We start from the raw sequence: 57,671 nt of genomic DNA on the forward strand, positions 1-57,671 counted from the left end.
GCGAGGCCGAGCGCCTGGCCTTCTGGGCCGGCCGCAAGGCGGCCTTCCCGGCGGTCGGCCGCATCGCGCCCGACTACTACTGCATGGACGGCACCATCCCGCGCCGCGAGCTGCCGCGCGTGCTGTCGGCCATGTACGAGATGTCCAGGGCCTACGGCCTGGGTGTCGCCAACGTCTTCCATGCCGGCGACGGCAACCTGCACCCGCTGATCCTCTATGACGCCGACAAGCCCGGCGAGCTGGAGCGCGCCGAAGAGTTCGGGGCCGAGATCCTCAAGCTCTGCGTGGCGGTGGGCGGCGTCCTCACCGGCGAGCATGGCGTCGGCGTCGAGAAGCGCGACCTGATGGGCACGATGTTCAGCGACACCGACCTCGCCTGCCAGCAGCGGCTGAAGTGCGCCTTCGACCCCGAGCTGCTGCTGAACCCGGGCAAGGTCTTCCCGACCCTGCACCGCTGCGCCGAGCTCGGCCGGATGCACGTCCACCGCGGCCAGCTCGCCTTCCCGGAGCTTCCCAGGTTCTGATGGTCGAGGTGCTGCACAGGATCGAGACGCCGGCCTCCGCCGACGAGGTTCAGGCGCTCATCGCCGCCGCCGGCGCGGCCGGCCGCACGCTCGAGGTCGTCGGCGCCGGCACGAAGCGCGCCGTCCAGCCCGTGCGCGCCGACGCCCTGCTGTCCCTGGCCCGGATGGACCGGGTGGTGGACTACGCGCCGGAGGAGCTGGTGCTGACCGTGGAGCCCGGCGCCCGGCTCGCCGACCTCGAGGCCCTGGTCGCCGCGGAGGGCCAGATGCTGCCCTTCGAGCCGCCACACCTCACGACCCTGCTGGGGACGGCCGGCCAGCCGACCGTCGGCGGGGCCGTGGCCGCGAACCTCTCCGGCCCCCGCCGCATCCGCGCCGGCGCCGCCCGCGACCACGTCCTCGGCTTCGCCGGCGTCACCGGCCGCAGCGAGGTGTTCAAGGCCGGCGGCAAGGTGGTGAAGAACGTCACCGGCTACGACCTGTCGAAGCTCATGGCCGGCTCCTGGGGCACGCTGGCGGTGATGACCGAGATCACGCTCAAGGTGCTCCCCGCCGGCCGCACCGAGGCGACCCTGCTGGTCTTCGGACTCGACGAGCGCCGGGCGGGCGAGCTGATGACCGTAGCCATGGGGACCTCGGCCGAAGTCTCCGGCGCGGCCCACCTGCCGGCCTTCGCCGCCGGCCGCCCGCCGCTCGCGGCCGAGATGCCGGTGACCGCGCTTCGCCTGGAGGGCTTCCCGGCCTCGGTCCAGGCCCGCGCCGAGAGCCTGATGGCCGAACTCCGCCGCTTCGGCCGGATCGAGGCGCTCGACGCCGGCCACAGCCGCGGGTTCTGGGCGCAGGTCCGCGAGGTGGAGGCCTTCGCCGCCGATCCGCGCCCGCTCTGGCGCGTCTCCGTCCCGCCTGCCGCCGGCTGGCGCGTGGGCGACGCGCGCCTGGGCGATCCGCTCTACGACTGGGCGGGCGGCCTGGTCTGGCTGCTGAGCGAGCAGCCGGCCGAGCGGGTCCGCGACGCCGCCCGTGCGCTCGGCGGCCATGCCGCCCTCTGGCGCGGCGAAGGCCCGGCGTTCGAGCCCCTGTCCGGCGCGCTCGCCGCGCTGTCGGCGCGGGTCAAGGCCGCCTTCGACCCGCTCGGCGTGCTCAACCCCGGAAGGATCGCCTGATGCGCGTCGACTTCCCCGCCGAACGCCTGGCCGAGCCGGAGTTCGCCCGCTCGCACCGCGCGATCCGCAAGTGCGTCCACTGCGGCTTCTGCACCGCCACCTGCCCGACCTACGTTCTGCTGGGCGACGAGCGCGACAGCCCCCGCGGCCGCATCGAGCTGATCCGCGCCATGCTGGAGAAGCCGGACGAGCGGCCCTCGGCGGCGACCGTCACCCACATCGACCGCTGCCTCTCCTGCCTGTCGTGCAAGACGACCTGCCCCTCGGGCGTCGACTACGCCGACCTGATCGACCACGCCCGGCGCCACATCGAGGACCACTACCGCCGCCCCTGGCCCGAACGCCTGCTGCGCGCCCTGATCCCGGCGGTGCTGACCCGGCCCAAGCGGCTGAAGGCGGCGCTGGCGCTGGGCCGCGTCGCCCGGCCGCTGGCGCCCACCCTGGAGCGGTTGCGCCTCGCCCCGCTCGCGGCCCTGCTTCGGCTCGTGCCGGAGCCCGCCGGGCCTGCGCCGGCCGGGCCCGTCGCCGCCGGGAGCCGCGGCCGCGTCGCCCTGCTGCAGGGCTGCGTCGAGCCGGCCATGGCCCCGCAGATCCGCGCCGCGGCCGCCCGCCTGCTGGCCCGGGCCGGCTTCGAGGTGGTGGAGGCGCCGGGCGAGGGCTGCTGCGGCGCGCTCTCCGAGCACCTGGGTCGCGCCAACGAGGCCGCCGCCATGGCCCGCCGGAATGTTCGCGCCTGGCAGGCCGCCGGCCCGCTGGACGCCATCGTCACCACCGCGGCCGGCTGCGGCACGACGCTGAAGGCCTACGGCAAGCAGGCCGGGCCCGACGGCGCTGAGGTGGGCGCGAAGGCGCGCGACATCCTGGAGTTCATCGCCGAGGTCGGTCTGCCGCCGGTGACCCGGCCGGGCGGGATGGCGGTGGCCTACCACGCGCCCTGCTCGCTGCAGCACGGGCAGGGGATCAAGGCGGCGCCCGCCGCCCTGCTGGCCCAGGCGGGCTACGAGGTGCGCGAGCCGTTCGAGCCGCACCTCTGCTGCGGCTCGGCCGGCGTCTACAACATCCTGCAGCCCGAGCTCGCCGGTCGGCTGCGCGACCGCAAGGCGGAGAACCTCCGGCGCACCGGCGCGGCGGTGGTAGCGGCGGGCAACATCGGCTGCATCGCCCAGATCGCGCCGGCCGTGGACGCGCCGGTCATCCACCCGGTCGAACTCCTCGACTGGGCGACCGGCGGGCCGCAGCCCGCGGGGCTGCGCGGCCGTGGCTGACAGCTCAGACGGTGGCGTAGAGGTCCGCGATCGGGCGCTCCACCGGCACGGGAGCTTCGGCGCCCCCGCAGCCCTTGGGCGGCCGCCGCGAGGTCACGAAGGCTTCCCAGTCCGGCGGGTTGCGGCCCGAGCGGAACGGCGTGCGGATGTTGAAGGACCGGAGGCGGTCGAGCAGATGCTCGAGGCTCTCGTCCGATCCCACCAAGTCGGGTTTGAAGTGTCGATCGGCCATGGCGCGGCTTATACGCCGTCCTGCGTCAGAACGCCACATCGAATAGTAACGTTTTCCGAACGTGTTCTCTGATTCGTGAAGGACCGCCCCATGGCCGAAATCCGCACCCTGAAGATCGGCTTCGAAGGGGCGCTGCAGCCCGGACCCAAGCCCTGGATGTGGGCGACCGTCGAGGTCGCGCTGGAGGACGAGACCCGCAACCATCGCACGGTGAGCGCCTCGGTGCCGGTGCCCTTCGAGGGGCAGGACGTCTTCGAGATGCGCGAGGTCGCCTGGGCCGCCTTCCGCGAGGCGCTGGAGCAGGCGCTGGCCTCCGGGGCCGGCAAAACCGCCCAGCAGCTCTCCTTCACCGGCCCGGACGCGGGTTGAGCCGGGACCCAACGCCGGCGCCGTGAGTTCCAGCCTCGGGATGCCGCCGTCAGCCGATACCGCCACCGACGCCAGGCCCGTCCTGCACGAGGACGGCCTGCCGACGCCGCGCCGCTACTGGGCGATCCTGACGGTGTGGTTGGCCATGGCCATGTCGGTGCTCGACGGCGCCATCGCCAACGTCGCCCTGCCCACCATCGCCCGCGAGCTGCAGGCGACCGAGGCGGCGTCCATCTGGATCGTGAACGCCTATCAGCTCGCGATCACCGTGGCCCTGCTGCCGCTGGCGTCGCTGGGCGACAAGATCGGCTACCGGCGGGTCTATGTGGCGGGCCTGGCGGTCTTCACCCTGGGCTCCCTCGGCTGCGCGCTGTCGGGCAGCCTCAACGAGCTCGCCGCCGCGCGCGTCGTTCAAGGGCTCGGCGCGGCCGGCATCATGAGCATCAACAGCGCGCTCGTCCGCCTGGCCTACCCGCGCCACCTGCTGGGCCGCGGCATCGGCCTGAACGCGGTGGTGATCTCGGTGTCCGCCGCGGTGGGGCCGACCGTCGCCTCCGCCATCCTTGGCGTCGCCTCCTGGGAGTGGCTGTTCGCGATCAACGTGCCTATCGGCGTGCTGGCGGTGGCGATCGCGCTCCGCGCCCTGCCGCGGACGGAGGGCTCACGCCGGCCGCTGGATTTCGCAGCCGCCGGGCTGAACGCGCTCGCCTTCGGCGGCCTGATCCTCGGGGCCGAGACCCTGGTCCGCGAAGGCCCGGCGCAGGGCCTGCCGATCCTCGCGGTCGGCGTGGTGGCCGGCGTGGTGCTGGCCCGCCGCGAACTCGGCCGCCCGGCGCCGATGATCCCGTTCGACCTGCTGCGGATCCCCATCTTCGGCCTGTCGATCGCCACCTCGATCGTCTCGTTCGCCGCCCAGATGCTCGCCTACGTGGCGCTGCCCTTCTACTTCCAGGGCCCGCTGGGGCGCTCGGCCGTGGAGACCGGGCTGCTGATGACGCCCTGGCCGCTGGCCGTCGGCGTCGCCGCGCCGATCGCGGGACGCCTCGCCGACCGCTATCCGGCCGGCGCGCTGGGCGGGATCGGCCTTGCCGTCTTCGCCAGCGGCCTCGGCCTGCTGGCGCTGATGCCGCACGACGCGTCGAGCCTCGACATCGCCTGGCGGATGGCGGTGTGCGGCCTCGGCTTCGGCTTCTTCCAGGCGCCCAATAACCGGGCCATGGTCTCCTCGGCGCCCCTGCAGCGCAGCGGCGCGGCGGGCGGCATGCTGGCCACCGCCCGCCTGCTCGGCCAGACGACGGGCGCGGTCGCCATGGCCGCCTTCTTCCACATCGCCGGCGCGCGGGCGACGGTGACCGCGCTGGCCGTCGCCGCCGGCGTGGCGGCGCTCGCGGGCCTCGTCAGCCTGCTGCGCCTCCGCATCCCGGAGGCCAAGGCGCCCGGGGAGCCCGTGGCGGAGGCGGCGGTCGGACCGACCTAGCCGACCTTGCGGTCGCGGCCTTCCCAGTAGGGCTTGCGCAGCTCGCGCCGCAGCACCTTGCCGGACGGGTTGCGGGGCAGCGCCTCGATGAAGTCGATGGACTTGGGCGCCTTGAACCCGGCGATCCGCTGGCGCGCCCAGGCGATGATCGCTTCGGGGTCCGGCGCCTCGCCGGGGGCAGGCACCACCACGGCCTTCACGGCTTCGCCCCAGCGCTCGTCGGGCACGCCGATCACGGCCGCGTCGGCGACCCCGGGGCAGCCCAGGATCGCGTTCTCCACCTCGGCCGGATAGACGTTCTCGCCGCCCGACACGATCATGTCCTTCACCCGGTCGTGGACGAAGAAGAAGCCGTCCTCGTTCATGTAGCCGGCGTCGCCGGTGCGCAGCCAGCCGTCCGGCCGGATGGTCTCGGCGGTGGCCTCCGGCCGGTTCCAGTAGCCGGCCATGACGATCGGCCCGCGGATCTCGATCTCGCCGATCCGGCCGGCCGGCAGGGTCTGGCCGTTCTCGTCGGCGATCCGCGTCTCCAGGGTCTCCCACGGACGGCCGCAGGAGCGCAGCAGCTCGCCCGTGTGCGCCGTGGGGGACAGGGTGGTGCCCGCGCCCGTGGTCTCGGTCATGCCGTAGAACTGGATGAACCCGCACCCGAAGCGCTCGGTGGCGGCCTTCAGCACGGCTTCCGAGATCGGCGAGGCGCCGTAGGAGACCGTCTTCAGGCTGGAGAAATCGGTGGTCTTCGCCTGGGGCGCCTGCAGCAGCACGTTGATCATCACAGGCGCCAGGAAGACGTGCGCCACCTTCTCCTGCTCGATCAGCCGCAGGACCTCCGCCGGGTTGAAGTCGGCCACGACGATCAGCCGACCGCCGGCCGCCAGGCCCGAGAAGCTGATGTTGGTTCCGGCCACGTGGAACAGCGGCATGACGATCAGCACGGTGTCGTCTGGCCCGTAGTCGAAGCCCTCCACCCGGCGCCGCAGCGCCAGAAAGGCGGCGTAGTTGGCGTTGTTCAGCCGCACGCCCTTCGGGAGCCCGGTGGTGCCGGAGGTGTAGAGCTGCAGCACGTCGTCCTCCGGCCGGGGCGCCTCCAGCGCCGGCGGACGCGCCGTCTCGCGACGCGCGGCGTAGCTTTCGAAGCCTTCGGTCTCGCCGTTCACCGCGATCAGCAGGATCTCGCGGTCGATGCGCGCGACCACCTCTCGCGCGGCGTCGAAGAAGTCCGGCGTGACGAAGAAGAGGTCGGCGCCGGAGTCCTGCAGGATGAAGGCGATCTCCGGGACCGCGAGCCGGGTGTTGATGGGCGCGAGGCACGCCCGGGCCCGGGCGGCGCCGAACATCAGCTCGTACCAGGCCTCGCAGCTCTTCCCGAGCCAGCCGATCCGATCGCCGGGCTCCGCGCCCAGCTCCTGCAGCAGGCCCGCCGCCTGATCGGCTCGCCGGTCGAGTTCGGCATAGGTGAGGGTGCGGCCCTCGAACTGGACCGCGACGCGCTCGCCGCGCGCGGCCGCCTGGACGCGCGGGATGTCGCTCAGGAACCGGATGCTGTCGCCGCCGCCGTCGGCCATGGTCTGCTCCCTGAAGCCGGCGTGTGTCCGCCGTTGTCGGAACGCTACCGGATCGGCGGGCGTAATCCAGCCCGCGTATGAGGATCGCCACCTTCAACATCAACAACGTGGTCAAGCGCCTGCCGAACCTCCTGGCCTGGCTGGAGGCCGAGCGGCCGGACGTCGTGTGCCTGCAGGAGACCAAGGCGCCCGACGCCCTGTTCCCCGCGCAGGCGCTGGAGGCGGCGGGCTACGGCGCGGTCTGGAAGGGCGAGCGGACCTACAACGGCGTCGCAATCCTGGCGCGCGGCGCGACGCCGGTGCCGACGCGCCGCGCCCTGCCGGGCGATCCCGCTGACGCCCAGAGCCGTTACATCGAGGCGGCGGTGAACGGCGTCCTGGTGGGCTGCCTCTACCTGCCGAACGGCAATCCGCAGCCGGGGCCGAAGTTCGGCTACAAGCTCGCCTGGTTCGACCGGCTGATCGCCCACGCCGGCGAGCTCCTGGCCACGGGCGTGCCCGTGGTGCTGGCCGGCGACTACAACGTGGTCGCCACCGACCTCGACATCTACCGGGTGAAGCCCCTCACCACGGACGCCCTGCAGCAGCCGCAGAGCAAGGCGGCGTACCGGCGACTGCTGGACCAGGGCTGGACTGACGCGGTGCGCGCCCTTCACGCCGGCGAGCAGGTCTTCACCTTCTGGGACTATTTCCGGGACGCCTGGGGCCGGAACGCTGGCATGCGCCTCGACCACCTCCTGCTCAGCCCCGTCCTCGCGCCACGCCTGCGGGCGGCGGGGGTGGACGCCTGGGTGCGCGGCGACGCGGGGGCCAGCGACCATGCGCCCGCCTGGGCGGAGCTCGACTGGCCCTAGCGATGCGCGGGGGTCGGATGCCTGGGCGACCGGAATGCTTAGTGCGACAATTGTTCTGCTGCGGCGCTTCGCCGTTTTAGCGCCTCACCTGCCGGGCTATCGTGGCGGCGGGACGGGACAATATGAGGCCGCAATGGCTGGCTTGGACGACGGCGACGAGCCGTCGAAGGGCGTGCGCGCGCCGACACGGCGCTACGAGGCGAGACGCAGCGCAATTCTCGCCTCCGCCGTAACCGAGATCAATGCGAGGGGAGTCCGCGGCATGACGCTGGCAGACGTGGCCGCGCGGCTCGGCCTCGTCCCGACGGGCGTGATCTACTACTTCAAGAACAAGGAGGAGCTGGCGGCGGCCTGCTTCCTCCGCGGCATCGAACGCTTCGAGCAACTGATCGCCGACGCCGCCGCCGCTTCCGACGACCGGGCGCGGCTGCTCGCTTTCGTGCACGGCTACCTGGAATTCAAGCGCCGCGCCGAGCTTGGCGAAGCCGAGCAGATCGCCATCTTCAACGATGCGCGCGCGCTCGGCGCGCCCGCGGTGGGCGAGGCCTTCATCGGCATGTTCCGCGCGGCCCGGCGGCTCGTCAAAGGCCCGCCGGGCGCGCCGCTGCCCCGGCTCGACCGGAGCGCGCGCACGCACCTCCTGCTGTCGGAGCTGTTCTGGAGCGTGGCCTGGCTGGAGACCACCGACGTGGAAGACTACGGGCGCGTGGCCGACCGGGTCGCCGCCGTCCTGGCGGACGGGCTGCTGCCGCGCTGCGGGCGATGGCCTCAGGTGGGCGTCCTGCCGCTGACCGCCGACGGGGACCCCGACGCCGGGGCCTCGGCCGAACAGTTCCTGCGCGCGGCGACCGAACTGATCAACGAGGAGGGCTATCACGGCGCGTCCGTCGAGCGGATCTCCGCGCGCCTGAACGTCTCCAAGGGCGCCTTCTACCACCACAACGCCACCAAGGACGACCTGGTGGTGGCGTGCTTCCAGCGCACCTTCCAGATCGTGTGGCGCGCCATCCGGGCCTCTGAGGCCGAGGGCGGCACGGGCCTCGAGGTGTTGGCGCGGGCTTGCGTGGCGCTCGCCCACCACCAGCTCGCGGGGCGGCTGCCGCTGCTGCGGACCTCGGCGCTCACCGCGGTGCCGGAGGCCATCAACGCGGAGCTGACCCGTGAATTCGACCGCATCTCCCTGCGCATCGCCTCGGTGATCTGCGACGGGATCGCCGATGGCTCGATCCGCCCGGTGGACGTGAACGTCGCCGGCCAGCTCGTCACCGGGATGATCAACGCCGCGGCCGACCTCAAGCACTGGGCGGCCGAGCTCACCCCCGACGACGTCGCGGCCCGCTACGTGCGGCCGCTGTTCGAAGGCCTGCTGTCCCCCGCCGCCGCCGCGGACTGAGGCCCGGGCACACGGCCAGGATGCCGCGTGCTCAACCGGGGCTGGCGTCGCGCGGACGTCGCCGCAACGTATGCGATGTCAAGGGCTTGGCTTGGCTTGGCCTTAGGTGTCAGATAGCCGCGGGGCCCTGGCCGGGGCGGCGCTTGCGGCGCCGGTGGCGCGGGCGTGGGGGAGAGCTTCTGCAAGCGGACGCATGGACCTACGCGCCCTACGTCTCCTGATCGTCGACGACAACCGCAACGCCGCAGAGATCGTCAGGTCCGTCCTGGCGAGCGTCGGCGCCAAGGACATGTCGCTCGTCACCACGCCTGAGAAGGCGTTCGAAGACCTGCAGGGCGGCGGCTACGACCTGTGCATCGTGGATCAGAACCTGGGGAAGGGCGACGACGGGACCGAACTGGTGCGGCGCATCCGCACCGATCCGCGCAGCGCCAATCCGTACCTGCCGATCCTGATGCTCACCGGCTACACCGAGCAGCGGCGCGTGCAGGCGGCCCGGGACGCGGGCGTGACGGAGTTCCTCAGCAAGCCCTTCACCATCGTGGGGCTGCTGCGCCGGATCGAGGCGCTGATCCACGCGCCCCGGCCGTTCGTGCGGTCGGAGGACTACTTCGGGCCGGACCGTCGCCGTCGGCAGGATCCGGACTACAAGGGCCCCGAGCGGCGCAAGCGACCGCCCGGGGGCCCGTAAGGGTCAGAAGCGGTAGGTCAGGCCGGCGTTGAACACCAGCGGGTCGACCTTGACCTTGGCGCGCACCGGAGTCGGGCCGAGGTTCGCCTTGGCGACGGTGCCGACCCAAGCCTTCTTCACGTCCACGAAGCCGCCCCAGCGGTCGTTGACCATCAGGTTGGCGCCGGCCTGCAGGACCGTGCCCACGGCGCTGTCGGCCTCGAGGTCGTTCAGCGCCCCGTCCTCGGTGTCGAACACCACGAGGAAGGAGGCCCCGCCGCCCACGTACGGCTGGAAGCGGCCTTCGGGGTTGAAGTGGTACTGGGCCATGATCCCGGCCGGGCCGCCGGTCATGGTCCCGGCTCGGCCGAGCGAGGCGAGCGTGCCGCTGGCGTCGACGTTGAACTTGGGCGGGAAGCCGCCGGCCACCGCGATCGCCACGTTCGGCGTCACGAAGTAGCCGACCTCGACCTCGGCGGTCCAACGGCCGCCGATGGAGACGTCGGCCCCCGGGACGGTCTGGCCGCCGGCGGTCATGTCCGCGCTCTCGTCGGGCTCGACGAACGCCGGACCGGCATGGACGAACCAGCGGCTCGCCTCCTGCGCGTGGGCGGCGCCGGCCAGGGAGGCCGCCGCCAGGGCGGCCGCGGCCGCGATCTTCATGGAAGCCATCACCTGCATCCCATTGCACTTGGTTGTTGCCCTGGTTCTAGGCCGTAAACCTTAAGAAACGCTGAGGTGAACGTTGATCAGTGGTAACCGGCACAGTAATCGGTCGGTAACCATAGATCGAAACCGCCGGTTGTTTCGTGTAGATCTGGGCAATCGGAGATATTCGCCGGATGCGAGTTTCTCGCCCGCATCTTGTTTAGGACGTGCACGGTTATTTAAGTCGCGCCGCTTAGCGTGCTGGCGATTGTAATTCGCTTTGTGCGTGCTCGGGGTTCGTCATGTCTGAGGAGCTAACGACGATCGGTGACCAGGACCGGCCCGCCCGGATCCTGATCGTCGACGACGTCGCCGATAACCGCACGATCCTCGGCCGCCGCTTCCAGAGGCGCGGTTTCGAGATCGCCGAGGCGGACTCCGGCCGCGGCGCGCTGGCCATGGTCGAGCAGGAGGACTTCGACGTCGTCCTGCTGGACGTGATGATGCCCGACATGAACGGGCTGGAGGTGCTCCGCCGCATCCGCCAGACCCACAGCGACGTGCAACTGCCGGTGATCATGGTCACCGGCAAGACCGAGAGCCAGGATATCGTCGAGGCGCTGAACGCCGGCGCCAACGACTACATCACCAAACCCGTGGACTTCGCTGTGGCCATGGCCCGGGTGTCCACCCAGGTGCGCAGCCGGCGGGCGGAAGAGAATGTCCGTCGGGCCAACGCCGCCCTGTCCCGCGCCAACGAGGATCTCGAGCGCCGGATCGGCGAGCGCACGGTCGAACTGGTGGACGCCAACGCCCAGCTCCGCGCCGCGATCGCGGAGGCCGAGGCGGCGAACCGCTCGAAGGATGAATTCCTGGTGATCGTCAGCCACGAGCTGCGCACCCCGCTGAACGGCATGGTGGGCATGGGCCAGATGCTGGCCCGGACCGAGCTCACCGAGTCGCAGCGCCGGATGGTCAGCATCATGAACGCCTCGGCCGACCAGCTCCATGGCGTGGTGGCCGATCTTCTGGACACCCTCGATCTCAGCGCCGGGGGACTGGTGCTCGCGCCCGAGCCGACCGCGCTCGGCGAGCTGGCGGCCGAAGCTGCCGCGGCCGCGGCCGCCCGCGCTCGTGAGAAAGGTCTGCGGTTCCGGCTGGACGTGGCCGAGGAGGCGGCCGGCCTTGCCGAGGTGGACCGCCAACGCCTGCGCCAGGTGCTCGGCAAGATCCTCGACAACGCCGTGAAGTTCACCGAGGCGGGCGAGGTCTCGCTGACCGTCGCCCGCACCCCCGACGGCGTCGCCTTCGAGGTCCGGGACACCGGGGTCGGCTTCGATCCCGAGACCGCCCGGCGGATGTTCCGGCCGTTCGAGCAGGCCGACGGCTCGCTCACCCGCCGGTTCGGCGGCGTGGGCCTCGGCCTGGCCATCTGCGCCGGGCTCGTGGAGCTCATGGGGGGTGAGATCGCCGCCGAGAGCGAGCCCGGACGCGGCGCGCTGTTCCGGGTGACCCTGCCGCTGAAGGCGCTGGCCGCCGCCGCCTGATCCGCGCGGACGCTGAGCGGTCGAGCCCGTCAGCGCGCCGGCTTCTCGACACAAGAAAAAGGGCCGGGCTTTCGCCCGGCCCTTTCTTCGTTTCCCGGCCCGTCCGCCTCAGGCGGTGGCGCGGAGCGGCTCGCGCTCCTCGTTCATGGCCTCGAACTCGGCGAGGCCCGCCTGGTAGGCGTCCTTCAGCCGGCTGACCGCGTCGCGGATGTTCTGCGGCGTGTGGTTGGCCATGACCTGCATGCGGAAGCGGGCCTGGCCCTTGGGGACCGCGGGGAACTCCACGAGGTTGGCGATCAGGCCCACTTCCGGCAGGCGGCGGCTGACCAGCCGGGCCAGGCCTTCCGAGCCCATCTTCACGCAGACGATGGTGGATGGATCGCCGTAGACCTCGAAGCCGGCCTCGGTGAGCTGCTGGCGCAGGCTCAGCACGTTGGTCAGCAGCCGGTTGCGCAGCTCGGCGCCCTCGGTGGACTCGATGATCTCGAACGCCTTCAGCACGGTGGCCGCCTGCATGGGCGACAGGGCGTTCGAGAAGGTGCACGGCGGCGAATAGAAGCGGAGGTACTCCTTGATCTCGCGGTTCCGGCAGGCGACGAAGCCGCCGTTCGAGCCGAAGGTCTTCGAGAAGGAGCCCATCACCAGGTCGACCTTGCCCAGCATGCCCTGCATGCCGATGTGGCCGCGGCCATCGTCGCCCAGGTTGCCCAGGTCGTGCGCCACGTCGACCATCAGGGTCGCGCCGAACTCGTCGCAGAGCGCCTGCATCGCGGCCAGGTCCGGCGTATCGGAGTCCATCGAGTACAGGGACTCGATGACCACCATGATGCCGTTCTCCTGGTCCTTGGCGCGGATCTTCTCCAGCCACTTGCGGCATTCGCCGACCATGTTGTGGCGGAACAGGTAGATGTTGCGAGTGGCGGCGCCGGCGCCTTCCTGCAGGCAGGTGTGGGCGAGCGCGTCCATGACCACGTGGTCGGTGGAGCGCACCAGACCCTTGATCACGCCGTAGCCGGCCGCCCACCCGGTGGGGAACAGGATGGATTCCGGCATGCCGAGGAAGTCGGCGATCTTCCGCTCCAGCAGGACGGAGTGATGGGTGTTGCCGAGCAGGGCGGCGGAACCCGCGCTGTGGACGCCGAACTCCTCGATCACGTCCTGGGCCACCTTCTTGATGACCGGGTTGGTGGACATCGACAGGTAGTCCTGGCTGGCGAAGTTCACGCCCTCGATCTTGCCGCCGGCGTCGTCGCGCGCGGCGCAGACGGTGGACGGGCTCTCCTCGGTGGAGCGGGAGAACGGCCACAGCCCATGCTGACGGCGCAGGTCCTGCCACTTGAAGAAGCCGCCGACCCGGGTCTGCAGGTCGCTGCCTTTCGGGTACCGGTAATCGCGCATGCTGCCCGTCAGAGACGCGGCAGGCGCATAGTTATTGAATGCCTTCAGCATAAATACTCCCCACCCTTTTCTCGGGTTCTGGGATGTCTTCTACGCTGTAGATGTTATTCCTGAGTGTACGGAAGGTACCCTCAAGGTTTACAGACACTATTAATTGTCGGTTGTTGGTTTGAGTTAATCGGCGTTCAGGTAACAAGCTATTGGTGCGCCTTCGAAATTCCAGGTTGTGCCGCCTAAGGGGCGCAACGAAAAACGCCCGCCGAAGAGGCGGGCGTTCCGACAGTTAATCGGTAAACGACGCGTCAGGCGGCGCGGGCCGCCAGGCAGGCGCCGATCTTGCCGAGCAGGCGGGGCAGGTCGACGGGCTTGGTGTCGAAGTCGGCGCAGCCCACCTCCACGCTCCGCGCCCGGTCGGTGGCCAGCGCGTGGGCGGTCAGGGCGATCACCGGGATGGCGGCGGTCGTCGGCCGCTGCTTGATGAGGGTGGTGGCTTCCCAGCCGTCCATGTCGCCCAGGGCGATGTCCATCAGGATGACGTGCGGCTGCTCGCTCTCGGCCATGGCCACGCCGGTCGGGCCGTCCGGCGCGCAGCACACCTCGAACCCTTGCCGGGTCAGCCGCCGGGTCAGCATGTCCCGGTTCATCTCGTTGTCTTCGACCAGAAGGATCTTCGTCATGGGGTCGGTCCGGTGAGGTTGCAGGTCAGGCGGCCAGCTCGGGCGCCTCGGCGCGCGGGCGCCGCTTGCGCTTGGCCGGGGGCGCGGCGGGCAGGGTGACGGTGAACACCGAACCCTTGCCCAGTTGGCTCACGGCCGTGATGGTGCCGCCCATCAGGTTGCAGAGCGCCAGGCTCAGCGAGAGGCCCAGGCCGGTGTCGCCGTACTTGGACGTGCTGGCGTCGCGCGCCACGGTGAACTTCTCGAACAGGTTGGGCAGCATGTCCGGCGCGATGCCGATGCCGGTGTCGTGCACCTCGATCACGACGCTGTCGGACCCGCGGCCGCCGCGGCGGGCGACGCGGACCTTCACCTGGCCGGCCTCGGTGAACTTGATGGCGTTGTCGACCACCTGGCCGAGGGCCTGGCGGACGCGCTGGCCGTCCCAGCGGGCGGTGCCGAGCGCCGGGCCGAGCTCGACGAGCAGGGGGACGCCCTTGGCGTCGGCCTTCGGGCGCTGGTGGTCGACGATGGCCTGGATGAACTCGCCGACCGCCACGTCCTCGGGCACCAGCTCCATCTTCCCGGCCTCGATCTTCGAGAGGTCGAGCACCTCGTTGACCAGGCGCAGGAGGTGGTGGCCGGCCTTGTGGATCTTCTCCAGGTCGGCGATCGCTTCCTGGTCGTCCTCGTCGGCCGCGTCCTCCAGCAGCATCTGGGAATAGCCGATCACGGCGTTGAGCGGGGTGCGCAGCTCATGGCTCATGCTGGCCACGAACTCGGCCTTGGCGGCGCCGGCGCGCTCGGCCTCGGCGGTCGCGCGGCGAAGCTGAGCGGCGGTCGCCATGTGGCCGCGCATCTCGGCCTCGAGCTCGACGCCCGACTGCAGGATACGGCGGTAGTAGAGCGCCATCATGGTCACGTAGCCGGCGCAGGCGAGGGTGGAGACGATGCCCAGGCCCTGCAGCGCCTCGCGCGGGGTGTCGTCGGCCGGCGGCGGCGCGAAGTGGTAGAGGGCGACGAACAGCGCGAAGTTCAGCCCGAACTGCGCGAGCGCGTACTTCCTGAGCTTGGGCGAGTGCCCGAGGTAGAAGAACGCCAGCAGCGGGATGGTCAGCACCCAGGGCAGGGTCGGCGAGGTGACGCCGCCGTAGTAATAGCAGCTCTCCAGGATGCAGAAGTGCAGGTTCTGGACCGAGACGAAGGTCCAGAGGTTGTAGCGGCCGAACCACTTCAGCAGGAACGGATAGACCCAGAACGAGGTGATCGAGACCGCCAGCATGAGGGTCGGCCAGCCCGGGGTGGGATCGAGGAAGAAAAGGGCTCCGGGCACCACATTGCCCAGGAACGGCCCACAGCAGTGGCTGATCAGGAACATGCGCGCCTGCTGGCGCTTCTCGCGCTCCGCCTTCACCTCGGCCGGAATGAACCAGTCGATGAAGCGGTCGAGCAGATTTGTGGCGTGCGCCACGGCCGTCGTCATGTCGAGCCTGCCCCCAAGAGTCCCTGGCAAGAGTCGATTCAGGAATTCACTGCGATCGACCTGAGCGCCCCGAGTTCAGCACGAGGCGTTCCGCAATCTCCACGCCGCCAATTAAGATCGCGTTATTCAGCTCAAGTCGTGTCGTGCACGAGTTCTTAAGAGGCCCGGGCGTTCATACCGCGAAAATCACGGGCGTCCTCGAAGCGGGACGATGCGGGGCATGTGGGAAAACATCCTGAAGATGATCGACTGGTTCGTGCCGGAAGCCGCCAAGCGCGAGCGCTCCGAGCTGGGCCTGGCGCGGAACTTCGTCTTCACCCACCTCTTCGGGCCGCTGATGGCGCAGTCGATCTGCGTCTTCCTCTACCTGACCGATCCCAACCCGAGCTGGATCGTCTGGACGATGGTCGGCGCGATCTGGTCGTTCTGGGCCCTGCCGTTCGTCCTGAAGTTCACCAAGAACCTGCAGCTCGTGGCGCTGATCTCCGTGCAGACCCTGGCCTTCGCCTCGCTGTTCGGCTCGTTCCACTACGGCGGCGTCTCCTCGCCGCTGCTGCCGTGGCTTCTGGTCGCCCTGCTGCTGGGCTTCTTCTACCTGGGTGAGCGGCCGCTGCTGGTGCTCGGCATGTTCGCCGCCGACCTGCTGGTCTTCTACGCCGCCTACGCCCTGAACGGCGCCTTCGACGAGCGGGTGCCGCTGGAGCAGCTCACAAACGTCGGCTGGATCTCGATCTTCTCGGCCACCGTCTACATGTCGTGGATGGCCGTCTATTACGTGAGCACCATCTCGCTGCGCTCGGACCTGGAGCGCGAGGCCGACCGCCACCGGGCCACCGCCGTGCGCCTGCGCCAGGCGAAGGACCAGGCCGAGCGCGCCAACCTCGCCCGCTCGATCTTCCTGGCCAAGATGAGCCACGAGTTCCGCACGCCGCTCAACGCCGTGATCGGTTATTCCGAACTGCTCCTCGAGCAGTGCCAGGACGTGGGGGGCGACCCGCAGAAGCTGGCGGACCTCGGTCGCATCAACGCCGCGGGCCAGCACCTGCTGGCCCTGGTGACCGACGTCCTCGACGTCTCGCGCATCGAGAACAACGCCGTGGAGCTGACGCTCGACACCTTCGACCTGGAGACCTTCATCGAGCATGTGGCCGCCACCGCCCAGCCGCTGATGACCCAGAACGCCAACCAGCTCGTCATCCGCGCCGCCGGGCGCCTGGGCGAGGTCACTTCGGACCAGACCAAGCTGCGGCAGGTGGTGCTGAACCTGCTCTCCAACGCCGCGAAGTTCACCAGCGAGGGCGTGGTCACCGTCACCGCCCGGCGCGACGAGAAGCCGGCCGGCGACTGGATCGAGATCCGCGTGGACGACACCGGCATCGGCATCGCCGAAGAGGACCTGCCGAAGCTCTTCCAGGACTTCGGCCAGGTCAGCGCCACCACCGCCAGCCGCTATGGCGGCACGGGGCTCGGCCTGGCGGTCAGCCAGAAGCTCTGCGCCCTGATGGGCGGCGGCATCGCGGTGAGCAGCGAAGCTGGCCACGGCTCGTCCTTCGTGGTCCGTCTGCCGGCCGTCGCGCCGGCCGACGAACAGTCCTCGGACGCGGCTCAACCCCTTGCCGCGTAAGGGGTTTGCGTAAATCGGCGAGTAACCAGTTTCCGGCAGGACTTACCCACCGTCTCTCCCACACGGCGGATCTTTCGGGGATACCCAAGTGCGTGATCTGAAAACTCGGGCCGTCTTCGGCCTCGCGGCGCTCGGCGTCGTGCTCGGCGTGGCTGGCCAGGCGTCGGCCAGCGGCATGGGCGTCACCGAAGTCAGCGCCGAAGGGCTCGGCCGCGCCAATTCGGGCGAGGTGGCCGACACCGGCGCGTCCGCGCTCTTCTGGAATCCTGCGGCCATCGCCCGCGGCCCCCGCGGCCTGTCGATCGGCGGCCATTACCGCCAGGACGAGACCGTCTTCGCCGACGTGGCGACCCAGATCACCCGGCCGATCCCGCCTGCGGGGCTGACGCTGCCGGCCGGCGGCGACGGGCGCATCGAGGACGCGAGCCCCGAATTCGCCGCACCGCACTTCGCCCTCGCCCTGCCGGTGGGCGACCGCTTCGCGCTGGGCGTCTCGGTCTTCCGGCCGTTCCGTGTCCAGACCACCTTCGGGCCGGACTCCTGGACCCGCTACGACACCGTCCGCAGCAAGATCGCCGTCACCGAGGTCCAGGTGGCCGGTGCGGCGCGCGCCACCGATTGGCTCGACCTGGGCTTCGGCGTCACGGCCAACCGCACCGACGCCTACTACGACCAGGCCTATCCGAACCTCGACCCGAGCGCGCCGGACGGCCTGTCGCGCCTGAAGGCCGACGGGTGGAACTACGGCTTCACCCTGGGCGCCCAAGCGCACCTGGAGCGCGTCACCCTGGGCCTCGCCTACCGCTCCAAGATCAAGCACGAGCTGGAGGGCGACATCGCGCTGAGCGGGCTGCAGGGACCGCTGGCCGGCGCCAACTTCGCCGCCCCGGCCGAGGCGCGCTTCGCCACCCGCTCGACGGTGACGGTCGGCGGCCGCTACGCCCTGACCGAAGCCACCACCCTGAACGGCCAGGTCATGTGGTCGAACTGGGACGTCTACGACACGCTGGACGTCAGCTTCGCCGGCAGCGAGGTCAGCATCCCGCAGCGGTTCAAGGACACCACGTCCGTCGCCCTGGGCGTCGATCACGTCCTGAACGACGCCTGGACCGTGCGCGGCGGGGTGCAGTACGACCCGACGCCCACCCGCGACACCCTGCGCGAGCCGGGCGTGTTCGACAGCGACCGCTGGATCTTCGCCGCCGGGGCCAGCGTGCGGCTGCAGCCGGCGCTGACGCTCAACGGCGCGCTCGCCTACACCCGTTTCGAGGACGCCAACCTCGCCGACCTGGACGTGTTCTACGGCGGCACGCCGGCCCAGACGGTGTCGCCGCTGTCGGGCGCCTTCGAGGGCCACGCCGTCTCGGCCGCGCTCAGCCTCGACTGGGCTTTCTAGGCCCTGAAGCTTCGGAAAACGAAAGGGCCGGCGCCTCGCGGCGCCGGCCCTTTTTCGTGCGCGGGATCCTGCGGCTCAGCCCGCGTGGGCCGAGCGGACCTGATGGGCGGCCTGGGCCTCGGCCTTGGCGGCCTCGGTGGTGGATTGGATGATCGCACCGATCAGCAGGTCGGGGACGATCGGCTTGGCGATGTGGTGGTCGGCGCCGGCCGCGCGGGAGGCCTGCACGTGCTCGCTCATGGCGTTGGCGGTGACCGCCAGCACCGGCGTGCGGTGGCGGCCCTGCTCCTGCTCGAACTTGCGGATCTCGCGGATGGCGGTGAGGCCATCCATGACCGGCATCTGCAGGTCCATGAGCACGACGTCGAAGTCGTCCATCTTGTAGGCGTTCAGCGCCTGCAGGCCGTCCTCGACCTGCACGAGGTCGCAGTCGATCAGGCCGAGCACGACCTCGATCACGGCGCGGTTCGTCGGATGGTCGTCCGCCATCAGGATGCGCAGGCGCCGCGCGCTTTCAGCTTCCGTCGACAAGCCTAACCCCTGCCTCCTGATCCGGGCCTGAGCCCGGCTCTCCGACGGTGAAGCTAGCCCGAAGGGGTAACCAAGCGGTCAACGCCCCATGCACGGACGGTTAAGGCCGGCGTGGCAGAATGGCGCAACTGGACCTTTGAGGACCCCGCCTTGCCGGCCACCGACCCCTCGGACGTCGCCAGCCTGGTCCGGCCGCGCCTCCTGATCGTCGACGACCTGGAGGACAACCGGATCCTGATGAGCCGACGCTTCGCGCGCCGGGGCTTCGACGTGCTCGAAGCCGCCGACGGCGCGTCGGCGCTCGAGCTGCTGGCCCGCGAGCCGGTCGACCTGGTGCTGCTCGACATCGTGATGCCCGGCATGAGCGGCTTCGAGGTGCTCTCGCGGATCCGCGAGACCTATTCGCCGACCGCCCTCCCTGTGATCATGGCCACGGTCCGCGACGCCAGCGCCGACGTGGTCCGCGCGCTGCGCCTCGGCGCCAACGACTACCTGACCAAGCCGGTGGACTTCGACATTGCCCAGGCCCGGCTCGAGGCGCACGTCGCCCGCAAGCAGGCCGAGGAGCGCGCCGGCCGCGAGCAGCCGGATCTGGAGGCGATGGTCGCCGAGCTCCGCCGGAGCGTCCGCGAGGCCGAGGCCGCCACCCGCGCCAAGTCCGACTTCCTGGCCAATATGAGCCACGAGATCCGCACGCCCCTGAACGGCATCCTGGGCGTGGCCAGCGTGCTGGCCGCGCGGCTGGACGGCGACGAGGAGCGCAGGATGGTGCGCACCATCGTGGAGTCCGCCGAGGCCCTGGAGCGGCTGCTCTCCGACGCGCTCGACCTGTCGCGCGTCGAAGCCGGCAAGCTCGAGATCCGCAACGAGCGCTTCGACCTCCCTGCGCTCGTGGAGCGCGCGGCCGCCCTGTTCCGGCCGCAGGCCGAGGAGAAGGGCCTGGCGTTCTCCATCGAGATCGACCCCGCCGCCCGGGCCACCGTCACCGGTGATCCCCTGCGCCTGCAGCAGATCCTCACCAACCTGATCAGCAACGCGGTGAAGTTCACCGCCCGCGGCGCCGTGAGCTGCCGCGTGGAGGTTGAGGCCGGCGCGTTCCGCTTCGAGGTCCGCGACACCGGCATCGGCTTCGATCCGGCGCGCGCCGCGGAGCTGTTCGGCCGCTTCCAGCAGGCCGACGGCAGCATCGCCCAGAAGTACGGCGGCTCGGGCCTCGGCCTGGCGATCTCGCGCCACCTGGCCGAGCTGATGGGCGGCTCGCTCGCAGCGGCCGCGGCGCCGGGGCAGGGCGCGGCCTTCACGCTTACGCTGCCGCTGGGCGAGCCCGCCGCCTCCGCCGGCCCGGCCTCGCCGGTTCATGCGCCGCACGCCCGCCGCGCCAAGGTGCTGCTGGCCGACGACCACGCCACCAACCGTCGCGTGGTGGAGCTGATGCTCGCCGCCGAGCCGGTGGACCTCACCCTGGTGGGCGACGGATCCCAGGCGCTGGACGCCTTCGCCGCGCAGACGTTCGACCTGATCCTGATGGACGTGCAGATGCCGGTGCTGGACGGCCTGTCGGCGATCCGCGCGATCCGCCGCCAGGAGGCCGACCTCGGCCTGCCCCGGACGCCCATCGCAGCGTTGTCCGCCCATGCGCTGCCGGAGCACGTGGCCATGTCGCTGGCGGCGGGCGCCGACCGCCACCTGACCAAGCCGATCCGCGCCGAGGCCCTGCTGCTGGCGCTGGCCGAGTCGCTGCGCGACGGCGCGACCGCGGGCTGAGCGGCCCGGTGGGCGCCCTGCGCGTGGGCGACCGACCGTCATTCTATTGTCACCAGAGCACAGTCGGCCCGCCTCGCCGCCCGGAAGCGTGAGCGTGCATTGACAAGGCGCGGGACGAACCTCTCCATTCGCATACCGTTGTTGCACGATCGGATAACTGCTTGCCCGGCGCCGCCGCAGAGCCCCAGGGAACGCTCGCCACCGCGCTCAGCCACGCGGCCCGCCTCCTGACGCAGAGCCCGGCGCTCGCCGAGGCCCAGTCGCGCGAGATCCTAAAGGCCGCGCCCGGCCACCCTCAGGCCCTGCTGCTGCTTGCGGCCGCGCTCCGCCGGCAAGGCGCGCCGGCGGCGGCCCGCGACGTGGCCCAGCCGCTGGCGGCGCGCCATCCGCAGTGGGCCGAGGCCCACGCCGAGCTGGGGCTGGCGCTCGCCGCGCTGGGCGACACGCGAGCGGCGGTGACGGCGCTGGAGCGGGCCATCGACATAGAGCCGCGTCACGGCCAGGCCTGGCGGGCGCTGGGCGACGCCTGGACCCTGCTGGGAGACACCGCCCAGGCGGACGCGGCCTACGCCAACCACATCCGGGCCGGGGTGCGCGAGCCTGCGCTGATGGAGGCGGCGAACGCGCTCTGCGAGAACCGCCTACCGGAGGCCGAGCACCTGCTCCGCGGCTTCCTGAAGCGCCAGCCCACCGAGGTGGCGGCGATCCGGATGCTGGCGGAGACCGGCGCGCGGCTCGGGCGGCTGGCGGACGCCGAGGCCCTGCTGGCGCGCTGCCTGGAGCTCGCTCCCGGCTTCACGGCCGCCCGGCACAACTACGCCGCCATCCTCTACCGCCAGAGCAAGCCCCTGGAGGCGCTGGCCCAGGTGGAACGCCTGCTGGCGGCCGAGCCGGGCAACCCCGGCTACCGCAACCTCAAGGCCGCCGCGCTCAGCCGGATCGGCGAGTACGACCAGGCTATCGCAATCTACGAGGCGGTGCTGGCCGAGTTCCCGCGCCAGCCGAAGGGCTGGATGAGCCTCGGCCATGCCCTGAAGACGGTGGGCCGGCAGGCCGACGCCGTCGCCGCCTACCGCCGCGGCGTCGAGCTGCAGCCGTCCCTGGGCGAGGCCTGGTGGAGCCTGGCCAACCTGAAGACCTTCCGATTCTCCCAGGAGGACCTCGCCGCCATGGAGGGGGCGCTGGCGGGCGCTGGGCTGTCTGACGACGACCGCCTCCACCTCCACTTCGCGCTCGGCAAGGCGCGGGAGGACGCGCGTGAGTGGGAGGCGGCCTTCGGCCACTACACAGCCGGCAACGCGCTGCGCCGGCGCACTCTCGGCTACCGCGCCCAGGACACGACCGATCAGGTCGACCGGGCGGTGGCGCTGTTCACGCCGCGGTTCCTGGCCGCGCGGGCGGGGCAGGGCTGCCCGGCTCCGGATCCGATCTTCGTCGTAGGCCTGCCCCGCGCCGGCTCGACGCTGGTGGAACAGATCCTCGCCAGCCACAGCCAGGTGGAAGGCACCCAAGAACTGCCCGACATCATCACCCTGGCTCGCCGGCTGGGCGGCAAGCCGGCCGCCGAGCGCGACACCGCCTATCCGGAGGCGCTGGCGGAACTCTCCCCAGGCGAGCTCAAGGCGCTCGGCGAGGAGTACCTCGAGCGGGCGCGGGTGCACCGGAAGCTCGGCCGCCCCTTCTTCATCGACAAGATGCCCAACAACTGGGCGCACGTCGGCCTGATCCACCTGATCCTCCCGAACGCCAGGATCATCGACGCGCGCCGCCACCCGCTGGGCTGCTGCTTCTCCGGGTTCAAGCAGCACTTCGCCCGCGGCCAAGGCTTCACCTATTCGCTGGACGACGTCGGCCGCTACTACGCCGACTACGTGCGCCTGATGGCCCATGTGGACGCGGTCCTGCCGGGCCGCGTCCATCGCGTGATCTACGAGCAGATGGTGGCCGATCCGGAGGCGGAAGTGCGTCGCCTGCTCGACTACTGCCGTTTGCCCTTCGAGGCCGGCTGCCTGCGCTTCTACGAGAACGACCGCGCCGTGCGCACCGCCTCCTCGGAGCAGGTGCGCCGGCCGATCTACGCCGACGCCACCGAGCACTGGCGCAACTTCGAGCCCTGGCTGGAGCCGCTAAAGGCGGCGCTCGGCCCGGTGCTGGAGACCTATCCGAAGGCGCCCGGCTGACGGGCGCGGGGATCATAAGAAGAGGGGGTGCGTATGAGTTCTAGATCGACCCGCAGGCTGGGGGCGCTGCTCGCCACCAGCATGCTCACGGGCCTCGCCGCGCCGGCGCTCGCCCAGTCCGGGCCTCAGCTCGAAGAGGTGGTGGTCACCGCGCAGAAGCGCTCCGAGAACCTGCAGGACGTGCCGGTCAGCGTGCAGGCGCTGGGCGCCGAGCGGCTGGACGAGCTGCAGGTGACGGACATGGCCGACTACGCGCGCTTCCTGCCGAACGTCACCATCCAGACGGCCGCGCCGGGCTTCTCGACCATCTACATGCGCGGCGTCGCGTCAGGGGAGAACAACAACCATTCCGGCCCGCTGCCCAGCGTCGCCGTCTACCTGGACGAACAACCGGTCACGACCATCACCGGCCCGCTCGACATCCACGTGTACGACATCGAGCGCGTGGAGGTGCTGTCCGGTCCGCAGGGCACGCTCTACGGGGCGAGCGCCCAGGCCGGCACCATCCGGATCATCACCAACAAGCCGACGCCGGCCGGCTTCGAGGCGGGCTACGACCTCGACCTCAACAAGTTCAGCCACGGCGACGTGGGTTATGGCGTCGAGGGCTTCGTCAACCAGCCGCTTGGCGACAACATGGCCGTGCGCCTGGTCGCCTGGGCCGAGCACGACGGCGGCTACATCGACAACGTGCCGGGCACGCTCACCTATCCCACGGGCCCGGTGACGGTGAACAACGCCGCCCTGGTGGAGGACGACTACAACGAGGTGGACATCTACGGCGCGCGCGCCGCCCTGCGTATCGACCTCGACGACAACTGGAGCATCACGCCGAGCATCAACGCCCAGCGCACCGAGGCCGACGGCAACTTCTCGTACGATCCGGGCAAGGGCGACCTGAAGGTGAGCCGTTACCGCCCGGAGCGCGGCGACGACAAGTGGGTTCAGGCCGCGCTCACCGTCGAGGGCGCCATCTCCAACCTCGACGTGGTCTACGCCGGCGCGCTGATGAAGCGCTGGGTCGACACCGAGTCCGACTATTCGGACTACTCGTACTTCTACGACACCCTGGCCGGCTACGGCGCCTACTGGACGGACGACGCGGGCAATCCGCACGACATCAGCCAGTACATCCAGGGCAAGGACGCCTACAAGAAGCAGAGCCACGAGCTCCGCGTCTCCAGCCCGGCGGAGCATCGCCTGCGCGGCACGGCCGGCCTGTTCTACCAGCGCCAGACCCACAACATTCAGCAGCGCTACAAGATCGACGCCCTGGCCGCCGCCACCGAGGTGCCCGGCTGGCCGGACACCATCTGGCTGACCAAGCAGCTTCGGGTCGACCGGGACTACGCGGCCTTCGCCGACGCCTCGTTCGACCTCACCGACCAACTGACGCTGAACGGCGGGATCCGCTTCTTCAAGGCGAAGAACTCCCTCGAAGGCTTCTTCGGGTTCGGCGAGGGCTACAGCGGCAGCACCGGGGTCGCGGCCTGCTTCGGCCCGGCGATCGTCGAGGGCGGACCCTGCACCAACGTGGACAAGGTCACCAAGGACTCCGGCCACACCTACCGGCTGAACGCCGAGTACGAGTTCGACGACGACCGCATGGTTTACGTCACCTACTCCACCGGCTACCGGCCGGGCGGCATCAATCGGCGGGGCACCCTGCCGCCCTACGAGTCCGACTACCTGAAGAACCTCGAGTTCGGCTGGAAGACCATGTGGCTCGACAACCGCCTGCGGTGGAACGGCGCGGTCTATTCCGAGAAGTGGGACGACTTCCAGTTCTCGTTCCTGGGGGCCAACGGCCTCACCGAGATCCGCAACGCGGGCAAGGCCAAGATGAAGGGGGTGGAGACTGACTTCAGCTTCGCCGCCACCGAGGGCCTGACGCTGAACGGCGCGCTCGCCTATACGGACGCCGAGCTGGACGAGGACTACGTTCCCGATCCCAGCGAGCCGCCCACCGCCCTGAAGGGGACCAGCCTGCCCGTGACGCCGAAATTCCGGGGCTCGCTGACCGCGCGCTACGAGTGGACCTTTGGCGACATGGACGCCCACCTGCAGGGCGCGCTGGCGCACACGGGATCGGCCTGGCCGGACCTGCAGTCGCAGGACCGCGCGGTGGTCGGCAAGCTGCCGGCCTACACCACCGTCGACCTCGCCGCCGGCGTGCAGCGCGACAACTGGCGCTTCGAGGCCTACGTGAAGAACCTGTTCGACGAGAACGGCCAGATCGACCGCGGCGTGCAGTGCGTCTCCTCGGTCTGCACGCGGGTGTTCGTCACCCCGATCCGGCCGCGGCTGATCGGCGTCCGCTTCGGACAGTCATTCTGAGCGGACGGTTCTCCCGGGAGCCGACCGAGGTCCGCCGCGAGGCGCTGATCGAGGCGGCTGTGGCCAGCCTGGCCGACCGGGGGCTGGGAGCGGTGTCGGTGCGGGACGTGGCGCGGCGCGCCGGCGTCTCGCCCGGCCTCGTCCGCCACCACTTCGGCGGCTTCGGTCAACTCCTGATCGAGGCCTACCGGTCGGTGACGAGCCGCGTCGACGCCCAAATCGACGCGGCGCTCGCCGCCGCCGGAGAGGACCCCCAGGCGCGGTTCGACGCCTTCCTGGAAGCGAGCTTCTCGCCCGCCATCGTCGACCGTGACCTGCTGTCGGCCTGGCTGGGATTCTGGGGCCTGGTCCGCACCGACGCGGCGGCGGCGGCCGTGCACGCGGAGACCTTCGCCGCCTACCGCGCCCGATTGGAGGGCCTGCTCGCCGGCCTGGGCGTGGCCGAGCCCAGGCTCGCGGCGCTCGGTCTTTCAGCACTGCTGGACGGACTCTGGCTCGAATTGTGCCTCGACCCCGCGACCTTCACGCCAGACGAGGCCGTGAGGCTGGCCCGCCACTGGGCGGCTTGCTATACGAGCGTATAGCAAGCGGAGGCGAACGTGGATCTGGAACAGAGCCTTCCCGCCTGGATCTACGCCGATCCCGGCTTCTTCGAGCGCGAGCGGCAGACGGTGTTCCGCACCGGCTGGCAGGTGGTGTGCCACGTGAATGACGTGCCCAACGCCGGCGACTACCAGACCCTCGACATCCTTGGGGAGCGGGTGGTCGCGGTGCGCGGCGACGATGGCGAGGTGCGCAGCTTCCACAACGCCTGCCGCCACCGCGCCGCGCGGCTGGTGGACGGATCCGAAGGCAACTGCGGGCACCGGCTGGTCTGCCCGTACCACGCCTGGAGCTACGGCCTCGACGGGGCCCTCCGCAACGTGCCGCGGTGGCAGGGCTTCGAGGGGATGGACCTGGCCAGCCACGGCCTGAAGCCGGTGGAGCAGGAGGTCTGGCGCGGGTTCGTCTTCGTCCGCTTCGCGCCGGGCCTGCCCAGCGTCGCCGAGATGATGGCCCCCTACGAGGCCGAGATCGACCCGCACGGCTTCGAGGGCCTGCAGCCGCAGGGCCGCGTCACGCTCCGCCCGCGGCCGGTCAACTGGAAGAACGTCGCCGACAACTACGCCGACGCCCTGCACATCCCCGTGGCGCACCCCGGGCTCACCCGGCTGTTTGGTCCGAGCTACGCCATGAAGGCCGGGGAGTGGACCGACACGCTCTGGGGCGACATCACCGAGACGCCCTCGCCCAACTGGGTGGAGCGGAACTACCAGGCGCTGCTGGACAACTTCGACCACCTGCCGCCGGAGAGCAGGCGTCGGTGGAGCTATTATCGGCTGTGGCCGAACATGGCCTTCGACGTCTACCCGGACCAGGTCGACTTCATGCAGTTCATCCCGGTCTCGCCCACCGAGACGTTGATCCGCGAGATCGCCTACGTGCGGCCCGACGCGCGCCGGGAGGTGAGGGCCGCCCGCTACCTCAACTGGCGCATCAACCGGCAGGTCAACGCCGAGGACACCGTGCTGATCGCCCGCGTGCAGGAGGGGATGGCCACCTCCGGCTACGTCAGCGGCCCGCTCGGACCCGGCGAGGTCTGCCTCTCGGCCTTCGCCCGCCGGCTGAGGTCGATGATCCCGGAAGCCGCCCTTGACCACGCCCCCAGGGAAGCCGCCTGAGATGACGAAGACCGATGTCGTGGTGGTCGGCGGCGGCCACAATGGGCTGACCTGCGCCGCCTACCTGGCCGCAGCCGGGATGAAGGTGACCGTTCTGGAGCGCCGGGCCGTGGTCGGCGGCGCGGCCGTCACCGAGGAATTCCACCCCGGCTTCCGCAATTCGGTGGCCAGCTACACCGTCTCGCTCCTGAACCCCCAGGTGATCCGCGACCTCGACCTGCACCGCCACGGACTGAAGGTGGTCGAGCGGAAGATGTCCAACTTCCTGCCGCTGGACGGCGATTCGTTCAGCGTAGGGGAGGGGCGGACCAAGGCCGAGGTGGCGCGGTTCTCGGTCCGCGACGCCGAGCGGCTCGACGACTACGGCGACCGGCTGGAGCGTATCGCCGACGTGCTGCGCGAGCTCGTCCTGATGACTCCCCCGAACCTGGTCGAGGGCGGCCTCGCCCAGGCGGTCCCGGAGCTCCTGAAGAGCGCCGCGCTCGGCAGGCGCCTGTCGAAGCTCGACATGACTGGCAAGCGCGACCTGCTGGCCCTGTTCTCCCAATCGGCCGGAGACTGGCTCGACGGTTGGTTCGAGGGCGACCCGATCAAGGCCGCCTACGGCTTCGATGGGGTGGTGGGCAACTACGCCAGCCCCTACACACCGGGGTCGGCCTATGTGCTGCTGCACCACGTGTTCGGCGAGGTGAACGGCAAGAAGGGCGCCTGGGGCCACGCCATCGGCGGCATGGGCGCGATCACCCAGGCCATGGCCGCCTGCTGCCGCGAACGCGGGGTTGAGATCCGCACGGGGGTCGGCGTCGCCGAGGTGCTGACACGCCACGGCCGGGCGACCGGGGTGGTGACCGAGTCCGGCGAGACGATCGAGGCCCGTGCGGTGGTGTCCAACCTCCACCCGCGCCTGCTGTTCGGCAGCCTGGTGGACCCCGGCGTCCAGCCGGCCGACTTCCGCGAGCGGATCGGCCGCTACCGCTCAGGATCCGGCACCTTCCGGATGAACGTGGCGCTCTCCGAACTGCCGCGGTTCACGGTGAAGCCGGAGCCCGGCGACCATCTTACCGCCGGCATCATCATCGCTCCCACGCTGGCCTACATGGACCGCGCCTACATGGACGCCCGCGTCCACGGCTGGTCCCGCGAGCCCATCGTCGAGATGCTGATCCCGTCCACCCTGGACGACAGCCTGGCGCCGGCCGGACAGCACGTGGCCAGTCTGTTCTGCCAGCAGGTCGCGCCTGTCCTGCCGGACGGCCGCGGCTGGGACGAGTGCCGCGACGAGGTGGCGGACCTGATGATCGAGACGGTCGACCGTCATGCGCCCGGCTTCAAGGCCTCGGTGGTTGGACGCCAGGTCCTCTCGCCGCTCGACCTGGAGCGCACCTTCGGCCTCGTCGGCGGGGACATCATGCACGGCAACCTCAGCCTGGATCAGATGTTCTCGGCGCGGCCGGTGCTGGGGGCCGGCGACTACCGGACGCCGTTGGCGGGGCTCTACCAGTGCGGCGCGGGCACGCACCCGGGCGGCGGTGTCACCGGCGCGCCCGGCCACAACGCCGCGCGCGAGGTGATCCGCGACGCGAAGCGGCGGCGGTTCTGACGCGGCCGGAAGGCTCCCCGCTCGCCTTGGCCGCCCCTCGTGCAGATCTCCATGATCGCAGAGGGTGCCAAACGGTGGCGGCCGGTGTTTATGGATCCCCGGCGCAGGGCCGGGGATGACGAGCGGGACAGTGGCCGAGACACCGAAGCAGAAGGGGCTCGGGCCTCTAACCGCGACCTTCCTGGTGGCCGGCAACATGGTCGGCTCGGGGCTCTTCCTGCTGCCGGCGTCGCTGGCCACGGTGGGCAGCGCCAGCCTGATCGGCTGGGCCATCGCCGGCGCGGGCGCGCTCGCCATCGCCGGCGTGTTCGCCTTCCTGGGGGCGATCCGGCCGGACCCCAACGGCCTCGTGCGCTACCCGGCCGAAGGCCTGCACCCGGCCGCCGGGTTCGTCGCCTGGCTCGCCTACTGGCTCTCCTGCTGGGTCGGTAACGTCGCCATCGCTCTGGCCGCGGTGGGCTACCTGGCCGTCTTCCTGCCGCAGCTCATCGGCCCCTGGCCGACGGCGCTGTCCGCTATCGGCGCCATCTGGCTGATGACGCTGGCCAACCTGAAGGGGCCGCGGGCGGTGGGCTGGCTCTCGGGCTCCACCCTGCTCATCGGGCTCGTGCCGATCCTGGCGGCGACCATCTTCGGCCTGCTGGCCTTCGACCCCGAGGTGTTCGCCGCCTCTTGGAACGTGAGCGGCCAGCCGCTGACCCACGCCATCCCAGCCAGCCTGGTGACCATCTTCTGGGCCTACCTCGGCCTCGAGAGCGCAGCGATCGCGGCCAAGGCGGTGGACAACCCGCAGCGCAACCTGCCGATCGCCGCGCTCGGCGGCGTTCTCCTGGCGTCGGTGATCTACGCGGCCGCGACCGCGGCAGTGATGGGGGTGATCCCGGCGGCGGAGCTCGCCCGCTCGACCGCGCCCTTCGCAGACGTCGTACAGCGGCTGGTCGGCCCCGTGGCGGGGGCGGTCGTCGCGGCCTGCGCCCTGGCCAAGACACTAGGGACGCTCGCCGGCTGGCTGCTGGTGGCCGCCGAGGCCGGCGCCTCGGGCGCGGCGAACGGTTACCTGCCCCGGATCATTGGCGGCGAGCCCGGTTCGCGCCTGCCGGTGCGCGGCGTGCTCGCCACCGCCGTCCTGATGTCGCTGACCGCGCTCGTCACCGTCTCGCCCACCCTGACGAAGCAGTTCAACGCCCTGATCAACGCCGCCGTGCTCGCCAACCTTGCGGTGTACCTGCTGTGCGCGGCCGCCCTGGCGCGCTTCTCGAAGGGGCTGCGGCCTGGTCCGCGGGCGGCGGCCCGCGCCGTCGCCGTGCTGGCCGCGGCCTTCTGCGGCTGGGCCACCTTCGCCTTCGTCGCCGGCTGATCCGTAACGGCGTTCTGCGGGCTTGCGGCGCAGCCGTGCGCGGCGCAACCTCCTCCTCGGGTGATAAGAACGGGGAGGAAACCGAATGCGCACCCTGCTGATCGCGGCGCTGCTGACCGGCGGTGTCGCTCTGAGCGGCTGCGAGGGCTCCAAGAGCGAAGCTGCCGCGCCGGCCCCTGCCGCCAAGCCCAAGTCTCTGGCCCGGCCGGCCCAGATGTACGCCGGCCAGGAGCAGATCCTCAGCGTCTCGAAGGGCGAGCTGGAGATGGACGGCGGCAAGCTGATCCTGAAGGTCGAGGGCGCCACCCCGGCGGCTGGCTACACCGACGCCGCCTTCCTGCCGAGGATCTACGCCGCCCAGCCCAAGGACGGGATCTACGAGGTGGATGTCATCGCCACCCGGCCGGAAGGGGCCGCGGCCCAGGCGGTGACGCCCATCGAGGTCGAACGGGCCTGGGCGGGCTATCCGAAGGACCGGCTGAAGGGGGTGAAGTTCATGGCCAAGACCAACGAGGTCGTCGCCATGCTGCCCGCGGCGCCGGCGGGATCCTGATCCCGCGCGGCGCGAGCCGGGCTGACGGGGGGCTGGGGCTGGGCTAGCCTGCCGCCGCGCGCCGCGTGGCCGCGCGGTGAGAAGGAGCGTGCGTGGCGGCAGGCGCGTCGGCGTCGGGTGCGGGAGCGGCGGGGCAGGACCTCGCCGCGGCCCACAAGGCGTTGCTCGACACCCCCGGCATCCAGTTCGACTTCCAGCGCGTCGTGCCGCCCGAGCCGCCCACCTGGCTGGACGACCTCGTCCGCCTGCTCTCGGCGCTCGCTCCCTTCGTCAAGCCGGTGTTCTGGGTGCTGGTGATCGCCGGGGCGGCGCTGATCCTGTGGTTCGTGGTCGCCGAGGTGGCGGGCCTGAAGCTCGGGTCGCGCAAGCGCCAGGCCGCTGGCGCCACCGACTGGCGGCCCGACGCGGCGCACGCCCGTGCGCTGCTGGACGACGCCGACCGGCTGGCGGCGGAAGGACGGTTCGGCGAGGCGATCCACCTCCTGCTGTTCCGCAGTATCGACGACCTGGCGGGCCGCCGCCCCGGGCTGGTGCGCCCGGCCCTGACCAGCCGCGACATCGCCCGGCTGGACGCCCTGCCCGGCGAGGCACGCGCCGCCTTCGCCCGCATCGCCGAGGCGGTGGAGCGGAGCTTCTTCGGCGGCCGCAGCGTCGGCCAGGACGAGTTCCGCGCCGCCCGCGCCGACTACGAGGCCTTCGCCTTCGCCGGGGCCTGGCGGTGAGCGCGCTGGCGGACGCACAGCCGAAGCCGCCGGCGTTCTCCCCGCGGACTGTGCTGGCGCTCGTCCTGGTGGGCGTGCTGTCGTTCTCCGCCCTGGCCGTGCTGTCGGCCTACGCCCCCGACCTGCGGGCCGGCCTGGATCCCGGGGCGCACGCGCTCTCGTCGTCCGCGGTGGGCTATCGCGGGGCGACCGTCATGCTGGAGGCGCGGAACATCCCCGCCGTGGTGAGCCGCACCACGCCGCGGGGGAAAGAGCTCGAAGGCGTTCTGCTGGTGCTGACGCCGGACGCCGGCGTGCGCGCGCAGGAGATCACCGCCTTCCCGGCCGCCGACCGCACCCTGATCGTGCTGCCCAAGTGGTCCGTCCAGCGCGACCCGCTGAGGCCCGGCCAGGTACGGAAGGCCGGTGTCGCCTCGCCGCCGGCGACACAGATGCTCAGGCTCTTCTCGCGGACGAGCGAGCTGAACGTCCGCCCCGGCGTCTCGCGGCCACAGCTCCGCGGCGCGCCCGGCGGCTACATGGCAGGGACCTTCCTGCCGCTGGATGCCATTGACCGGCTCCAGACGCTCTCCGGCCCGGGCTGGGATCCTGTGCTGGTGGACGAGCAGGGCCGCGCCGTTCTGGCCCGGTCGAAGGCGCGGCCGGAGACCTTCGTCCTGAGCGACCCGGACCTGCTCAACAACCAGGGCATCGCGCGGTTCGCCAACGCGCGCGCCGGCATGGCCGTGCTGGACAGCCTTCGCACCGACCGCGGCGTGCGCTTCGACGTGACCCTCAACGGCATCAAGCGGGGGCGGGGGCTCGGCCGGCTGATGCTGGAGCCGCCGTGGCTCGCCGCCACCCTCTGCGCCGTGGCCGCCGCGGTCCTGATGGGCCTGCACGCGCTGGCGCGCTTCGGGCCGGCGCAGGTCCGGGGCCGGGCCTTCGCGCTCGGTAAGGCGGCGCTGGTGGACAACTCTGCTGGGCTGGTCCGCATGGCTCGTCGCGAGACCGAGATGGGGCCGGCGTATGTGGCGCTCTCCAAGGCCCTGATCGCCCGCGCCGCGGGCGCGGACCGGAACGACGACACCTGGCTGACCGAGGTCGCCCGCCTGCGTGGCGCGGCGACGCCGGCCGAACTGGAAGCCGAGATGCAGCGGGCCACCACGCGGGAGACGCTCGCCGAGGCGGCGCGCCGGCTGCACGACTGGAGACTGGAGATGACGCGTGAACGTCGATGAGGTGAAGGCCCTCGCCGAGCAGGTGCGGGCGGAGATCGGCAAGGCCATCGTCGGCCAGTCGGAGACGGTGGACCTGCTGCTCACCGCCTTGTTCGCGCGCGGTCACGTCCTGCTGGAAGGGCCGCCCGGCACCGCCAAGACCTTCCTGGCCCAGTGCTTCGCCCGCACGTTGGACCTCGGCTTCGGGCGCATCCAGTTCACGCCCGACCTGATGCCCGCCGACATCATCGGGGCCAACCTGTTCAACTTCCAGACCTCCAGCTTCACCCTCAACCCGGGGCCGGTGTTCACCGAGCTGCTGCTGGCCGACGAGATCAACCGCACCCCGCCCAAGACCCAGGCCGCCCTCCTCGAGGCCATGCAGGAGCGGCGGGTGACCATCGACGGCAAGCCGCATCCGCTCTCGGACAGCTTCATGGTGGTCGCCACCCAGAACCCGCTGGAGCAGCAGGGCACCTATCCGCTGCCGGAGGCGCAGCTCGACCGGTTCCTGTTCAAGCAGGCGCTGCAGTACCCCAGCCGCCAGGAGGAACTGGCCATCGTCGCCGCCTATGGCGTCCAGAGCGGCCAGGCCGACCCGGCGAGGATCGGCGTGGCCAAGGTGGCCGGTGCGAAGGCGCTGGCTGCGGCCCACAGGGCGGTGGCCGGCGTGCGGCTGAACGACGATGTCGCCGCCTATGTGGTCGATCTCGTGCGGGCGACCCGCGAGACCAGCGATCTTTCGAGCGGCGCGTCGCCGCGCGCGGCGGCCCAACTCGCGCTCGCGGCCCGCGCGAGGGCGGCGCTAGACGGGCGCGACTACGCCATCCCCGACGACGTGAAGGCGCTCGCCCTGCCGGCCCTGCGCCACCGCGTCATCCTCTCGCCCGCCGCCGAGATCGAGGGGCGGCGCGCCGACGAGGTGATCCGCGGACTCGTGGAGCAGGCGGCGGCGCCGCGCTGATCCGTGACCCTCTACCCCACCCGACGGGCGATCCTGCTGACGGCCGCCGGCGCCCCGCTGGCGCTGGCGATGGCTGTGGCCGCGCCCCAGCTCTGGGTCGCGGCGGGCGCGTGGGTGGTCATGGCCGCGGGCCTGATGCTGGCCGACGCGCTGCTGTCGGCGAAGCCCGCGGCCGCGACGCTCGCCGTCTCCGCGCCGCGCACCGCCGGCGTCGGCCGCCCCGAGGCGGCCGAGGTGACCGCCGCCTCCGAGGGCGGCGCGCCCCAGCAGGTGGAGGTGGCCCTGGGCGGCAACGACCGCCTCGCCGTCTCGCCGGTCCGGCAGGTCGTCCGCCTCGCCTCGGGTTCGGCCCGGGCGACGTTCGAGCTGGCGCCCGGGCGGCGCGGGGAAGGGCGGCTGGAGCGCGTCTGGGCCCGCTGGCAGGGGCCGCTCGGGCTCGTCTGGCGCCAGCGCGAGGCCGCCCCCGCCCGCGAGGTCCTGGTGACGCCCGACGTGCAGGGGGTGAAGGAGGAGGCCCTGCGCCTGTTCGCCCGGGACGCGGCCTTCGGCATGAAGGCCCAGCTCGAGACCGGCGAGGGCTCAGATTTCCACGCGCTCAAGGAGTTCCAGACCGGGATGGACACCCGCGCCATCGACTGGAAGCAGAGCGCCCGTCACGCCAGACTTGTGGCCCGCGAGTTCCGGACCGAGCGGAACCACCACGTTATCCTGGCGATCGACTCCGGACGGCTGATGTCCGCGCCGCTGGCCGGCCTGGCGCGCGTCGACCACGCCATCAACGCCGCCCTGCTGCTCGCCTTCGTGGGACTGAAGCTGGGGGACCGGCTGGGCCTATTCGCCTTCGACTCGCGGCCGCGGGTGGCGAGCGGCGTGACCGCGGGCGCCCAGGCTTTCCCGCTGATCCAGCGCCTGGCGGCGGAGATCGACTATTCCGCGGAGGAGACCAACTTCACGCTCGGCCTGACCACTCTGGCCGGCCGCCTGGACCGCCGGGCGCTGGTGGTGGTCTTCACCGACTTCGCCGATCCGACCAGCGCCGAGCTGATGGTGGAGAACGTGCAGCGGCTGATGCGCACCCACCTCGTGCTCTTCGTGGTCTTCCGCGACCAGGAGTTGGAGGACCTCGTCCGCGCAGAGCCGAAGGACGCCGACGACGTCTCCCGCGCGGTGGTCGCCCAGGCCCTGCTGCGCCAGCGCGACGCGGTGGTGGGGCGGCTGAAGCGGCTGGGCGCCCAGATCGTCGAGGCCCCGGCCGGCGAGCTCGGGCCCGCGCTGGTGGGCGCCTACCTCGACACCAAGCGCCGGGAGCTCGTCTGATGGCCGAGCTGCAACTGAAGAGCCACCGGTTCCGGGACGAGCGCGAGGCCGACTGGCGGCGCCTGGAGGCCCTGCTGGCGAAGGCGGAAAAGGGCGATGCGCGCCGGCTCAGCCGCACGGAACTCCTGGAGATGCCGGTCCTCTACCAGCAGGCGCTCTCTTCCCTGTCGGTGGCCCGCTCCATCTCCCTCGACCAGAGCCTGATCGAGTACCTCGAGAGCCTCTGCACGCGGGCCTACTTCCTGGTCTACGGGACCCGCAGCCGCCTGGGCGAGCGGGTGGTCGGCTTCTTCCGCCGCGATTGGCCGCTCGCTGTGCGCGGGCTCTGGCGCGAAACGCTGGCGGCCGCGGCCATCATGGTGGTGGGCGCCGTCGTCGCCTTCATCCTCGTGGGTCAGGATCCGGACTGGTTCTACGGCTTCATCCCGGCCGAACTGGCCGGCGGGCGCGATCCCACCGCCACCGCCGACTTCCTGCGCGGCACGCTCTACCAGCCGGCGACGCTGAAGGACGGGCTGTCGACCATGGCCGCCTTCCTGTTCACCCACAATTCGCAGGTGGCGATCTTCGCCTTCGCCCTGGGGTTCGCGCTCTGCCTGCCGACCGCCGGGCTGATGCTCTACAACGGCTGCATGCTGGGGGCCTTCCTCGCCCTGTTCTCCACCCACGGCCTGACCGTCGAGGCGGTGGGCTGGCTGATGATCCATGGTGTGACCGAGCTCTTCGCCATCACCCTGGCCGGCGCAGCGGGCTTCTCCGTCGGCTGGGCCGTCGCTTTCCCCGGCGAGCGAACGCGGCTCGACGCGGCGGCGCATGCGGGCCGGCGCGCGGCCCTGGTCATGGCGGGCGTCGTCGTCATGCTGTTCGTGGCCGGCCTGCTGGAAGGCTTCGGACGCCAGCTCATCCGCGAGGACGCGGTGCGCTACGCGGTGGCGTTCGGCACCGGCCTCTTCTGGCTGGCCTACTTCTACCTGCCGCGCCGGCTCCGCGCGCCATGAGCCTCGCCGCAACCCCTCGCCGCACGCGGGAGCGCAGGCCGAGGACGCCGGACGACGGCTCGCGCGCCTTCGTCACGCCGGAGGGCGTGGACCTGCGGTTGAAGGTGGGCAGCTACGCCGAGCGCGCCGCCGCCTTCCTGCTGGACCTGGCGATCGTCGGCGGGTCGCTGGCTGCGCTCACCCTGTTGGTGGGCCTGGCGAGCTGGCGCCTGCGCCTCGGCTTCGCCATGGAGGCGGCGGCGATCATCTGGCTGCTGGGCTTCTTCGCCCTCCGCTACTTCTACTTCGTGGTGTTCGAGCTGCGGCCCGGCGCGGCGACGCCCGGCAAGCGGCGGCTCGGTCTGCGCGTCATCGCCCGCGACGGCGGCCGGCTGACCGCCGACGCGGTGTTCGCGCGAAACGCTATGCGCGAGCTCGAGGTCTTCCTGCCCGCCGCCTTCTTCCTCGCGCGCGGGCAGGGGGTGGACGCCTGGCTGATCACCCTGGGGGCGATCTGGAGCGGCGTCTTCGTGGTCTTCCCGCTGTTCAACCGCGACCGGTTGCGGCTGGGCGACATCGCGGCCGGGACAATGGTCGTCCATGCGCCCCGCCGCCTACTGCGGCCGGACCTCAGCCACTCGCCGCCGGCGCTGGGCATCGCCTTCAGCCAGGCGCAGCTCGACGCCTATGGGGTGAAGGAGCTGCACGTGCTCGAGGGCGTGCTGCGGTCGAAGGACCGCCGGACGATGTCCGAGGTCGCGCGCCGGATCCGGACCAAGATCGGCTGGGAAGGGCCGCAGGACCTCTCCGACCTCGCGTTTCTGTCGGCCTACTACGCGGGCCTCCGCGGACGGCTCGAGCAGCGCATGCTGTTCGGCCATCGGCGCAAGGACAAGTTCGACCGGCCCTAGTCGAAGATCGCCGCCAGCGCGTCGGGTGTCGCACCCTCCCGCACCCGCCGAAGCTCGGTGTAGAGCACCGCCGCGCCCGTGGCGCCGATCAGGCCGGAGATGACGTTGGTGACGACATTGATGACGATCTGGGCCGGGGTGATGTCGTCCGTGGACGTGTCGCCTATGACCCCGGCCACACCGGCCACCAGGCCGACGACCATGGTGATGGCGATGAACACCAGGACGTAGACCAGGAAGAGGCCGAAGATGCGCCAGCGGTTGCCGCGGGTGAGCTGCGCGCTGCGGCCGAACGTGTCCATGATGCCGATACGCTCGGCGATCAGCGCCGGCACGGCGGCGCACCAGGCCACGGCGATCATGATGCCCGGCACGATCAGCAGCAGCGTCCCGAAGCCCACCGCGAGGCCGTAGAGCAGGCTCACCGCGAAAAGGCCCAGGAAGTTGCGCAGGCCGATGGTCAGGCTGTCGGAGACGCTCACGCGACGGCCGTTCAGGTCATTGATCGTCCCGAAGATGAGCGCGCCCTGCAGGACCATGGCCATCACGCCGGAGATCAGGCCGGTGACCAGGAACCAGGACCAGCCGGCCACGGTGTTGGCCCGCGCAGCCTCCATCTGGAGGACGCCGACGATGGCCGTCGGCAGGCCGGTGAGGATCAGCGCCAGGACGAAGAAGGTGGCGAAGTTCCGGCCCAGGACGGCGAACGTCTCCTGGATCACCCGGCCGATCTCGAGCTTCTCCTCGGTCATCGTCGCCGTCGTCATTCTCGCGTCTCCTGAACCCAGGCAAAGCTAAGCACAGTGGGCGGCAGCTCGGCAAATGGGAGCGCTACCAGAAAGCGCTTGATTGGTCTGACCACGTCGTCCACAACAACAAACCATAAGGCCCGCGGCCACACGGCGCAGACGGGCCGGGACCAGGGAGGCCGTAATGCCGCGACAGGTTTCGCGAAGGCAGGCGCTGGCGATGGGCACAGGCGCCGCGCTTCTGGCGGGCGCGGCCGGTCCTGCCGACGGCCTCGACGGCCTGGCTCGCCGGAAGGGCCTCAGGTTCGGGACGGCGCTGGGCGTCGGGCGCCCGCCGAACAGCGGCCTCGACGACGCGGGCTACCGCGCCCTAATCGCCCGCGAGTGCGGGCTGATCGTCGCCGAGAACGAGCACAAGTGGTACGTGCTGCGGCCCTCCGCCGACCGGTTCGACTTCGGTCCGGCGGACCGGCTGGCGACCTTCGCCCGCGAGAACGGCCTAGGCTTCCGTGGCCACACCCTGTTGTGGAACCGCGACGAGTACTCCGCGAGGTGGCTGGCCTCGCACGACTTCGGACCGAACCCGCGGGCCGCCGCCGAGCGGATGCTGACGGATCACATCCGGACGGTCTGCGGCCGCTATCCGCAGATGAGCTCCTGGGACGTGGTCAACGAAACCGTCGACCCGGCCACGGGCGAGCTCCGCAACACGGTGATGGGCCGGGCCATCGGCCCGGAGATCGTCGAGGTGGCGTTCCACGCCGCCAAGGCCGCCGCGCCCAAGGCCAAGCTCGTCTACAACGACTACATGAACTTCGGCGTGGAGGAGGCGACGCACCGCAAGGGCGTGCTGAAGCTGCTCGAGCGCCTGAAGGCCCGCAACGCGCCCATCGACGCGTTGGGGATCCAGGGCCACATCGGCGGCGGGGTGGATTCCAGCGACGTGGCCCGCTTCTCGGCCGCCGACCAGCGCGACTGGCGCGCCTTCATCGACGAGGTCCGGGGCATGGGCCTCGACCTGCTGGTCACCGAGTTCGACGTCAACGACAAGGCCATGCCCGCCGACATCGCCAAGCGCGATGCGGAGCTCGCCGCCCTGGCCGGCGACTTCACCGCGCTGATGCTGGACTACCGCGAGCTGAAGCAGTTCCTCGTCTGGGGTCTGGCCGACCGCTACTCCTGGCTCCAGGGCACGTCCGCCCGCCGCGACGGCCTGCCGAAACGGCCGACCCCCTATGACGCCGAGCTGCGGGCCAAGCCAATGCGCGAAGCGCTGGCCGCCGCCTTCCGCGCCGCCCCGGAGCGCACGCCATGGGCATGATCCGCGCTGTGATCGCCGCGCTGGCGCTCGCCGGTCCCGCCGCCGCCGCCGAAGCGCGGTTCGACTGGTTCGACTACCGGGGCCTCGATCCCGCGCCGGCGGTGGGGCCCGGTCAGTTCCGCAATCCGGTGCTCACCGGCTTCTACCCAGACCCCAGCCTGACCCGGGCAGGCGACGCCTACTACCTGGCCACCTCGACCTTCGCCTACTTCCCCGGCCTGCCGGTGTTCCGGTCCACCGACCTCGTCACCTGGACCCAGGTGGGCAACGCCATCGACCGGCCCGGCCAGCTCGACTTCACCGGGCTCGGCCTGTCGCGCGGCGTGTTCGCGCCGGACATCAGCTTCCGGGACGGGACGTTCTACATCCTGAACACCTGCGTGGACTGCGGCGGGAACTACCTGCTGACGGCGAAGGACGCCGCCGGGCCGTGGTCCGACCCGATCTGGATCCGCGAGGTGGACGGGATCGACCCCTCGTTCTTCTTCGACGAGGACGGCAGGACCTACCTGCTGAACAACGGCCCGCCGGAGGGGACGCCGCTCTACGACGGCCACCGCGCTATCTGGATGCAGGCGTTCGACTTGAACGCCATGCGGCCGGTCGGCCCGCGCAAGGTGCTGGTCAACGGCGGCGTCGACATCTCCAAGAAGCCGGTCTGGATCGAGGGGCCGCACATCTACAAGGTGGACGGCTGGTACTACCTGAGCTGCGCGGAAGGCGGCACCTCGGTCGACCACTCCCAGGTCGTCCTGCGCAGCCGCGACGTCTGGGGGCCCTACCAGCCCTACGCCGGCAACCCCATCCTGACCCAGCGCCACCTGCCGGCGGATCGGCCCGACCCGATCACCTCGGCCGGTCACGCCGATCTGGTGCAGACGCCCACCGGCGAGTGGTGGGCGACGTTCCTGGCGACCCGGCCCTACACCGGCGACTTCTACAACACCGGCCGGGAGACCTTCCTGCTGCCGGTGACCTGGAAGGACGGCTGGCCCGTCATGCTGGAGGGGAATGCGGAGATTCCGAAGGTCCTGGCCCGGCCGGGCCTGCCGCCGGCCGGCGCGCAGCGGCCCGACGCGGTTCGGGAGGAGTTCGACGGCCGGGCCCTTGGGCCCGAGTGGATGACGCTGCGCACGCCCAGGAGCGTCTGGCACCGCCTGGAGGGCGGCGCGCTCCGGCTGACCGCCCGGCCCGTCCCCCTGGGCTCGCTTGGCCAGCCCTCCTACTTCGGCCGGCGCCAGCAGCACCTGTCGGCCAGCGCGGCCACCCGGGTGGCGTTCACGCCTGCCCGCGACGGCGACCGGGCCGGTCTCGCCGCCCTGCAGAGCGAGGGCTTCTTCTACCTGCTGAGCGTCAGCCGCGAGGGCGGACGCCCGGTGGTGAAGCTCGAGCGGCGCGCCGGCGATAAGGACCCGGCGCATGGCGTGGCGCTGGCCAGCGCACCGCTGCCCCGGTCGGGACCGGTCGAGCTGAAGATCACCGCTCGCGGCGGCCGCTACGACTTCGCCTACGCCGTCGAGCCCGGCCGCTACCGCACCCTGCTCGCCGACGCCGACGGGACGGTCCTCTCCACCAAGACGGCCGGCGGCTTCGTCGGCGTCACCTTTGGCCTCTACGCCTACTCGGAAGAGACCCCATGACCCACCTGACCCGACGCCAGATGGGCGCGAGCCTCGCCGCCGTGTCCGCCGCCATGGCCTCGCCCGCCGCCGCCCAGGGCCGGCCGCTCTACAAGGACGCCCGCGCGCCGATCCCCGCGCGTATCGACGACCTGCTGGGCCGGATGACCCTCGAGGAGAAGTGCGCCCAGCTCGTGGGCGTCTGGCTCAAGAAGGACAGCATCCAGACGCCGGAGGCGGAGTTCTCGGCCGCGAAGGCCGCCCAGGCCTTCCCGCACGGCCTCGGACAGATCTCCCGGCCCTCGGATCGCCGCGGCGCGAGCCAGGGGCCGCATGCCGGGGCCGCCGCCGGGACCATCAACCGCACGCCGGTGGAGACCGCCCGCTACATCAACGCCGCCCAGCGCTGGGCGGTGGAGCAGACCCGTCTGGGCATCCCGCTGCTGATGCATGAGGAGGCGCTGCACGGCTACACGGCGCGGGAGTCCACCAGCTTCCCGCAGGCCATCGCACTCGCCTCGTCCTGGGACCCGGTGCTCGTGGAGAAGGTGTTCGCCGTCGCGGCTCGCGAGATGCGCGCCCGCGGGGCCAACATCGCCCTGGCGCCGGTGGTCGACGTGGGCCGCGATCCCCGCTGGGGCCGGATCGAGGAGACGTACGGCGAGGATCCCTACCTGGTGTCGGAGATCGGCCTCGCCGCCATCCGCGGCTTCCAGGGTCGCACCCTGCCGCTCGCCAAGGACAAGGTCTTCGTCACCCTCAAGCACATGACCGGCCACGGGCAGCCCGAGAGCGGCCGCAACGTCGGCCCGGCGCAGATCTCGGAGCGCGCCCTGCGGGAGAACTTCTTCCCGCCCTTCGAGCGGGCGGTGAAGGAGGCGAACGCGCTCTCCGTCATGCCGTCGTACAACGAGATCGACGGGGTGCCGTCGCACGGTAACCGCTGGCTGCTGACCACGGTGCTCCGGCAGGAATGGGGCTTTCAGGGCGCGACGCTCAGCGACTACTTCGCGATCCGCGAGATGCTCGTCCGCCACCGGATGTTCGCCACGCCCGAGGACGCCGCGGTGGCCGCGCTCGATGCCGGCGTGGACGTCGAGCTGCCCGACGGCGAGTACTACAACGCCCTGCCCAAGCTGGTCCGCGATGGCCGCATCCGCCAGGACCAGATCGACGCCGCGGTCCGCCGTGTGCTGCGCCTGAAGTTCGAGGCCGGGCTGTTCGAAAATCCCTACGCCGACGAGCGGCGCGCCGATCGTCTCACCGCCACGCCGGACGCCATCGCGCTGGCCCGCGAGGCGGCGCGCCGGTGCATGGTGCTGCTGAAGAACGACAAGGGCCTGCTGCCGCTCGACGCCGGCAAGATCGGCCGGCTGGCCGTGCTGGGGACCCACGCCCGCGACACCCCGATCGGCGGCTACAGCGACATTCCCCGCAAGGTCGTGAGTGTGCTGGAGGGCATCCAGGCCGAAGCCCGCGGCAGGTTCCAGGTGGACTACGCCGAGGCGGTGCGGATCACCGAGGCCCGCGTCTGGGCGGCCGACGAGGTGAAGCTCGTGGACCCGGCGGTGAACGCGCGCCTGATCCGGGAGGCGGTGGAGGTCGCCCGCCGGGCCGACGTCGTGGTCATGGTGCTCGGCGACAACGAGCAGACCAGCCGCGAGGCCTGGGCCGACAACCACCTGGGCGACCGCACCTCGCTCGACCTTGTCGGCCAGCAGAACGACCTCGCGCGGGCGATCTTCGACCTCGGCAAGCCGACTGTCGTGGTGCTGCTGAATGGCCGACCGCTGTCGGTGAACCTGCTGGCCGAGCGCGCCGACGCCATTCTGGAGGGATGGTACCTCGGCCAGGAGACCGGCCATGGCGTCGCGGACATCCTGTTCGGCCACGCCAGCCCGGGCGGCAAGCTGCCCGTGACCATCCCGCGCAACGCCGGCCAGCTGCCGCTGGTGTACAACGCCAAGCCGACGGCGCGGCGGCCCTACCTGTTCGACGAGGGGACGCCGCTCTATCCGTTCGGCTTCGGCCTCAGCTACACGACGTTCGACATCTCGGCGCCGCGGATCGCCAAGGCGACGGTCGGCGCCAACGAGACCGTCCGGGTCGAGGTGGACGTGACCAACACCGGCGGCCGGGCCGGCGACGAGGTGGTCCAGCTCTATCTGCGCGACGAGGCGGCTTCGGTGACCCGGCCGCTGATGGAGCTGAAGCGTTTCCGCCGGGTGACGCTGGCGCCCGGCGCCCGCACGACAGTGGCCTTCGAGCTGACGCCGGCCGACCTCGCCATCTGGAACATCGACATGAAGCGGGTCGTGGAGCCAGGGGAATTCACCGTGATGGTCGGCCCGAACTCGGCCCAGACCAAGAGCGGCAAGTTCACGGTGGCGGCGCAGTCGTGAGGGTAGGCCTAGGCCTCGCCGCCCTGGCGGCGGCGATCGCCCTGAGTTCGGCGGCGGCGGCCTGCGAGACGCCGGTTTCCGTCTGCGAGCGGGTTTCGACGGGCGCGTTTCCGCTGATCCGCGCCGGCGCGCCGGCGGCTCTGCTGGTCGAGCCCTCGGCCGATCCGGCCGTCCGGCACGCAGCGGACGGTTTCGCCGCCGACCTGCAGCGCGTGAGCGGCCGACGGGCGGAGCGCATGGCGCGCCTCGACCAGGCTCGGGGCGACCTCGTGATCCTGGGCGTGCTCGGCCAGAGCCCGGTCATCGATGGTCTCGTGGCGGCAGGGAAGCTGCAGGCGACGGACCTCGCCGGCGAGTGGGAGGCCTTCCGCCAGGTGGTGATCGAGCGGCCGTTTCCGAACGTTCGGCGGGCGCTGGTGGTCGTCGGCTCCGACCGCCGCGGCGCGGTCTTCGGCGCCTACGACCTCTCGGAGAAGATCGGGGTTTCGCCCTGGTACTGGTTCGCCGACGTGCCGGTGGCCCGGCGCGCCGATCTCTATGTGACGGCGGGCGCCCGGCGCGACCAGCCGAAGGTGAAGTACCGCGGCTTCTTCATCAACGATGAGGCCCCGGCGCTGACCACCTGGGCCGAAGCGAAGTTCGGCGGCGCCAATTCGAGGATGTACGCCCACGTCTTCGAGCTGCTGCTGCGGATGAAGGGCAACTATCTCTGGCCGGCCATGTGGCAGCCCCGGGCCTTCAACGACGACGATCCCCGCAACATGGTCCTGGCCGACGAGATGGGCGTGGTGATGGGCACGTCCCACCACGAGCCCATGACCCGGGCCCACGACGAGTGGCATCGCAACCAGGACGGCGGCGTCGCGGGCGGGCGCTGGGACTACGCCACCAATGGCGAGAACCTCCGCCAGTTCTGGCGCGGCGGCATCGAGCGGATGATGTCAAAGGGCGACGGCCGCGGCTACGAGGCGGTGGTCACCGTCGGCATGCGCGGCGACGGCGACGAGGCCATGGGCGAGGCCACCGCCACCCAGCTTCTCGAGACCATCGTCGCCGACCAGCGGAAGATCATCGCCGACGTCACCGGCCGCCCGGCAGAGCAGACACCCCAGGTCTGGGCGCTCTACAAGGAGGTGCAGGACTACTATGACCACGGCATGAGGGTCCCGGACGACGTGACCCTGCTGTTCGCCGACGACAACTGGGGTCAGATCCGGCGCCTGCCCACGGGCGACCTCGGCCGCAAGGGCGGCTACGGCGTCTACTACCACTTCGACTACGTGGGCGCGCCGCGGAACTACAAGTGGCTCAACAACACCCAAATCGAGAAGACCTGGCAGCAGATGGACTTGGCGTACCGGCGCGGCGCGCGGGCGCTTTGGATCGTGAACGTTGGCGACATCAAGCCCATGGAGTTCCCGCTGAGCTTCTTCATGGACCAGGCCTGGGACCCCGAGGGGATGACCGTGGAGGCGATGGCGGCCTACCCCGCGGCCTGGGCCCGCAAGGCGTTCGGGCCGGCGAGCCGCGCCGAGGTGGGCGAGTTGATCACCCGCTACAGCAAGTTCGCCGCCCGCCGTAAGCCGGAGCTGATCGACGCCGCCAGTTTCCCGCTTGGGGAAGGCGCGGGCGACCGGCTGGATGGCGGCGAGTTCGGTCGCATGGTCGCCGAGTGGGACACGCTCGAACGCGACATGCTGCGGGTCAAGGGCAAGCTCCGGCCCGAGCAGCGGGACGCCTATCTCCAGCTCGTGGAGCATCCGGTGGCCGCCATGGCCAACCTCTACCGGCTCTACTACGCCGTGGCATGGAACCGCCGGCTGGCCGCCGCGAAGGATCCGCGCGCCAACGCCTTCGCCGATCAGGCGGAGGCCGCCTTCCGCCGCGACCAGGCGCTGACCGACGCCTATCATCGCGCCAACGGCGGCAAGTGGGACGGCATGATGAGCCAGACCCACATCGGCTACACGACCTGGCAGCAGCCGCCGGCGCAGGTCATGCCGCGGGTGGAGCGCGTGGACGCCACGCGGCCTGCCGAACCGCTCGCCTTCGCGCCGCCGTCCGCGGCGCCCGCCGGCGTGGTCGCCATCGAGGCGCCCCGCTTCCGTCGGTTCAGGAATGGCGCGGGCCTGGCGTGGCGGGTGATCCCCAACCTCGGCCGCACCCTGGGCGCGATCACCGCCCTGCCGCAAGGCCGCCCGGCGACCACGGCCGAGGACGGCGTGCGGGTGGAGTACGACATCGCCGTCGCAAAAGGCGGCGACCTCACCGTCCAGCTCTATCTGGCTCCGACCCTGGATACGACCGGCCGGGGTTCGCAGCGCATCGGCGTCTCGATCGACGACCGGCCGATGCTCACGCTCGTGGACAAGCTGCTGCCGTCGCCCACCGCCACGACGCTGGAGGAGCAGGCCGCCTGGAACAGGGCGGTGGAGGACAACGGCCGGGTGCTGGAGGCCACCTTCGCCGACGTGACAGCCGGCCCGCACGTCATCAAGGTCTGGCGTCTGGACGACAACATGGTCCTGCAGAAGATCGTCGCCGCCACCGCCCCGATCCCGATCAGCTACCTCGGGCCGGTCCCGGCGCCCTGAAGCCGACCGCGGCTAGATGGCGACGCGCTTGGCGATCTGGCTGCGGCGGGCCTTGCTCTCCTGCTGGGCGCGCTCCAGGGCTTCCGTCTCGGTGGCGTGCAGCAGGTGATCGATGACGCGCTCCAGATGGTCGCGCATGGCCTGCCGGGCCGCAGCCGGGTCGTGGGCGCGGAGGGCCTCGACCACCGCCCGATGCTCGGCGATGCGGGGCTCGAGCCCGCCGCCACGGGCGCGGGTCAGGATGCTCCGGGCTAGCGGCGAGCGGTTGCGCAGCTCCCAGAGGTTCTCGACGGTCGCGATGATCGCGCCGTTCCCGGTCGCCCGCGCGATCACCATGTGGAATTCCTTGTCGGCGTCCTCGCCCTTCAACTCGTCCTCGTCGGCCATCAGGCCGAGCAGCCGGTCGAGCTCGGCCAAGGCCTCGTCGTCGATGGTGGCGGCCGCCAGCGCGCAGGCTTCGCCTTCGAACAGGCGGCGGGCCTCGATCAACTCGAACGCGCCGATCTCGAAGTCGTAGGCCGCCGCGGTGATCGGCAGCGCCGCGCGGGTGACGTAGATGCCGAGGCCATGGCGGGCCTCGATCATTCCCAGCATCTCCAGGGCGATCAGCGCCTCGCGCAGCGTCGGGCGCGAGACGCCGAAGTGCTCGGCCAGCTCGCGCTCCGTCGGCAGGCGCTCGCCCACCTTGTACTTCCCCGCCTCGATCTCGGCGGCGATCTGGTCGGCGAGGCGGCGGTAGAGCTTGCCGGCGGCGGCGGCCATGGTGTCGGTCACTTCGGCTGACGCGCGTCCCCCGACGCGCTTCCTGTTCAGCACCATAGCGGAACGTCACCAGTCATGCATGGAGCCGTCGAGCCGGCGGGCCACGGGCAGGTAGGCGCGCTTGTACGGGAACCGGGCGGCGGCGTCCTCGTCGATCTCCACGCCCAGGCCCGGGGCCTCGCCCGGATGCAGCATCCCGCCCTCGAACGTGTAGGCGTGCGGGAAGACGGCGTCGGTGTCGGCGGTGTGGCGCATGTATTCCTGAATGCCGAAGTTCGGGATCGAAAGGTCGAAGTGCAGGGCCGCGGCCATGGTCACTGGCGAGAGGTCCGTCGCCCCATGGCAGCCGGTGCGCACGCCGTGCAGGTCGGCGAAGGACGCGATCTTGCGCAGGTGGGTGATGCCTCCAGCGTGCACCACCGTCGCCCGGATGTAGTCGATGAGCTGCTCCTCGATGAGCTGCTTGCAGTCCCAGATGGAGCTGAAGATCTCGCCCACCGCCAAAGGCGTCGTGGTGTGCTGGCGTATGAGACGGAAGCCAGCCTGGTTCTCCGCCGGCGTGGCGTCCTCCATCCAGAACGGGCGGTAGGGCTCCAGGTCCTTGCCGAGGCGGCCGGCCTCGATCGGGGTGAGCCGGTGGTGGACGTCGTGCAGCAGGTGCACCTCCCAGCCCAGCGCCTTCCGGGCGGCGGCGAACAGCTCCGGCGCCACGCGCATGTACTTGTCCGTCGACCAGACGGTCTCCTTGGGCAGGTCGGAGTCCGCGGGCTCGTAGAACAGCTTGTCCTTGGAGACGCCGTAGACGTCGGACATCCCCGGCACGCCGGTCTGGAGGCGCACGGCCTTGTAGCCGTTGGCGACGTATTCCCGGGCCGCGGCGATGGTGTCGTCGATGGTCTCGCCGTTGGCATGGCCGTAGACCATCACCCCGGTGCGGCAGGCGCCGCCCAGGAGCTGGTAGACCGGCAGGCCGGCGATCTTCCCCTTGATGTCCCACAGCGCCATGTCCACGGCGGCGATGGCGGACATTGTCACCGGACCCCGGCGCCAGTAGGCGCCGCGGTAGAGGTACTGCCAGATGTCCTCGATTTGATGGGCGTCCCGCCCGATCAGGCAGGGGACGACGTGGTCGCGGAGGTAGCTCTCCACCGCCAATTCACGACCATTAAGCGTCGCATCGCCCAGTCCGGTGACGCCGTCCCCCGTCTCGATCTTGAGGGTGACGAAGTTCCGCCCCGGGCAAGTCACGATGGTCTTGGCGGAGATGATCTTCGGCATCGGACGCTTTCTTTTGGGCGGGGAGGGCGCGCGCCCGGAGCCGGCAGCGGCAATGCGCAAACTTAGCTTCCGCCGGACCGTTGTCAATCAGGTGGTCTGACCAATACAACTATGGTGTCTCGACCTTGGGAGGTGCCGGTGCGGCTTGGAATTCTGGGCGTCCTCGTGGCGCTCCTGGCGATCTTCACCGCGCCCGCTGCGCAGGCGGAGGACGGCTACGACCTCTGGCTTCGGTACCGGCCGCTCGACACCGCGGCGGCCGCGTCCTACCGCGAGGCGATCGGTCCTGTGGTGGCCGGCGGCGCCTCGCCCACGTTAAAGGCCGCTGCGGACGAGCTGCGGCGCGGGCTCGGCGGCATGCTGGGCGCGCCCTCCGCCTCGAGCCCGCCGGTGGTCCTGGGCACGGCGGCGGACCCGCGCATCGCTGCGCTGCGCCTGCCGCTGAAGGCGGCCGGGCCCGAAGGTTACCTTATCCGAACCGTCACCTTGGATGGCCGTCCCGCCACGGTGATCGCCTCCGACAGCGAGGCGGGCGTGCTCTACGGCGCCTTCCACTTCCTGCGACTGGTGCAGACGCGGCAGCCGGTCGCCCGGCTCGCCGTCGCGTCCGCGCCCAAGGTCAAGGTGCGGGTGCTGAACCACTGGGACAACCTCGACCGGACGGTGGAGCGCGGCTACGCCGGCCAGTCCATCTGGGACTGGCACAAGCTGCCCGACTGGAAGGACGGCCGCTACGTCGACTACGCCCGTGCGAACGCCTCGCTAGGGATCAACGGGACCGTCCTCAACAACGTCAACAGCAAGGCCGACAGCCTGACCGCGCCCTACATCGCCAAGGCCGCGGCCCTGGCGGACGTGTTCCGGCCCTACAGGATCAAGGTCTACCTCTCCGCCCGGTTCTCGGCCCCGATCGAAATCGGCGGGCTGAAGACCGCCGACCCGCTGGACCCGGCGGTCCGCGCGTTCTGGAAGGCCAAGGCCGACGAGATCTACCGCGCTGTCCCGGACTTCGGCGGCTTCCTGGTGAAAGCCAACTCGGAGGGCCAGCCGGGGCCGCAGGATTACGGGCGCTCCCACGCCGACGGCGCAAACATGCTGGCCGAGGCGCTCGCGCCGCACGGCGGGATCGTGATGTGGCGCGCCTTCGTCTACTCGAACGAGCAGCCCGAGGATCGCATCAAGCAGGCCTACAACGAGTTCGTCCCGCTGGACGGCAAGTTCGCGGCCAACGTCATCGTGCAGGTGAAGAACGGGCCCCTCGACTTCCAGCCGCGGGAGCCGTTCCACCCGCTGTTCGGCGCGACGCCCAGGACGCCGCTGATGCTCGAGGTGCAGATCACCAAGGAGTACCTCGGCTTCGCCACCCACCTCGCCTACCTCGGCCCGATGTGGGAGGAGACTCTGCAGGCGGACACCTGGCGGCGCGGCAAGGGCTCCACCGTCGCGAAGGTGGTCGAGGGCGAGCTGTTCGGCCACGAGCTCACCGGCATGGCCGGGGTGGCCAACATAGGGACCGACCGCAATTGGTCCGGCTCGCACTTCGACCAGGCCAACTGGTACGCGTTCGGCCGCATGGCCTGGGATCCGCAGGCGTCGGCGCGGACCGTCGCCGAGGAGTGGGCGCGGATGACCTTCTCGAACGAACAGGCCTTCCTGGAGCCGGCGGTGGGCATGATGATGGGCTCGCGCGAGGCGGTGGTGAATTACATGACGCCGCTCGGCCTGACGCACCTGATGGCCACCGGCCACCACTACGGTCCCGGCCCCTGGGTCGATGACCTGGAGCGCGCCGACTGGACTCCGTTCTACTACCACCGCGCCGACGCCCGGGCGGTCGGCTTCGACCGCACGCGCACGGGCAGCGACGCCATCTCCCAGTACGCGCCACGCGCCGCGGCCGCCCTGCTGGCCGACGAGCGCGACCTCCTGTGGTTCCGCCGGCTGCCGTGGAACCATCGGACCGCCTCTGGCCGCACGCTGTGGGACGAGCTGGTGGTCCGCTACAGCCTCGGGGTGGATCAGGTGGCCGCCATGCGCCGCACCTGGGCCTCGCTCGCGCCCTACGTGGACGATGAGCGGCACGCAGAGGTCGCCGCCTTCCTGGCGATCCAGCAGAACGAGGCCCAGTGGTGGCGCGACGCCTGCATCGCCTACTTCCAGAGCCGCTCCCAGCGACCGCTGCCGGCGGGCTACGCCCCGCCGGCGCACGCCCTCGAGGACTATAAGGCGCTGAGCTTCCCCTACGCGCCTGGCCACCACTGAAGCGGAAAGAAAAAGGGCGGCGCCGAAAGGCGCCGCCCAGGTGACCTTTTCTCTGGGGGACGGGAGAAAAGTAGCTCGTCAGAACTGTCCGCGGATGCCGATCAGGAAGGTCCGGCTGCCGCTGTAGAAGGACTGGGTGGCGTTCGGCCAGACGAAGGCCGTGCGCTGGTCCTCTTTGGTGATGTTGATGACGTCCAGCGTCAGGCGCGGCGAGGTCGGCAGCCACTCGAGCTCGTAGCCGGCCGACAGGTCCCACTGGCCGTAGGCGTCGTTCTGGAAGCGGCCTGGGATGGCCGGTCCGCCGTCGGGGTTCGGCAGGTTGATGCCGTTCTCCGGACCCGGGGAGCCGATCTGCTTGGCGTTGTAGACGTACGACACGCGGATCGAGGCCGGCCCGTGATCGTAGTAGCCCGTGATGTTGTAGGTGTAGGGCGACACGCCCACAGCCACCGGCGGCGCGCCCGCGCCTGACGCGGACTGGTAGATGCGGGTGTAGTTGGCCTGGAAGCCGAGGCCGTCCAGCAGGAAGCTGAGCGGCTGGACCCAATTCACCTCGAAGCCGCGGATGGTCAGCGTGCCGCCGACGTTCACCTGCTGGCGCACCGTCACCGTGGCCGCGTTCGGGCCGCCGCGGTTGTTGATGGCCGTCTGCTGCAGCGGGGTCAGGGCGTCGAACGGGATGCCCAGCTCGCTGAATGGGATGGTGTTGGTCCCGTTCTGCGTCCACCCGGTGATCTGCTTGTTGAAGCCGACGATCCCGATGTAGCCCTCGGCGCCAGTGTACCACTCCGCGCCGATGTCGAAGTTGTTGGAGAAGAACGGGGTGAGGTTCGGGTTGCCCTGGGTGGCTTCCTGGGCCGAGGGGTCCGAGAAGCTGGTGCCGGGCAGCATGTCGGCGGGGTTCGGCCGGGTCAGAGTCCGCGAGGCCGACAGCCGCAGGTTCACGTCGTCCCGCACCTTCAGGACCGCGTTGAACGACGGGAGGTAAGCGTCGTAGCGGCTGTCCCGGCGCTGGAACTCGGTCGTCTGGGTGTTTCCGATCGTGAAGGTCACCGGGCCGGTGATGTCCTGGTCCGTGGAGACGTAGCGGACGCCGCCGTTGAACCGCAGCTCCCAGGGGCCGAGGTCGGCGCGGCCATTCAGCTCGACGAAGGCGCCGAGCGTCTCCTCCTGGATGATCCCGGAGCGCGTGCCGGTGTTGGCCGAGGCGGAGAACGGCGCCGTCGAGGCGAGCTCGGAGTAGTTGGTGGCGCCGAAGAAGCGGTCGTAGTCCACCGCCACGAAGCCGTAGGGGCCCGGCCGCAGGTAGCTGCCGATCGCCGAGCTTGGCACGGCCGAGCCGGCCTGCCCGTTGCACGGCGGCTGCGGGGCCGGGACAGGCTGGAACGTCCCGCCGCCGCCGCAGACGAGCTGCTGCCAGCGGGCGGTGTTGTCCTGGGCGATGATGCTGCGGCTCGCCTGGTCCCAGGCGACGCCGCCGCGGACGTTGACGCCGTCCTCCTCGCCGAACAGCACGTTGAAGTGGGCGGCCTTGGTCTTCGTCACCCGCCGCTCGTTCTGAATGTTCACCCGACCGCCGCCGGCCCAGGTCCAACCCAGGTTGGGATCGTTGAGGTTCGCGTTGGTGGCGATGTCCGGGAACGGCTCGCCGGGATTGCTGTACTCGACGTCGATCCCCTGCCCGAGCGGGGTGTTGAACAGGATGGTCGGGCTTTCCCGCAGGAACTGGCTCTTCGACATGTTGAACTGGCCGTCGAAGCGCAGGAAGTCGTTGTAGCGGTAGGTGAACCCCGGGTTGAGGTTAAAGAAGTTGACCTTCTCGTGGTACGGCCGGGCTTCCAGGAAGAACTGCGAGTTCAGGAAGGTCCCTTCGGTGACGACGAAGTTCTCGTCCACCTGCAGGCCGGTCGGGACCATGAAGTTCGAATTGCGGCCCACCCAGTTGATGTCGACCCGATCGAATTTCCGGATGCCGCGGCCGAGCAGGGTGTCGAAGTAGAAGTTGAGGTTCTCGGTCGGCCGGTACTCCAGCGAGATCAGGCCCGAGTAGCGGTCGCGCTGGCCATCGGTGTAAGCTGGTCGGCCGAGGCGCGGGATCATTGCGTCGGAGAGCTGCTGCAGGGTCAGGCCCGGGTTCAGGGCCAGCAGGTCGGCGTTGGTGAGCGGCGAGCCGACCGGGCGGCCGGGCAGGGTCACGCCGGCCGGCACCGTCGAGGCGAAGTTGAAGTTGTTGCCGCCGTAGATGTTGCAGCCAGTGCAACTGATGTTGGCGTTGGACCAGCCGATGGACTCGAAGCCCTCGGTCTTCACGTGGGTCCGCGCGCCGGCGAAGCCGAGCAGCACCCCGAACTCGCCCATTCCGGTGTCGAAGGTCTCGCTGGCCAGGATCGAGCCCCGCGGCCCCCACTTTTCGGCGAGGGTGTTGTAACTGCCCTGCAGGGAGTAGGTGAGCTGGCGGCCATTGTAGTCGAAGGGCCGCGCGCTGCGCATGTTGACCGTGCCGGAAACACCGCCTTCGAGCATGCTGGCGGTGGGCGTCTTGTTCACGTCGAGCCGGCTGAACAGCTCGGTGGGGAACATGTCGAGGTCGACTTCGCGGTTCTGGCTCTGGGCGTCCAGGCGGCCGGTCGACGCCACGGCGATTTGATTGCCGTTCAGCAGGACTTTCGTGAAGTTGGTGCCCAGGCCGCGGATGGCGATCTGCAGGCCCTCGCCGGTGACCTCGCGCGAGAGCTGCACGCCCGGCACGCGGTTGAGCGACTCGGCGAGGTTGGTGTCCGGGAACTTGCCGATGTCCTCCGCGAAGATGGAGTCCTGGATGATCGTGGACTCGCGCTTCGCCTCGGTGGACTGCTGCAAGCTGCGGCGATAGCCGGTGACGACCACCTCCTCGACCTCTCCAGAGGTCTGGCCAGTGGTCTGAGCATGGGCCTCAGTCGCGATCGCGCCCGACAGGAACGTGGCGCCGAGCAGCAGCGCTTTGACGCGCGCAGACTGCTTCTGTCTCGAAGTATCCATGGTTTCTTCCCCTATGTGTGTGCTCGGCACGCACTTCTTGTTTATTTGCGCGGATACGCCACGGAGGGCCTTTGGCCGGTCCGGCTTACGGAAAGTCTTGGGGGCCGCCCGAGTACTCCGCTATGATAGCGGTCACATTGACAGTGGTACTAGGTCAGTTCTTTGCTGTCAATACGGTCTGACCGCTCCTGAGGTTTTGGTCTGACCAATACTTGATGGCTGGGGACGGGCCGCTGCGCGGGCTTGAGGTCGGCCTCGCGCTGGGACAAACACCTGTATGGGCGGTGCGCCCGGGAGGCTCTTGGTTGGAGACGAAGACTGCACGCCGTCAGAGGGGTTCGCTGACGATCCACGACGTAGCCCGCCGCGCGGGTGTCTCGCCGATGACCGTCTCGCGGGTGATCAACGGCGAGAAGAACGTCCGCGAGGCGACGCGGGAGGCGGTGAACGCGGCCATCCGCGACCTCAACTACCAGCCGAACCCGGCCGCCCGCAGCCTGGCCGGAGCGGACTTGATCCGGCTGGGCCTGCTCTACTCGAACCCCTCGGCGGCCTACCTCAGCGAGTTCCTGGTGGGCGGTCTCGACCAGTGCAGCCGGGCCAACATCCAGCTCATTGTCGAGAAGTGCGATGTGGAGGGGGGCGAGAAGGCCGCCGCCGAGAAGCTGGTGGCCTCTGGGATCGACGGGCTGATCCTGCCGCCGCCGCTCTGCGACTCCGAGGTGATCGTCCGCGTGCTGGCGGCCAGCAAGATCCCGGCGGTCGCCGTGGCGACCGGCCAGCCGCCGCCGGACGCCGCCGCGGTGCGCATCGACGACTTCGCCGCCGCGCGCGAGATGACGCGCCACATCCTGCGGCTCGGTCACCGACGGATCGGGTTCATCAAGGGCCACCCCAACCAGACCGCCAGCGAGCAGCGGCGCGAGGGCTATGTGGCGGCGCTGGAGGAGGCCGGCGTGCCGGTCGACCCCAAGCTGATTGTCCAGGGCTACTTCACCTACAGATCGGGCCTGGAGGCGGCGGACGAGCTGCTCGGCCTCGAGGATCCGCCCACGGCCATCTTCGCCAGCAACGACGACATGGCGGCGGCCACCGTCGCCGTGGCCCATCGCCGGCACCTGGACGTCCCCGCCGACCTGACCGTGTGCGGCTACGACGACACCGCGCTCGCCACCACCATCTGGCCGGAGCTGACCACCATCCGCCAGCCCGTGGCCGAAATGTCGCGGGAGGCTGTGGACCTGCTGGTGGAGGAGATCCGCAGCCGGCGGGCGGGCGAGACGCCCAAGCATCCGCACGCGGTGCTGGACTTCGCCCTCATCCGCCGGGAGTCGGACGGCCCGCCGAAGCGCCGCTAGCCGCAGACCGGCTCGAGCGCGGCGGCGGACCAGGTCGTCGGCGGCGCAGCGAGGCCCCGGGCGGCGAAGGCGTCCTCGAGGGTGGCCGGCGCCGGCGTCCCGGCCGCCTTCAACTCGTCCTTGTAGAACGGGTCCGCCATGGCCTCGGGCAGGCTGACGAGGCGGACGCCGCGCTCGCGGTACAGCGCCAGCAGGCGCGGCAGCATGCGCGCGTCGAAGGCGCCCACATGCATCAGCAGGACGAGCGGGATCTCGCGGCCGTAGAGCTGGCGGGACATGGCCTTCGCGCGGGTCAGACTGTCGTCGGCGGCGGCGAGGAAGCCCGCTTCCAGGCGCGCGACCTCCGCCGTGTCGCCTTTGGCGAGGCAGCGCGCATAGGCGCCGTTCCAGGCCCAGTCGTCGAAGGTCAGGGTGACGCTCGCCACACGATAGCCGCGCGCCGCCAGGATCCGGCGGGCGGCGGTGCGCAATTGCGGCGTCGCGCCTTCGTCCAAGAACGGATAGCGGAACCAGCGCCAGTCGCCGCCGAGCGCCTTCAGCGTCGCCTCGTTGCGGACCACCTCGGCCTCGAAGCCGGCGGCCTCGGTCAGGCGCTGGTGCGACCAGGTGTGGTTGCCCACGGGATGACCGGCCGCGCGCCAGACGCGCAGCGCCTCGGCGCCGCCGCGCTCGGCCTGGCCACCGCCGTTGATGAAGCCGTAGCTGGGGGGCGCGCCGGCGTCGGCCAGGGCGCCCACGATCCGCGCCAGGACGCCCAGCCGCGTCTCGCCGGCGGGCAGGTCGGCATGCACCGGAAGGTCGTCGAAGGTGAGCGCCACGTCCTGGGCCGCCGCGGGCGTGGCGAGCAGGGCGGCCGTCAGCGCGATCCAGGCCTTCATGGGCGGAACTCCGAGAGCGGCACGGCGCCGGCCATCAAGCGGTAGCCGGCGATCGAGGGGTGCAGATGGTCGCCGGAGTCGAGATCCGGGCGAAGGCGTTCGGGCCGGACCGGGTCGCGCATCACCGCATCGAAGTCGATCACCGCATCGAAGGCGCCGGGCGTGCGGATCCAGGCGTTCAGCGCCTGCCGATCGGCCTCGTTGGCGGCGGTGGGGGTGTAGACCGGCGTGCCCATGAACGGGAGGATCGTGGCGCCGATCACCTTGACGCCCTTGGCCCGGGCGCGCGCCACGAGCTGCCCGTAGCCGCCGATCATATCCCGCACGAGACGGGCGTGGTCCTCCGGCGTGGCGGTCGTCCGCTGGGTGAGGGCGCCGAGGTCGTTCACCCCGATCAGCACCACGAGATAGCGCACGCCCGGCTGGGAGAGCACGTCGCGGTCGAAGCGGGCGAGGCCGTTCGGGCCGAGTTCGTCCTTCAGCAGGCGGTTACCGCCGATGCCGTGATTCAGGACGCTGAGATGCCGCGTGCGCGGATCCGCCTGCAGGCGCTCGGCGAGGAAATCGGGCCACCGCTCGTCCCGGTCCGGCCCCACGCCGAAGCCGTCGGTGATCGAGTCGCCGAAGGTCACGATGGCGGCGCTGCGCGGCTGGGCCGGCACGTCCACCCCGGCCAACTGGTACCAGTGGACCACCGGGTTGGCGCCCGGCAGGTCGACGGCCGAGACATGCCGGCCGTGCGCGGTCCACGAGGTGGTGCGCGAACCTGGGTGGCTGGTCTGCCGGGCGGGGGCGCGAGGGAGGTGGACGGTGACGGCGATGCGCTCGAGCGGCCGCACCACGAAGGTCACGGGATCGGAGAAGTAGTCCGCGCCGGCCGGCACGGTGACTTCGGCCCGCCCGTTGAAGGTGACCGCCCGGTCGGTGGCCGCGTCGATGCGGGGCGATCCGGCGGTGAGCGGCCGCGCCACCCGAACGGCGGAAAAGGTCAGCGGCTCCGTCCCGAAGGCGTTGGACAGACGAATGCGGATTCTGGAGCCGCCGACGGAGACTCTGACCACCTGGCGCAGCGTGGCGTCGTTGAGGTCCTCCTCCGGCAGGGCGTTGCGCGGCTCGGGGATCTGCTGCGACGAGGCCCAGGCGCCGACCCATCGTTCCGGCTTCGGCTGGGCGGCGGCGGGCGTGAGGCTGAAAGCGGCCGATAGAGCCAGCGCGCCCAGCCGAAACGCCCAGCGGCGTACCGCATCTTTCATTGAATGATCCTCCCGTCGGCGTGTTCGCCTTGACAGCGGAGCACTCTGATTGATAGCGCTACCAAAAATCAAGGGAGGTCAGACCAATGGTTGGGGGCGCCACGAGTCCGGCGACATGGCTGCCTGTTGACTGGCGGGACGCGCTCCTGGTGGGGCGCATCCAGACGCCGCAGGGTCCGACCCCGATCCTGGTCCGCCACGGCCGTGTCGTCGACGTCTCCGCCTTCGCGCCCACCGTCTCCGAGCTTCTGGACCGCTGGACCGGCGAGGCGCCCGGCGGCGCCGATCTGGGCGTCGTGGCGGACTTCGACTTCGCGGCCCGGCCGCTCCTGGCCCCGGTCGACCTGCAGTGCGTGAAGGCGGCCGGCGTGACCTTCGCCGTCTCAGCGGTCGAGCGGGTGATCGAGGAGCGCGCGCGCGGCGACGCGGCCAAGGCGGAAGCCATTCGCGGCGACCTGCGCGAGCGGGTCGGCGCCGACATCCGCTCGGTGCAGCCGGGCTCCGAGGCGGCGCAGCGCCTGAAGGCGGCGCTGATCGCCGACGGGCTCTGGTCACAGTACCTCGAGGTGGCGATCGGACCCGACGCGGAGATCTTCACCAAGGCTCCCGTCCTGTCGGCCGTGGGCCACGGCGCCCAGATCGGCGTGCGCTCCGACAGCGCCTGGAACAACCCCGAGCCGGAGGTGGTGCTGGTCTGCGACGGCGCCGGCCGCGCGCTGGGCGCGACCCTCGGCAACGACGTGAACCTGCGCGACTTCGAGGGCCGCAGCGCGCTGCTGCTCGGCAAGGCGAAGGACAACAACGCCTCCTGCGCGCTCGGCCCGCTGATCCGGCTGTTCGACGACCGCTTCACCGTTGACGACGTGCGCTCGGCCGAGGTCGAGCTGACCATCCAGGGCAAGGACAACTACCGCCTGGAGGGGCGCAGCCTGATGAGCGAGATCAGCCGCGATCCTCTGGAGCTGGTCCGCCAGGCCCTGAGCGAGCACCAGTATCCGGACGGCTTCGCCCTGTTCCTCGGCACCCTGTTCGCGCCGACCCAGGACCGCGACACCCCGGGCCTGGGGTTCACGCACAAGCCGGGCGACGTGGTGCGCGTCGCCAGCCCCCGGCTGGGCGTTCTCGAGAACGAGGTGACGACCTCGAAGGCGGCCCCGCCGTGGAGCTTCGGCATCGCCGACCTGATGCGTAACCTGGCCGGACGCGGCCTGCTTTCGGCGGAGGCCGCACGATGACCCAGACCCTACCCCAGTATATCGGCGGCGAGAGGGTGGGCGCCGACGCCCCCGACGAGAGCCGCAACCCGTCCAACACCAACGAGGTCGTCGCCCAAGTGCCGAAGGGCGGCGAGGCCGAGGTGGACGCCGCGGTGGCGGCCGCCCGCCAGGCGTTCCCCGCCTGGGCCGACGCCTCGCCGGAGGTCCGTTCCGACCTGCTGGACAAGGTGGGCGACACCATCCTGAAGCGCCGCGAAGAGATCGGCCGGCTGCTGTCGCGGGAAGAGGGCAAGACCCTTCCCGAGGGCGTCGGCGAGACCGTCCGCGCGGGCCGCATCTTCAAGTACTTCGCCGGCGAGGCGCTCCGCCGCCACGGGCAGAACCTCGACTCGGTGCGGCCCGGCGTCGAGATCCAGACCTATCGCCAGGCGGTCGGCGTCTATGGCCTGATCACCCCATGGAACTTCCCCATCGCCATCCCGGCGTGGAAGACCGCGCCGGCGCTCGCGTTCGGCAATACCGTGGTCCTGAAACCGGCGGGCCCGACGCCCGCGACGGCGGCG

Annotated in this window: 46 protein-coding genes (1 of these 46 running past the window's edge); 33 read left to right on the plus strand and 13 right to left on the minus strand. The window is 70.9% G+C overall.

The features are described from left to right. From ACE3Q8_RS12560 to glcF, 3 genes are all read left to right on the plus strand, one after another. On the plus strand, positions 1-524 hold a 524-nt coding region (locus ACE3Q8_RS12560), incomplete at its 5' end, for an FAD-linked oxidase C-terminal domain-containing protein (protein WP_374470615.1). Beyond that, on the plus strand, positions 524-1,687 hold the full coding sequence (gene glcE / locus ACE3Q8_RS12565; protein ID WP_374470616.1) for a glycolate oxidase subunit GlcE: 1,164 nt from the start codon (positions 524-526) through the stop codon (positions 1,685-1,687). The genes ACE3Q8_RS12560 and glcE, both read left to right, overlap by 1 nt. Next, entirely contained in the window at positions 1,687-2,952 is a 1,266-nt protein-coding gene (glcF, locus tag ACE3Q8_RS12570; RefSeq protein WP_374470617.1) for a glycolate oxidase subunit GlcF, read from the plus strand. The genes glcE and glcF overlap by 1 nt, the downstream gene beginning before the upstream one ends. A 4-nt stretch (positions 2,953-2,956) precedes the next feature. Here glcF and ACE3Q8_RS12575 read toward each other — a convergent pair whose 3' ends face one another. Continuing rightward, on the minus strand, positions 2,957-3,184 hold the full coding sequence (locus ACE3Q8_RS12575; protein ID WP_374470618.1) for a hypothetical protein: 228 nt from the start codon (positions 3,182-3,184) through the stop codon (positions 2,957-2,959). Positions 3,185-3,274: 90 nt separating this feature from the next. Here ACE3Q8_RS12575 and ACE3Q8_RS12580 point away from each other — a divergent pair, with 90 nt between their 5' ends. Then, entirely contained in the window at positions 3,275-3,553 is a 279-nt protein-coding gene (locus ACE3Q8_RS12580) for a hypothetical protein (protein WP_374470619.1), read from the plus strand. A 40-nt stretch (positions 3,554-3,593) separates the two neighbouring features. Next, a complete protein-coding gene (locus tag ACE3Q8_RS12585; RefSeq protein WP_374470620.1) occupies positions 3,594-5,030 on the plus strand; it encodes an MFS transporter in 1,437 nt (478 codons plus the stop codon). Here ACE3Q8_RS12585 and ACE3Q8_RS12590 read toward each other — a convergent pair. Then, a complete protein-coding gene (locus ACE3Q8_RS12590; protein ID WP_374470621.1) occupies positions 5,027-6,595 on the minus strand; it encodes a long-chain-fatty-acid--CoA ligase in 1,569 nt (522 codons plus the stop codon). The two genes, ACE3Q8_RS12585 and ACE3Q8_RS12590, sit on opposite strands and share 4 nt — an antisense overlap. A gap of 77 nt (positions 6,596-6,672) precedes the next feature. Here ACE3Q8_RS12590 and ACE3Q8_RS12595 point away from each other — a divergent pair, with 77 nt between their 5' ends. The 3 genes from ACE3Q8_RS12595 to ACE3Q8_RS12605 all read left to right on the plus strand — a co-directional run bounded on the left by ACE3Q8_RS12595 (position 6,673) and on the right by ACE3Q8_RS12605 (position 9,533). Further along, a complete protein-coding gene (locus ACE3Q8_RS12595; RefSeq protein ID WP_374470622.1) occupies positions 6,673-7,449 on the plus strand; it encodes an exodeoxyribonuclease III in 777 nt (258 codons plus the stop codon). 133 nt (positions 7,450-7,582) lie between these two features. After that, positions 7,583-8,842: a TetR/AcrR family transcriptional regulator gene (locus tag ACE3Q8_RS12600; protein WP_374470623.1), complete on the plus strand. Its 1,260-nt coding sequence runs from the start codon at positions 7,583-7,585 to the stop codon at positions 8,840-8,842. Between the two features lie 193 nt (positions 8,843-9,035). Then, the gene (locus ACE3Q8_RS12605; protein WP_374470624.1) at positions 9,036-9,533 is read left to right on the plus strand and encodes a response regulator; all 498 of its coding nucleotides are present in this window, start codon (positions 9,036-9,038) and stop codon (positions 9,531-9,533) included. Positions 9,534-9,536: 3 nt separating this feature from the next. Here ACE3Q8_RS12605 and ACE3Q8_RS12610 read toward each other — a convergent pair whose 3' ends face one another. Then, on the minus strand, positions 9,537-10,184 hold the full coding sequence (locus ACE3Q8_RS12610; protein WP_374470625.1) for an OmpW family protein: 648 nt from the start codon (positions 10,182-10,184) through the stop codon (positions 9,537-9,539). Between the two features lie 278 nt (positions 10,185-10,462). On the opposite strand from ACE3Q8_RS12610, the gene ACE3Q8_RS12615 reads away from it, so the two are divergent. Further along, positions 10,463-11,707, plus strand: a complete 1,245-nt coding sequence (locus ACE3Q8_RS12615) for a response regulator (RefSeq protein ID WP_374470626.1) — start codon at positions 10,463-10,465, stop codon at positions 11,705-11,707. A gap of 108 nt (positions 11,708-11,815) precedes the next feature. On the opposite strand, the gene ACE3Q8_RS12620 is transcribed toward ACE3Q8_RS12615, so the two are convergent. From ACE3Q8_RS12620 to ACE3Q8_RS12630, 3 genes are all read right to left on the minus strand, one after another. After that, on the minus strand, positions 11,816-13,105 hold the full coding sequence (locus ACE3Q8_RS12620; protein ID WP_374470627.1) for an aminotransferase class I/II-fold pyridoxal phosphate-dependent enzyme: 1,290 nt from the start codon (positions 13,103-13,105) through the stop codon (positions 11,816-11,818). Between the two features lie 302 nt (positions 13,106-13,407). Next, the gene (locus ACE3Q8_RS12625; RefSeq protein WP_374470628.1) at positions 13,408-13,782 is read right to left on the minus strand and encodes a response regulator; all 375 of its coding nucleotides are present in this window, start codon (positions 13,780-13,782) and stop codon (positions 13,408-13,410) included. A 25-nt stretch (positions 13,783-13,807) separates the two neighbouring features. Beyond that, the gene (locus ACE3Q8_RS12630; RefSeq protein WP_374470629.1) at positions 13,808-15,244 is read right to left on the minus strand and encodes a sensor histidine kinase; all 1,437 of its coding nucleotides are present in this window, start codon (positions 15,242-15,244) and stop codon (positions 13,808-13,810) included. A 220-nt stretch (positions 15,245-15,464) separates the two neighbouring features. On the opposite strand from ACE3Q8_RS12630, the gene ACE3Q8_RS12635 reads away from it, so the two are divergent. Together ACE3Q8_RS12635 and ACE3Q8_RS12640 are read left to right on the plus strand one after the other, a co-directional pair. Further along, positions 15,465-16,868: a sensor histidine kinase gene (locus ACE3Q8_RS12635; RefSeq protein WP_374470630.1), complete on the plus strand. Its 1,404-nt coding sequence runs from the start codon at positions 15,465-15,467 to the stop codon at positions 16,866-16,868. Between the two features lie 88 nt (positions 16,869-16,956). Beyond that, the gene (locus ACE3Q8_RS12640) at positions 16,957-18,264 is read left to right on the plus strand and encodes an OmpP1/FadL family transporter (protein WP_374470631.1); all 1,308 of its coding nucleotides are present in this window, start codon (positions 16,957-16,959) and stop codon (positions 18,262-18,264) included. Between the two features lie 75 nt (positions 18,265-18,339). Here the strand turns inward: ACE3Q8_RS12640 and ACE3Q8_RS12645 are convergent, their stop codons facing one another. Then, a complete protein-coding gene (locus tag ACE3Q8_RS12645) occupies positions 18,340-18,795 on the minus strand; it encodes a response regulator (RefSeq protein WP_374470632.1) in 456 nt (151 codons plus the stop codon). A 150-nt stretch (positions 18,796-18,945) separates the two neighbouring features. Between ACE3Q8_RS12645 and ACE3Q8_RS12650 the strand changes: the two genes are divergently transcribed. From ACE3Q8_RS12650 to ACE3Q8_RS12715, 14 genes are all read left to right on the plus strand, one after another. Beyond that, complete coding sequence (locus ACE3Q8_RS12650) at positions 18,946-20,559, plus strand: response regulator (RefSeq protein WP_374470633.1); 1,614 nt, start codon at positions 18,946-18,948, stop codon at positions 20,557-20,559. A gap of 161 nt (positions 20,560-20,720) precedes the next feature. After that, entirely contained in the window at positions 20,721-22,739 is a 2,019-nt protein-coding gene (locus tag ACE3Q8_RS12655) for a sulfotransferase (RefSeq protein ID WP_374470634.1), read from the plus strand. A 33-nt stretch (positions 22,740-22,772) separates the two neighbouring features. Next, the gene (locus ACE3Q8_RS12660; protein WP_374470635.1) at positions 22,773-25,076 is read left to right on the plus strand and encodes a TonB-dependent receptor; all 2,304 of its coding nucleotides are present in this window, start codon (positions 22,773-22,775) and stop codon (positions 25,074-25,076) included. Between the two features lie 47 nt (positions 25,077-25,123). Beyond that, a complete protein-coding gene (locus ACE3Q8_RS12665; RefSeq protein WP_374470742.1) occupies positions 25,124-25,660 on the plus strand; it encodes a TetR family transcriptional regulator C-terminal domain-containing protein in 537 nt (178 codons plus the stop codon). Between the two features lie 15 nt (positions 25,661-25,675). Further along, positions 25,676-26,797 (plus strand): aromatic ring-hydroxylating dioxygenase subunit alpha, encoded by a 1,122-nt coding sequence (locus ACE3Q8_RS12670; protein WP_374470636.1) that lies wholly within the window; start codon positions 25,676-25,678, stop codon positions 26,795-26,797. A gap of 1 nt (position 26,798) precedes the next feature. Continuing rightward, positions 26,799-28,397 carry a phytoene desaturase family protein gene (locus ACE3Q8_RS12675; protein ID WP_374470637.1) on the plus strand — a complete coding sequence of 533 codons (1,599 nt, stop codon included), beginning with the start codon at positions 26,799-26,801 and terminating at the stop codon, positions 28,395-28,397. 130 nt (positions 28,398-28,527) lie between these two features. After that, positions 28,528-29,754 carry an amino acid permease gene (locus ACE3Q8_RS12680; RefSeq protein ID WP_374470638.1) on the plus strand — a complete coding sequence of 409 codons (1,227 nt, stop codon included), beginning with the start codon at positions 28,528-28,530 and terminating at the stop codon, positions 29,752-29,754. Positions 29,755-29,839: 85 nt separating this feature from the next. Further along, a complete protein-coding gene (locus ACE3Q8_RS12685; protein WP_374470639.1) occupies positions 29,840-30,307 on the plus strand; it encodes a hypothetical protein in 468 nt (155 codons plus the stop codon). A gap of 92 nt (positions 30,308-30,399) precedes the next feature. Further along, positions 30,400-31,029 carry a DUF4129 domain-containing protein gene (locus tag ACE3Q8_RS12690; protein ID WP_374470640.1) on the plus strand — a complete coding sequence of 210 codons (630 nt, stop codon included), beginning with the start codon at positions 30,400-30,402 and terminating at the stop codon, positions 31,027-31,029. Beyond that, positions 31,026-32,249 carry a DUF4350 domain-containing protein gene (locus ACE3Q8_RS12695; protein WP_374470641.1) on the plus strand — a complete coding sequence of 408 codons (1,224 nt, stop codon included), beginning with the start codon at positions 31,026-31,028 and terminating at the stop codon, positions 32,247-32,249. Before ACE3Q8_RS12690 ends, ACE3Q8_RS12695 begins: the two co-directional genes overlap by 4 nt. Beyond that, complete coding sequence (locus ACE3Q8_RS12700) at positions 32,236-33,192, plus strand: AAA family ATPase (RefSeq protein ID WP_374470642.1); 957 nt, start codon at positions 32,236-32,238, stop codon at positions 33,190-33,192. Before ACE3Q8_RS12695 ends, ACE3Q8_RS12700 begins: the two co-directional genes overlap by 14 nt. 3 nt (positions 33,193-33,195) lie before the next feature. Then, positions 33,196-34,509 carry a DUF58 domain-containing protein gene (locus ACE3Q8_RS12705; protein ID WP_374470643.1) on the plus strand — a complete coding sequence of 438 codons (1,314 nt, stop codon included), beginning with the start codon at positions 33,196-33,198 and terminating at the stop codon, positions 34,507-34,509. Continuing rightward, positions 34,509-35,507, plus strand: coding sequence for a stage II sporulation protein M (locus tag ACE3Q8_RS12710; RefSeq protein WP_374470644.1), 999 nt, complete (start codon positions 34,509-34,511; stop codon positions 35,505-35,507). Before ACE3Q8_RS12705 ends, ACE3Q8_RS12710 begins: the two co-directional genes overlap by 1 nt. Continuing rightward, positions 35,504-36,397, plus strand: a complete 894-nt coding sequence (locus ACE3Q8_RS12715) for an RDD family protein (RefSeq protein ID WP_374470645.1) — start codon at positions 35,504-35,506, stop codon at positions 36,395-36,397. The genes ACE3Q8_RS12710 and ACE3Q8_RS12715 overlap by 4 nt, the downstream gene beginning before the upstream one ends. On the opposite strand, the gene ACE3Q8_RS12720 is transcribed toward ACE3Q8_RS12715, so the two are convergent. Beyond that, positions 36,394-37,164, minus strand: coding sequence for a glycerophosphoryl diester phosphodiesterase membrane domain-containing protein (locus ACE3Q8_RS12720; RefSeq protein WP_374470646.1), 771 nt, complete (start codon positions 37,162-37,164; stop codon positions 36,394-36,396). The genes ACE3Q8_RS12715 and ACE3Q8_RS12720 overlap by 4 nt on opposite strands. 202 nt (positions 37,165-37,366) lie before the next feature. Here ACE3Q8_RS12720 and ACE3Q8_RS12725 point away from each other — a divergent pair, with 202 nt between their 5' ends. Genes ACE3Q8_RS12725 through ACE3Q8_RS12740 form a run of 4 tightly spaced genes read left to right on the plus strand, consistent with a single transcriptional unit; the run spans position 37,367 to position 45,082 of the window. Beyond that, positions 37,367-38,467 (plus strand): endo-1,4-beta-xylanase, encoded by a 1,101-nt coding sequence (locus tag ACE3Q8_RS12725; protein ID WP_374470647.1) that lies wholly within the window; start codon positions 37,367-37,369, stop codon positions 38,465-38,467. After that, a complete protein-coding gene (locus ACE3Q8_RS12730; protein ID WP_374470648.1) occupies positions 38,458-40,107 on the plus strand; it encodes a glycoside hydrolase family 43 protein in 1,650 nt (549 codons plus the stop codon). The genes ACE3Q8_RS12725 and ACE3Q8_RS12730 overlap by 10 nt, the downstream gene beginning before the upstream one ends. After that, positions 40,104-42,488, plus strand: coding sequence for a glycoside hydrolase family 3 N-terminal domain-containing protein (locus ACE3Q8_RS12735; RefSeq protein ID WP_374470649.1), 2,385 nt, complete (start codon positions 40,104-40,106; stop codon positions 42,486-42,488). The genes ACE3Q8_RS12730 and ACE3Q8_RS12735 overlap by 4 nt, the downstream gene beginning before the upstream one ends. Further along, a complete protein-coding gene (locus ACE3Q8_RS12740) occupies positions 42,485-45,082 on the plus strand; it encodes a glycosyl hydrolase 115 family protein (protein ID WP_374470650.1) in 2,598 nt (865 codons plus the stop codon). The genes ACE3Q8_RS12735 and ACE3Q8_RS12740 overlap by 4 nt, the downstream gene beginning before the upstream one ends. 12 nt (positions 45,083-45,094) lie before the next feature. On the opposite strand, the gene ACE3Q8_RS12745 is transcribed toward ACE3Q8_RS12740, so the two are convergent. Further along, the gene (locus tag ACE3Q8_RS12745; protein ID WP_374470651.1) at positions 45,095-45,844 is read right to left on the minus strand and encodes a FadR/GntR family transcriptional regulator; all 750 of its coding nucleotides are present in this window, start codon (positions 45,842-45,844) and stop codon (positions 45,095-45,097) included. A 66-nt stretch (positions 45,845-45,910) separates the two neighbouring features. Beyond that, on the minus strand, positions 45,911-47,122 hold the full coding sequence (gene manD, locus ACE3Q8_RS12750; RefSeq protein WP_374470652.1) for a D-mannonate dehydratase ManD: 1,212 nt from the start codon (positions 47,120-47,122) through the stop codon (positions 45,911-45,913). Positions 47,123-47,260: 138 nt separating this feature from the next. Between manD and ACE3Q8_RS12755 the strand changes: the two genes are divergently transcribed. After that, positions 47,261-49,384: an alpha-glucuronidase family glycosyl hydrolase gene (locus ACE3Q8_RS12755; protein ID WP_374470653.1), complete on the plus strand. Its 2,124-nt coding sequence runs from the start codon at positions 47,261-47,263 to the stop codon at positions 49,382-49,384. Between the two features lie 78 nt (positions 49,385-49,462). On the opposite strand, the gene ACE3Q8_RS12760 is transcribed toward ACE3Q8_RS12755, so the two are convergent. Continuing rightward, positions 49,463-52,402, minus strand: coding sequence for a TonB-dependent receptor (locus tag ACE3Q8_RS12760; RefSeq protein ID WP_374470654.1), 2,940 nt, complete (start codon positions 52,400-52,402; stop codon positions 49,463-49,465). Between the two features lie 305 nt (positions 52,403-52,707). Here ACE3Q8_RS12760 and ACE3Q8_RS12765 point away from each other — a divergent pair, with 305 nt between their 5' ends. Further along, positions 52,708-53,760: a LacI family DNA-binding transcriptional regulator gene (locus ACE3Q8_RS12765; RefSeq protein ID WP_374470655.1), complete on the plus strand. Its 1,053-nt coding sequence runs from the start codon at positions 52,708-52,710 to the stop codon at positions 53,758-53,760. Here ACE3Q8_RS12765 and ACE3Q8_RS12770 read toward each other — a convergent pair. Both ACE3Q8_RS12770 and ACE3Q8_RS12775 read right to left on the minus strand, forming a co-directional pair. Next, entirely contained in the window at positions 53,757-54,638 is an 882-nt protein-coding gene (locus tag ACE3Q8_RS12770) for a polysaccharide deacetylase family protein (protein ID WP_374470656.1), read from the minus strand. The two genes, ACE3Q8_RS12765 and ACE3Q8_RS12770, sit on opposite strands and share 4 nt — an antisense overlap. Further along, positions 54,635-55,891: an SGNH/GDSL hydrolase family protein gene (locus tag ACE3Q8_RS12775; protein ID WP_374470657.1), complete on the minus strand. Its 1,257-nt coding sequence runs from the start codon at positions 55,889-55,891 to the stop codon at positions 54,635-54,637. Before ACE3Q8_RS12775 ends, ACE3Q8_RS12770 begins: the two co-directional genes overlap by 4 nt. 86 nt (positions 55,892-55,977) lie before the next feature. Between ACE3Q8_RS12775 and ACE3Q8_RS12780 the strand changes: the two genes are divergently transcribed. Together ACE3Q8_RS12780 and ACE3Q8_RS12785 are read left to right on the plus strand one after the other, a co-directional pair. After that, positions 55,978-57,126 carry a fumarylacetoacetate hydrolase family protein gene (locus ACE3Q8_RS12780; protein ID WP_374470658.1) on the plus strand — a complete coding sequence of 383 codons (1,149 nt, stop codon included), beginning with the start codon at positions 55,978-55,980 and terminating at the stop codon, positions 57,124-57,126. Further along, positions 57,123-57,671 carry the start of an aldehyde dehydrogenase family protein gene (locus tag ACE3Q8_RS12785; RefSeq protein WP_374470659.1) on the plus strand. 888 nt of this gene lie beyond the right edge of the window, so 549 of the gene's 1,437 nt are visible here — the first part of the coding sequence; its start codon is at positions 57,123-57,125; its stop codon lies off the right edge, out of view. The genes ACE3Q8_RS12780 and ACE3Q8_RS12785 overlap by 4 nt, the downstream gene beginning before the upstream one ends.

This window comes from Phenylobacterium sp. (assembly GCF_041913825.1).
GTDB lineage: Bacteria > Pseudomonadota > Alphaproteobacteria > Caulobacterales > Caulobacteraceae > Phenylobacterium.

Excerpts from the sequence above, each read along its gene's own strand:
- glcE (WP_374470616.1), top strand. The coding sequence starts at position 524 with ATGGTCGAGGTGCTGCACAGGATCGAGACGCCGGCCTCCGCCGACGAG.
- glcF (WP_374470617.1), top strand. The coding sequence starts at position 1,687 with ATGCGCGTCGACTTCCCCGCCGAACGCCTGGCCGAGCCGGAGTTCGCC.
- ACE3Q8_RS12575 (WP_374470618.1), bottom strand. The coding sequence starts at position 3,184 with ATGGCCGATCGACACTTCAAACCCGACTTGGTGGGATCGGACGAGAGC.
- ACE3Q8_RS12580 (WP_374470619.1), top strand. The coding sequence starts at position 3,275 with ATGGCCGAAATCCGCACCCTGAAGATCGGCTTCGAAGGGGCGCTGCAG.
- ACE3Q8_RS12585 (WP_374470620.1), top strand. The coding sequence starts at position 3,594 with ATGCCGCCGTCAGCCGATACCGCCACCGACGCCAGGCCCGTCCTGCAC.
- ACE3Q8_RS12590 (WP_374470621.1), bottom strand. The coding sequence starts at position 6,595 with ATGGCCGACGGCGGCGGCGACAGCATCCGGTTCCTGAGCGACATCCCG.
- ACE3Q8_RS12595 (WP_374470622.1), top strand. The coding sequence starts at position 6,673 with ATGAGGATCGCCACCTTCAACATCAACAACGTGGTCAAGCGCCTGCCG.
- ACE3Q8_RS12600 (WP_374470623.1), top strand. The coding sequence starts at position 7,583 with ATGGCTGGCTTGGACGACGGCGACGAGCCGTCGAAGGGCGTGCGCGCG.
- ACE3Q8_RS12605 (WP_374470624.1), top strand. The coding sequence starts at position 9,036 with ATGGACCTACGCGCCCTACGTCTCCTGATCGTCGACGACAACCGCAAC.
- ACE3Q8_RS12610 (WP_374470625.1), bottom strand. The coding sequence starts at position 10,184 with ATGGCTTCCATGAAGATCGCGGCCGCGGCCGCCCTGGCGGCGGCCTCC.
- ACE3Q8_RS12615 (WP_374470626.1), top strand. The coding sequence starts at position 10,463 with ATGTCTGAGGAGCTAACGACGATCGGTGACCAGGACCGGCCCGCCCGG.
- ACE3Q8_RS12620 (WP_374470627.1), bottom strand. The coding sequence starts at position 13,105 with ATGCGCGATTACCGGTACCCGAAAGGCAGCGACCTGCAGACCCGGGTC.
- ACE3Q8_RS12625 (WP_374470628.1), bottom strand. The coding sequence starts at position 13,782 with ATGACGAAGATCCTTCTGGTCGAAGACAACGAGATGAACCGGGACATG.
- ACE3Q8_RS12630 (WP_374470629.1), bottom strand. The coding sequence starts at position 15,244 with ATGACGACGGCCGTGGCGCACGCCACAAATCTGCTCGACCGCTTCATC.
- ACE3Q8_RS12635 (WP_374470630.1), top strand. The coding sequence starts at position 15,465 with ATGTGGGAAAACATCCTGAAGATGATCGACTGGTTCGTGCCGGAAGCC.
- ACE3Q8_RS12660 (WP_374470635.1), top strand. The coding sequence starts at position 22,773 with ATGAGTTCTAGATCGACCCGCAGGCTGGGGGCGCTGCTCGCCACCAGC.
- ACE3Q8_RS12675 (WP_374470637.1), top strand. The coding sequence starts at position 26,799 with ATGACGAAGACCGATGTCGTGGTGGTCGGCGGCGGCCACAATGGGCTG.
- ACE3Q8_RS12685 (WP_374470639.1), top strand. The coding sequence starts at position 29,840 with ATGCGCACCCTGCTGATCGCGGCGCTGCTGACCGGCGGTGTCGCTCTG.
- ACE3Q8_RS12710 (WP_374470644.1), top strand. The coding sequence starts at position 34,509 with ATGGCCGAGCTGCAACTGAAGAGCCACCGGTTCCGGGACGAGCGCGAG.
- ACE3Q8_RS12715 (WP_374470645.1), top strand. The coding sequence starts at position 35,504 with ATGAGCCTCGCCGCAACCCCTCGCCGCACGCGGGAGCGCAGGCCGAGG.
- ACE3Q8_RS12720 (WP_374470646.1), bottom strand. The coding sequence starts at position 37,164 with ATGACGACGGCGACGATGACCGAGGAGAAGCTCGAGATCGGCCGGGTG.
- ACE3Q8_RS12725 (WP_374470647.1), top strand. The coding sequence starts at position 37,367 with ATGGGCACAGGCGCCGCGCTTCTGGCGGGCGCGGCCGGTCCTGCCGAC.
- ACE3Q8_RS12730 (WP_374470648.1), top strand. The coding sequence starts at position 38,458 with ATGGGCATGATCCGCGCTGTGATCGCCGCGCTGGCGCTCGCCGGTCCC.
- ACE3Q8_RS12735 (WP_374470649.1), top strand. The coding sequence starts at position 40,104 with ATGACCCACCTGACCCGACGCCAGATGGGCGCGAGCCTCGCCGCCGTG.
- ACE3Q8_RS12745 (WP_374470651.1), bottom strand. The coding sequence starts at position 45,844 with ATGGCCGCCGCCGCCGGCAAGCTCTACCGCCGCCTCGCCGACCAGATC.
- manD (WP_374470652.1), bottom strand. The coding sequence starts at position 47,122 with ATGCCGAAGATCATCTCCGCCAAGACCATCGTGACTTGCCCGGGGCGG.
- ACE3Q8_RS12760 (WP_374470654.1), bottom strand. The coding sequence starts at position 52,402 with ATGGATACTTCGAGACAGAAGCAGTCTGCGCGCGTCAAAGCGCTGCTG.
- ACE3Q8_RS12770 (WP_374470656.1), bottom strand. The coding sequence starts at position 54,638 with ATGAAGGCCTGGATCGCGCTGACGGCCGCCCTGCTCGCCACGCCCGCG.
- ACE3Q8_RS12775 (WP_374470657.1), bottom strand. The coding sequence starts at position 55,891 with ATGAAAGATGCGGTACGCCGCTGGGCGTTTCGGCTGGGCGCGCTGGCT.
- ACE3Q8_RS12780 (WP_374470658.1), top strand. The coding sequence starts at position 55,978 with ATGGTTGGGGGCGCCACGAGTCCGGCGACATGGCTGCCTGTTGACTGG.